The organism is Oceanobacillus senegalensis, assembly GCF_900176885.1.
Taxonomy (GTDB): Bacteria; Bacillota; Bacilli; order Bacillales; family Amphibacillaceae; genus Oceanobacillus; species Oceanobacillus senegalensis.
Window position 1 is genome coordinate 2,508,618 of the sequence record NZ_LT839648.1, and the last position, 57,671, is coordinate 2,566,288.

Sequence of the window (57,671 nt, forward strand, 5' to 3'; positions counted from 1 at the left end):
CTTTGGCTCATCTTTCCAGATGGATTCGTCTAAAGAATTCCTTTGTAACTCCATGTGGAGTGTCCTACAACCCCAGAGAGCAAGCTCTCTGGTTTGGGCTGTTTCCGTTTCGCTCGCCGCTACTTGGGAAATCGCATTTGCTTTCTCTTCCTCTGGGTACTGAGATGTTTCAGTTCCCCAGGTATGCCTCTTGTGCCCTATGTATTCAGACACAAGTCCTGTTCCATTACGAACAGTGGGTTTCCCCATTCGGAAATCTCCGGATCAAAGCTTACTTACAGCTCCCCGAAGCATATCGGTGTTAGTCCCGTCCTTCATCAGCTCCTAGTGCCAAGGCATCCACCGTGCGCCCTTATTCACTTAACTAATTTACAATGAATAAGCGTGCTAAATTAATAGCCTTGCTTTACTAAAAATAATCTAGCTTCAGCTCCTATAATCAGTCGCTTCAGCCTTTTGATTGATGTCTTGTCATTCTTATCTAGTTTTCAAGGTACATATATTAATGAAGGAATTAATCCCTCAAAACTGAACCAAACAATTCATTATGCCTTATATTCACCTTGTGAAAGGTGTTCCGTAATAATTTAGCTTCAGCTCCTGCAATCAGTCGCTTACGCTTTTCATTTCCTTAGAAAGGAGGTGATCCAGCCGCACCTTCCGATACGGCTACCTTGTTACGACTTCACCCCAATCATTGGTCCCACCTTCGGCGGCTGGCTCCAAAAGGTTACCTCACCGACTTCGGGTGTTACCAACTCTCGTGGTGTGACGGGCGGTGTGTACAAGACCCGGGAACGTATTCACCGCGGCATGCTGATCCGCGATTACTAGCGATTCCGGCTTCATGTAGGCGAGTTGCAGCCTACAATCCGAACTGAGAATGGTTTTATGGGATTTGCTTGACCTCACGGTTTCGCTTCCCTTTGTACCATCCATTGTAGCACGTGTGTAGCCCAGGTCATAAGGGGCATGATGATTTGACGTCATCCCCACCTTCCTCCGGTTTGTCACCGGCAGTCACCTTAGAGTGCCCAACTGAATGCTGGCAACTAAGATCAAGGGTTGCGCTCGTTGCGGGACTTAACCCAACATCTCACGACACGAGCTGACGACAACCATGCACCACCTGTCACTCTGTCCCCGAAGGGAAAATCCTATCTCTAGGAGTGTCAGAGGATGTCAAGACCTGGTAAGGTTCTTCGCGTTGCTTCGAATTAAACCACATGCTCCACCGCTTGTGCGGGTCCCCGTCAATTCTTTTGAGTTTCAGCCTTGCGGCCGTACTCCCCAGGCGGAGTGCTTAATGCGTTAACTTCAGCACTAAAGGGCGGAAACCCTCTAACACCTAGCACTCATCGTTTACGGCGTGGACTACCAGGGTATCTAATCCTGTTCGCTACCCACGCTTTCGCTCCTCAGCGTCAGTTACAGACCAGAGAGTCGCCTTCGCCACTGGTGTTCCTCCACATCTCTACGCATTTCACCGCTACACGTGGAATTCCACTCTCCTCTTCTGTACTCAAGTCCTCCAGTTTCCAATGACCGCTCACGGTTAAGCCGCAAGATTTCACATCAGACTTAAAAGACCGCCTGCGAGCGCTTTACGCCCAATAAATCCGGACAACGCTTGCCACCTACGTATTACCGCGGCTGCTGGCACGTAGTTAGCCGTGGCTTTCTGGTTAGGTACCGTCAAGGTATGATCAGTTACTATCATACTTGTTCTTCCCTAACAACAGAGTTTTACGATCCGAAAACCTTCTTCACTCACGCGGCGTTGCTCCGTCAGACTTTCGTCCATTGCGGAAGATTCCCTACTGCTGCCTCCCGTAGGAGTCTGGGCCGTGTCTCAGTCCCAGTGTGGCCGATCACCCTCTCAGGTCGGCTACGCATCGTCGCCTTGGTGAGCCTTTACCTCACCAACTAACTAATGCGCCGCGGGCCCATCTGTAAGTGACAGCCGAAGCCGTCTTTCAAACTCTCCATCATGCGATGAAAAGTATTATCCGGTATTAGCTCACGTTTCCGCAAGTTATCCCAATCTTACAGGCAGGTTGCCCACGTGTTACTCACCCGTCCGCCGCTCGTTCCACTAACGTCACCCCCCGAAGGGGGATCAGTTAGCTTCCCGCGCTCGACTTGCATGTATTAGGCACGCCGCCAGCGTTCGTCCTGAGCCAAGATCAAACTCTCCAAAAAAGTTTGTATCAAATTAACACCAATCAATTTGATATTCTTAGCTTTTAGAAGTGTTACCTTCTATAGTTAAAAGAAAAACGAGTTCCTTTTAATATCTTAACATACTGGTTGTTTTGTTCAGTTTTCAAAGAGCAAACTTACTAGTCATTTATTAAAAGTTGCTTAAATAGTTTATCACATCACAATGTCTTTGTCAATAATTATTTTTATATATTCAAAGTACTTTTTTGCGACGGAATTACATTATATAATTTTTAGTTGCTAGTGTCAACAACTATTTAAGATGTTTTGTTAATAAATGTCGCTTAACCCCAAATAACACCGAGTTATTTTTAACGACAAGGAATATAATATCACCTTGATAAAAAAATGTAAATAGTTAATTCACTAGCAAACTTATCCAGCTTCCCTATACATGATAACCAGTCGAAAACATCCTTGAATGAACCACATCCATAATAATCAATTAGAGTCACCGTTCGGGAATGAATATAAGCCATTTAAATAATGTGCCAATAAAATGAGGTTTATGCTGAATTCAAATTACGGTACCATTATTATTAAGAAAAAACCTAATGTTCCAAATAGGACACTAGGTTCGTACAAATTGGCAATCCCTCTTATCTTATCCCTACTTATTTTAAGGATTATAAATCAAAACAGTCACAGCTAAAAGCTTACAACGTTCAAACAATGACTCAACAACAGCAAATTCATATGGGGTATGGTTTCCACCCCCGACTGGACCTAAGGAACAAACAGTTGGTACACCAGCCAATGTAGTGTATGCCGAATCTGAACTACCCTGACTAATAACTTCATCGGGCAAATCCATATTAAGTTCGCGAACAGTCTCTTTAATCTTATCAAACAGCTGTTTGTTTCCCTCCGTCACCTCCATTGGGTCCAAAACCACCTTTATAAGTTAATGTAGTTTTTGTTCCTTCAATAAAGTTTTTTGCAGCAATTTCCTCTAAGGTTTGATGCATCATCTCCTGTTGAGCTTTTTGTTTGACACCTTGTTCTAATAGAAGCCTTTGCATAGTCAGGGCAAGTATTGACGGCAGTGCCACCTTCAACAATCGTGACATTATCATTATATGTATAGCCTTCTTCAACGTTAGAGGCAGCATCAATTTCAATCATCTTTTTAGCTAGTTCAATAATCGCATTGCGGCCACTTTTCCAATCAATACCGGTATGACTAGCAACTCCTTGCACCTCTAATTCATATACAGAATCACCAGCTCGTCCTATAGATAAATGGTTTTCTAGATTACCAGTTTCAGGATTGAAAGCATATAATCCGTTCTTTGATTCCTCTAGTAGCATCGATTTCGCATCCGAATCAACATGAGCACTTTCCTCGTCGCCAAGAATAATCACTTTAAGTGGGATACTGTCTACTTCATTTATTAATAAATCTATTCCCGTCTTATGGTCTTATCCACTTTCTACCTAAACTAGTTTTCCCATAAAGCTAACATCTCTTCTCTACTATTGTTTATATAATCTATAACTCGCTCTTTCATTTTTATTCTTCCTCTCGTCTAAACTATCTCTACTAAACTATATCCTATTATGGCCCATAATTAATCGTAACTGCCTCCGCTGCAAAAATAAAGACAATTTACCAGCACTGGTAAATTGCCCTCTATTAAACTAACTTTTTCTAATTATTAAAGTGAATCGATTGCTTCTTTAATAGGTGTCTTTCCAGTTACGACCTGAAATTCCTTACCAATCGTATTCTCATTTTCTAAACAGGCAAGGATAACGCTTGCCACATCTTCTCTTGGTACCTCATTTCTTTCCACTTGGGTTGCTGCCTCTACTTGGCCAATTCCTTCATTATTCGTTAACACCCCTGGATGGATAATAGTATAATCCAAATCCGTGTCCCTCAACCATTCATCTGCATAATGCTTTGCCGCAACATATGGTGCAAAGGCCGAAGAAGCTTCTTGAATTGCTTCACGTGTAGTATCAAACGAACTAATCATAATAAATCGCTTCACACCGGAAACTTTTGCGGCTTCAACTGTTTTTACAGCGCCATCTAAGTCCACCATGATAGTTTTATCTTTCCCCGTATGTGGCCCAGAACCTGCTGTAAATACAATGGCATCCACTCCCTCAGCAGCTTTTGCTATGGCATCAATATCACTTTCCAAATCTACCACTACAGTTTCAGCTCCTAAATTTTCAAAATAGGAAGCTTGTTCTTCGTTACGAATCATTGCCTTTGCTTCCAAGCTATCACTATCCTGAATAAAGGAAACTAGATGTTTTCCAATTTGACCATTTGCTCCTACTACAAGAACTTTCACCTTATCCACCCTTTCTAAGTAAAATTATCCCCTTACAGATTAATGTTAAATCTAACATCTTTATCGTAAACGAATGCAATGCTTGATGTCTAGATTTCCGTTTTAATAGGAAGGACGGTTCTCATAACATAAATAATGCGTCATAAGAACCGTCCCTGCACTAATTAGAGTTTAGCCTCTAAAATACTATAAATATCCGGCGCCATTTTATTCATTCGTACCGGTTTCCATTCTCGATTCACCCACATATGCTTCGTGGTTCCTCCAGCGAGTAATTCTCCAAAAGGTTCAATCAATTCTGCTCCTTCTTTTATCCCACGTTCGAATTTTTCTTCCGTTATTTTCCTTGCTTCATAATAAAATTCCATACGAACCGGTGAATAGTTAGCCACTTTAGTAAAAATAGCGACACAATCATCAAAATGGGCAGATTTTTTATAATGAATGTTCACATCCAATACAGGAAGTAAAAGTCCTACATCTTCCATTTTATGATAGGACATTCCATAATGACGCATCCATTCGGTACGGCCAACTTCAAACCAAGTTATATAATTCCCATGATGGACAACACCCATTCGATCCGTATCCTTATACTGGACACGCATATTGTGTTGATGCCAAGCCTCCGTCATTTTATCCCCCCTTCATCATTTTTCTTAGAAAGTTTTTTTTCTGCTATATCTTTTAAGCGGAACTTCTGTACTTTTCCTGTACTTGTCATTGGCCATTCAGACGCATCGACAAACCAAACATGACGAGGCATTTTAAAACGAGCAAGTTGAGAAGAACACCAGTCAATGATGTCTCTTCGTGTACAAGTTTCACCTTGTTTAAGTTCGATAAAGGCAGCACCTATTTCCGTTGTTAAAGAATCGGGTACACCAATAACATTTACTTGATTAACAGCGGGATGCTCAGAAATAACAATTTCTACTTCACGTGGGGATACCAATTCCCCTGATACTTTATACATTTCTTTACTTCTCCCAAGAAGCTGGATATATCCATTTTCATCGATTCTTCCAACATCACCAGTTCGTAGCCAACCGTCTTTATCAATGACCATTGCTGTTTCTTCTGGTTTTTTATAATAACCATGGGTAACCGTATTTCCTCTTACTGCAAGTTCACCGATAGCACCTGCTGGCAAATCTTCTAAGGTGTCCGGATCGACGGTTTTATATTGAACATTGCAACCATTAAATTCGGGATGTCCACTAGAACCAGCAAGTTTCGGACGGCCAACTCGAGTGGAAATACGTTCTAATGGATCACCAATTTCGGTTGTAACCCCTGATGATGCCACTTCCGTTTGTCCGTAACCTGTAATAATCTCCATCATACCTAGCACATCCATCGCCTTTTGCCATACAGGGATTGGGGCCGGCGCTGCTCCACACCACATAGCAAAAAGATTGGATAAATCAAATTCCGAAACCCTTGGATGATTCAATAATGGAACCAAGGTGGAAGGAACACAAAGATAATCATTTGCTTTATATTTCTCCATCAATTGTAAAGAAGCAAGTGGAGATGCCCCAACCGCTGATATAAAGGAGCCTCCAACAAAGGACATTGCAAGAATAGCTTCAAGAATAGCAAAACAGTGATAGAACGGTAATGGGGCAAATGTCACTCGTCCATCCTCGATTGCCCGACTTAAACAGGTACTGTATGCACATCGAAGTAGCATGTCATCGGTGAGCATGACCCCTTTGGGACTTCCTGTTGAACCGGATGTATACATAATAATAGCAACTTCATCTGGGTAACGGGACTCACTCCATCTTTCATCCAATTCCTCATCTGAAACGGAGTCCGCTCCCTTCAGAAAATCATCCCAAACTAGAAAACGGTCATCTACTACATCTTTGTCCTCATTAGTTAGACAAATAACCTGCTTTAATTTGCTATTTTGTTGAAAATCCGATTCGTCTAGTAACCCCGAAATCGCTTCACTATGACGTCTATCTTTAGAAGTTTGTTGTAAAAGCAAAAACTGTGTATCGGATTGGGAAATGATGTAAGCTAACTCATCTTTTTGAAGCATTGCATTAATCGGAATAAAAACAGCTCCAACGATGGAAGAAGCAATCATTAATGATGGATACGTGGAATCATTATTCATTAAAACTGCAATATGATCCCTCCGTTTTACTCCAAGTTCGATAAATGCTTTAGCATATTGAACAGCTCTTTCCCAAATTTCCCCATAAGTAAATTCTTCATCATTTATATAGATATACGGTCTGTCCTTATATTGATTACATGCCTTTGAAAAGTGTTTAGCAATGGTATCCCTTGGCCACACTGGAAATCGATTTTCCAATGCTTTTCTCCTTTCTGAAACGCTTTGTTTTAGAATGGTTTGATTCGTAGTTGTAGTCATTTTTTGTCCTCCTTAACTATCTAAAACTTTTTTAAAAGCAATAACAGCATTATGACCGCCAAATCCAAAGCCATTGGATAAAGCGATATTGATAGTACCTTCAACCGCTTGATTTGCAACATAATCCAGATCACATTCCGGATCAGGATTTACCAAATTAATGGTTGGTGGAAAAATATTCTCTGCCATACTATTTAGTGTGATAATGGCCTCCATTGCCCCTGCCGCACCAAACATATGACCAGTCATGGATTTAGTGGAGCTAAGTTTAACGTGTTTGGCATCATCACCGAAAACTTCTTTAACTGCTTTTGTCTCAGAAATATCCCCCGCTGGAGTACTTGTCCCATGGGCATTAATATAATCTACGTCTTTTGGCTCTACTCGAGCTCGTTCCATTGCTAGCCTCATAGCTTTGGCTGCCCCTTGATAATCCGGAGCGGTGATGTGATAGGCATCCGTTGTGTTTCCATAACCAATAATTTCACCAAGTATAGGAGCACCACGCTTTTTCGCATGTTCATATTCTTCTAAAAATAAAACTCCTGCTCCTTCTGACATGACAAATCCATCCCGCTCCAAATCAAATGGACGTGATGCTTTTTCAGGCTCCTCGTTTTTCGTTGACATTGCACGCATCTTTGAAAAACCAGCAAAATAAAGAGGAGTAATCGTAGCCTCCGCTCCACCAGCTAATATCGCATCTGAATATCCATGAGCGATATTAAAGTAAGCTTCTCCAATTGCATGATTGCTTGTTGCACATGCAGATACAGGAGAAAAACTAGGTCCTGTAAACCCAGTCTTTATCGCAACTAATCCTGAAGCCATATTATTTATCGACATCGGGATAGAAAAAGGTGACACCCTTTTTGCTCCTTTTTCCAGTAATGTTTCGTGATTACTAAATAACGTTTGTAATCCCCCAGCCCCAGAACCGATATAAACCCCAACGCGGTCTTTATCTACAGCATCTAAATCCAATTTCGACTGATTCAACGCTTGAACCGCTGCAGCATAACCATATTGTGTAAACAAATCATACCTTTTGATTTCCTTGGCATCGAGGTACTTCTCCCCCGGAAAATCCTCAATAAACCCAGCAATTTGTGTATTGATGTCCTTATATTTTTCAGATTCAAGCCGCTTAATGCCCGATTTTCCTTTTTTTATGTTATTCCACAGTGTTTCCACATCGTTTCCAAGTGGTGAAACGACCCCTGTTCCTGTTACAACAACCCTTCGTTTCAAGCGCATACTTCCTTTCAAAATTTATAAAAAAGCTATTTTTGTATTATTTTATCTACTGATTAGTAAAAATTCAGGGTTAGAACCATAATACTAGCAGAGAAAATATCTCTATTGTTTATCTACTGAATGAAACACTATAGTTAAGTCCTAACCTTCCACGATGATGCTTCACTACCGTAGCGATGTTTTATTCCACATCCTATTTAAATTAATGCAATCAGCAACAATCATTTAGAAAATAGCCTATTAAAATAGCTTTCTATTTTTTATAAATATAAAATCCTCTCTTGTATTATTTTATCTTACCATAATATAAAATATTTTGTTATTTCGACTAATCGGGAAAATAACTTACAAATATCAAAACTTTCTTATTGACGAATCCCCACAAATATTGTAAATTAATATTCAATCAAACACGTAACTTCTTATTAAGAGAGGTGGAGGGGAATGGCCCTTAGAAGCCTCGGCAGCGGACTCTTATTCGAGTACTGTGCCAAATCCATCAAACAGCTATTTCTGTTTGAAAGATAAGAAGGGGATTCGTATAACGTCTTATACATATGCCCTCTTCTTAGGAAGGGGGTTTTTTATTTTCCCTTCCAACTTTCGAAAAGAGAATTTCTTTAAAAATTCCAAGTTAGCTATTAGTTTTATTAAACATCAACGAAATTGGAGGATGAATGATCATGAGCGAATATGGAATATGGATTTTAGTCCTTGCTGTTGGGTATACAGTCGCACTAATCATTGCAGGGCAATTAGCAAAACGTAAAATTACAAAGAAAGGAAGCTATTTTGTAGCGGGAAGAAATTTTAATAAGTGGATTGTCGCCTTCTGTATCACAGGGCTTTTCTCAGGTTCCACCTATATCTCGATTCTAGAACTGTCCTATTTATCAGGTATCTCAGCTATTTGGTACGGTGTGGCTGAAATGGTTCAAATTTTTATTATTGCCTTTTTAATCATTCGACCATTCCGTAAAAAGATGCTTGTCACCATATCTGGTTTAATAGGAGAAAAATTTGGTCGTACTGCACTTGGTCTGTCAGGTGCAATTACCGCCTTCGCATTTCCTATGTGGTCTGTTGCAACGGCAATTGCCTTTGCTTCTGCCATCCATGTCTTTACCGGCATATCATTGACACTATCTGTTGCCATCACTGCCATTCTATTATTCGTTTATTTACAAGGCGGCGGAATGTGGTCCATTGCCTTTACACAGACCATAAACTTTTTCCTATTTATCGCCATGTTTATCGTTGGACTGATTGCTTTTTTCATCCATCCAGGTATTGATGGCTTACGTACATACGCCAGTGCTGCACCAGCGATGTTTGACTGGGACAGTGTTGGGTTGCAAGTAATCGTGGCTTGGTTTGGTACCTTCTTGGTGAATGTTATTCTTGCTCAGGCAGCATTTCAAATGGCACTTTCAGCTAAATCACCTGAAGAAGGTCAGAAAGGAATGATTCTAGCTGGGGGCATGGCTATCCCGTTTATAGTTTGTGGTGTATTGTTTGGAATTAGTGCTGCTATTGCTGTTCCAAATGCACAAACTGGATTAATCGCCATTCCTGAGTATTTAATGGAAGTTTTACCCGCTCCGTTAGTTGGTATATTTTTCTTAGGAGTATGGGCCTGTGCGCTAGGATGGGGAGCACCATGTCAATTCTCTGGAGCAACTAGTCTTGGACGTGATACGGCACGGGCTATTCATCCACAGGCTAAAGAAGCGCAGCTCATTAAATATACGAAAATATCATTGCTTCTACTTACTGTATTAATGATTGGTTTTGGAATGCTTCGTACCGAACAATCAGCATGGTGGAATGTACTCGCATGGACCATGAGGAATAGTGCAACATTCGCACCTGTGATTGCAGCCCTATTCTGGCCTGTTGTTACGAAAAATGCCGTTGTCGCATCGTTATTTACTGGATTTAGTAGTGGATTACTATGGTATCATTTAGGCGGATGGCAACCAGATCAATTTTTTGCAAATATTCATCCTGTTTGGATAGGAAGTTCCGTAAATGTGATTACCATTATCGCGGTTACATTATTGGATAAAAATGCCAATTGGGTCATTCAAAAAAATACTCGTTTCGGTCATATTGGTTTTGCCCTTGCAGTCGTATTAACGGTAATCAATATCATATTCTTTGATGACCTTTACCGAAATGGTTTAACCGGATTGTTTGGATTTGCAGCAATTATGTGTTTCTTCATTGCAACCATACAATTCTGTAAACCAATTCTAGAAAGTCAGCCTTCTCTAGAAAAGAAAGTAGCAAATGAATAATAACTTTTGGAAGGACATTCGCTCTTTCCTTCCTATTTTATTACTATGAAGAAAGGATGAATATCAATGAAAGCGAACATTACATGGAATGGTAAAGTTGCCTTTTCGGGAGATACCACCTCTGGCCATGAAATTAAAATGGATGGGGCAGAAGAAATCGGCGGACAAAATGCTGGAGTGAGACCGATGGAGCTGTTATTAAATGCTGTTGCTGGCTGTACCGGTATCCACGTCATATCTATCTTACAAAAGATGCGTTTAGAGCCTACTTCTTTTCATCTAGAAGTAGAAGGCAAACGTGAGGCAAAACCACCAAAAGAATTTACAATCATTCAACTACATTTTGAGTTTGAAGGTGAACTACCAGAAGATAAAGTGATACGCGCTATTAAACTAACCAATGAAAAATACTGCTCCGTAGCGCATTCATTAAATGTACCAATCACATCGACCTATTCCATTAATGGAGTTCATGGAAAGGAACCTATTTAATTCCTTTAACGGTTTAAAAACTCAACATTTTCCCTTTGAGAGTGTTGAGTTTTTTTACTTTATAGTTTGAAATAACCCATGCTTTAAGGTTCTCCACACGTTTCTTCGTCCTTTAATATTTTTTATCCTCCATGCATTCCGGAGTTGTATAATTTTTGTTCATTTTCATTTACGTAGTTATTCTACGTTTCCTTTATAGTAAGTTTCATTATTAATATAGTTTAATTAAAAGGAGTCTAAGTCCATATATTTATTGGATAAAAAAAGGACAACCTAACTAGCCCTTAAGAATGATGCAACAACCCAGTCCTTGCATAGGATAAAGGAGAAGATTCTTCTCATTTGGAGTTGATACGTATGGGTATTGTTACTGAAACACATGTAATCTACACCGTTCAGCCAGGGGAAACAGTCTATTCTATCGCCTCGAGGTTTTCAAGTGACATACATGAAATAGCTCAAGGTAATCAATTATTTCCCCCAGTTACCGATCCTTTTCTCATCCATCCCGGGCAGGTGTTAGTCGTCCCCGTTATCGGAAATGCTAACCCGTTCACATATTATATCGTTGCAAAATATGATAGATTATCCGACATTGCAGAACGCTTTTCTACCAATACGGCTGTCATTTCCGGAATAAACCACCTACAAAATCCGCATTTCATTCACGTTGGCCAGCCACTACAAATTCCCAGTTTCATTTATAACCTAGAACCCAATGACACCCTTGGAAACATAGCAAAGCGTTTTCGAGTTACAGTAGATGACATCGTAAAAGCAAACAGCGACCGTCCAGGTTTCTCCATTAACACGTTATGGCCAGCCTATTCCATAATAATTCCTTACTGAAGGTGTTAAATGAAAACTGTTTTCTAAAAGCTTATTGCTTCCGTCAGAAAAAATGAATGTTCCCCTACTCGATGGATGTACGTGTTGCTTTCCACTCCGGTAGTCGCCTTACACAAGCAAGGCTTCAGGCTCCTCGTCAGAAAACCACTTCCTTGAATAGAATAGAATAGTATCGTTTCTGTATGTGATACCTAGAATTTTAAAAAAACGTAGAAGTGGGATATCCCATCCCTCTCCTACGCTTTTTTTACTTAGTTTCAAGTGGCAATGATGGGTTTTTCGCCCATTCTGTCAAAGATCCATCATATACTGCCACATTCTTTTGTCCAAGTTTATTTAAAATTAGTGCATTCCAAGTAGCTGCTATGGCACTTCCACAATAGGTAATCACCTTTTTATTTGGATCAAGTGCCCCTACTTTTCCAAATGTTTCTCCTAGTTTTTCATCTTCATAGAGTTCATGTGTTTTCGAATCCGAGTGTGCTCCAAAGAAAACATTAAGACTTCCAGGAATATGACCTGGTCTCCCATACGTATTCGTTTCACCTTTATAGTTACTTTCCGATAAACTATCTATTATAATCACATTCTCATCATTAATAGCGTGTAACACATCATCTTTTGTTACAAATAAGTCAGGGTTTCTTTTACCGATGAAATTCCCCTTTGGATAAGAACCAGGCTCCATTGTTACTGGGCGCCCTTCTTCTTTCCACTTCGGTAATCCTCCATCAAGAACTGCAACATCTTCAAATCCTTCATAACGTAGTTGCCAAGCAAGACGTGATGCCCAGTCAGATGCAATAACGGGGGAATTCACTTGTGCTCCTCGATCATAAACTACGACATAGGTACCCTCACTAACACCAAGTTCACTAATTTTCTCTACAAACCTTTCACGAGAAGGGTGGGTAAAGGCAAATTCCGATTCAGGTTCAGAAAGTTCTTCATATAAATCAGCAAAAACAGCTCCAGGAATATGTTCCTTTTCATAAGCCTCTTTTCCAGACCAAAGATTATAATAACCATCTCCACCATTATGTTCTAAAAAGGTAGTTGCATCTAGTAATCTTAGATTAGAATCATTCAACCTCTTAGCAAGCCAGTCTGTCGTTACAATATATGGGACAGTACTCATTATTTTCCTCCTCTTTCAATAAATATATAAAACCCATCTATTTACTTTGATTTAAATGTAACATAAAGACATTTACATATCCATTAGGATGCCTGCCCCGATTTAGAGCCAAAAAAAAGCAGTTCCATTCAATATATGAAGTGAACTGCATATAAAAACTTTATTTACTGTTAAACAGAACTTCCCTTTAATTCTATCTTATCCAATTCATTGATAAATGCAGGCTTACGATGATAGGTTTGCATAAATTCTTTAACCATCTCAAGAAATTTTGTTTGACCACATGCTTTTCGATACAATTCTAATTTCTGACATACGTTACGATATTCCTTTCGTTCTGATGCATGCTCCGCTTCCCATCTGATATAATTGGTAAACATTTCAACTACTTTGTCCTTATAATCTTCCAATAAGTACGGATATAGTTCTAGAATGGTAGATGGTGATTGTTCACAATATTTAAGGATTTTATCGCCCCTGTTCTCTGCTTTTGCGATGTACTCATATACATGCGGCAGGTATCCGGATTTCTCCTCAAATACATGGAATATCTCTTCTATTACTACTTTCCATTCTTCAGTAGAATATAAGTCTTTCAATTTACCATATGCTTCGTATTCATTGTCATAAACAAACTCAAGTAAGACTTCCTTTTGTTTATCAATATCTTCCATTGCTTCATATACTTGTAATTGATATTGTTTCCACTTCTTCATTAAGCCTGGATAATTACTATCATTTTTTTCTCCCTCTTCACATATCGTTAAAGCTGCCGCATAGTTTTCATTGGCCATTTCCTTTTTTATTGCCATTTCACGGAACTTATCAAAATCAAGATTTTCCCGGATAAGCTGTTCTGCTTTCTCTGATTCGCCGTTCCGCTCTAAGATCTTTAGCTGCAGCTCCTTAATAGATTGCTGATCATTATCTGATGCCCAGGAAGAATTAGTAGAAATTTGACTTAAAAGCTTATCCAGCGTTTCCTCTAGTTGCTTTCTAGCTGTAGAACGAGCTGAATAGGTCGTACATACATCTAACAAGTCATAACGCGTATCATTCCAGCCATCATATCGCTTATTCATCGCTTCCTTCAAAATAAGCTGGAACATATTCCCCTGTACACGGTGGTTGGTGGATAAAAGCACCATGGATGATGCATCCTTAAGTAGAGTAATACTTTCATTTACAATATAACCAATTTCTCCACTAGAATCGTCCGTATACTGAAGCATATCGATAACCATCGAAAGCACCGTTATTCCGAAACGGATTGCTGTTTCTTCTTCCCCGTTGTTTAGCTTATTCCTGCCTTTATCAAGTACCATCTCTGCACCTTGAAGTGCAGCATGTACATTTCTCCAAGAGATAAATCCTCGTCTTTTATTCTCATTTATATATTTTCGAATGAGTTGTTTACTGGCTTTCACTTCGTCATTAGGTGTGATTATTTTAAACTCCACCTTCTTCTGAACATCCTCATCCCCTTCAACTAAATCCATGACTAATTCTATTAATTCTTTTTTCGTTAACTTAGAAACTTTATTATATAAATCCAAATATTCGGACTCCCCTCTAAAAGCAAACGATCTATTTTTAATTATTTTACCATACTTTATCGGCACCTGACACTTCACTAATTTTATTGATTAGCGTATAATTTGAGGTTTACTTGACCACCTGCCCATTGATTATATATGATGAAATGAAGTTATTTAAAAGGAGATTAATGCAATGACTAAAAAGGTATATTTAAATCACGATGGTGGGGTTGATGACTTAGTTTCCTTATTTTTGCTATTACAAATGGAGGATGTTGAATTAATTGGGACAGGTGTTATTCCAGCGGATTGTTATTTAGAACCTGCTGTTTCAGCTAGTCGAAAAATCATTGACCGCTTTGGTAATGGAAAACAATTAGTAGTAGCTAACTCCACGTCACGTGGGAAAAATCCCTTTCCCAAAGACTGGCGTATGCATGCCTTCTATGTCGATGCATTACCAATATTAAATGAACACCTTCCAGTAAAAACAAAAGAATCCAATTTACCAGCTCACCAAGACATGATTCAAGCACTAAGGCGAAGCGACTCTAAAGTCTCTTTAGTATTTGTTGGACCATTGACTGATCTCGCAAGGGCATTGAAAGAAGCACCAGACATTGAAGACAAAATTGAAAAGTTAACATGGATGGGTGGAACCCTTTTAGAAAAAGGAAATGTAGAAGAACCTGAACATGATGGAACAGCTGAATGGAATGCTTTCTGGGACCCGGAAGCTGTCAAAAAGGTATGGGACAGTAACATACCAATTGATTTAGTTGCACTCGAAAGTACTAATATGGTTCCATTAACGATGGATGTACGAAATCGTTGGGCTGCCGAACGAACAGATATAGGAATTGATTTTCTTGGCCAATGCTATGCCATGGTACCGCCACTAGTACATTTCCAAACAAATTCCACCTATTTTCTATGGGATGTTCTAACTACTGCAACGATTGGTAGAGACGATTTAGTTAAGAAAAGAGAAGTAAAATGCGTTGTTCATGCCCATGGCCCAAGTCAGGGAAAAACAGAAATATCTAAAGAAGGACGTCCTGTAAATCTAGTATATGAAGTTCATCGCGATGCATTTTTTGATTATATAACGAATTTAGCAAAACACGGCTAACTAAGGACGGTTCCGGTAACGCTCAAAAAAAGAATTGGGGCATTGTATCCATATAAATATTCTGCCCCAATTAGAGATTTCGGTCCTGCTTAGGCTTTCCATTAATTAGATGGGCTTCCCTCTCCGTTTTGGCTTTTTCTTCAATCTTATAAACGCATTCCCCTTCAATTTCGAGAGTTCCAACAATCAAATATTTTCAAATGTTTCTATTTGCTTTATAATGGGAAACAACAACTCTGTATCTTGCTACAGAGACTATTAAAAGGAGCAATGTATATGAGCAATAAAATTAAACTTGGAATCATTGGATACGGTAATCTTGGAAAAGGTGCAGTAAAAGCTATTAATCAAACTCCAGACATGGAATTAGTTGCTATTTTCACGAGAAGAGATCCAGATTCATTAAATCTAGATGAGCCTAATGTAAAGGCTGTACATATTTCAAATGCGAGTGAGTATCAAAATGATATTGATGTCATGTTACTATGTGGAGGTTCTGCTACGGACTTACCAGAACAAACTCCGCACTTTGCAAGCATGTTCAATACGGTAGATAGTTATGATACTCACGCAAAAATTCCCGAATTTTATCAATCTGTACATGAAGTTGCAGCAAAGCATGATAAAACAGCCATTATCTCTGTAGGCTGGGATCCAGGCCTATTTTCTATTAACCGTGTAATGGCTGAAGCAATTTTACCTAATGGAGAAAACTATACATTCTGGGGTAAAGGGCTCAGTCAAGGACACTCTGATGCAGTAAGGAGAGTAAACGGTGTTAAAAACGGAGTTCAATACACTATTCCATCTGAACCGGCAATTGAAAGAGTTCGTAGTGGTGAAAATCCGGAATTAGCTACTTCAGAAAAACACCGTCGCGTTTGCTATATTGTTGCTGAAGATGGAGCAGATAAAGCCGCAATAGAAAATGAAATAAAAACAATGCCTAATTACTTCGCGGACTATGAAACGGAAGTGCATTTCATTTCAGAAGAGGAATTAGCACGTGACCACTCTAAAGCTCCACACGGCGGATTTGTCATTCGAGGTGGAAATACAGGAGAGGATAATAAGCAAATTTACGAATTCTCCCTTAAGTTAGACAGTAATCCAGAATTTACTGCAAGTGTATTAGTCGCATATGCCAGAGCCGCTTATCGTTTAAGTAATGAAAAGCAATTTGGCGCTAAAACGGTTTATGATGTGGCACCAGGTTATATTTCACCACGATCAGCTGAAGAGCTTAGAAAAAATTATTTATAAGAAATAAAACAGGAACAACTCCCTCTTAATAAAGGGAGTTGTTTTTATCATCTAAATTGATTTTTCCTCCAACTCCCTGTCCTGCCCCACCAAACATCTTTCCGAGCCTTCATTTCTGGATCACTCATTTTTGAGAAATCAATCTTCTCCTTCTTCTTCTTCAGTTTATCCGGATCTAAACCAGCGTTAACTATGCTTGGAACCAGATAATTTGCATTAATACCACTAAATGCATCGGTGTATATAATATCTTTAATAGAGGAGTCAACTATCATATTTTTGTATGCATCTTTCGCTCCACTCCCCAGCGTTGAGATAAAACGGGTACCAATATAAGCAAAATCTGCCCCAAGAATTTCCGTTAAAAGAATATCCTCTCCTTTTGACATTCCACCAAACAATGCAATCGGACCATCAAAAAACTCCCTAACCTCATGAACAAAGGTAATGGGGTTATATATACCACCATGGTCACCAGCACCACTTGCAACTAGGACTAACCCATCAGCTCCCTTTTCAATCGCTTTCTTGGCAAATTTAATGTTAATGACATCGGAGAAAGCCCCCCATCATATTTATGCACAATTTCTGCAACTGAGCTTGGATCTCCTAATGATGTAATAACGACTGGTAGCTGGTATTTTTCGACTAATTTAAGTTCTTCTACATAGCGTTTAAGCTAATAAGTCAGATCCATTTATAAATATGCTTCCAAAGATACTAGGAAGGCCATCACATTGGCAATTTCATGAGGAAGTGCAACACGTTTCATTGTGGTTTTTCTTTGAATTCCCTTCATGAACCGCTCATTTTCTATATAAGCCGTGTTTTAATTGCCTTATAAGCTCAAATTTAATTTGGTAATAATTATGATATCCTCACCAACTGCTTTCCTATATTTTCACCTTCAAATAACCCAATAAAAGCTTTAGGAGCATTTTCCAATCCAGCTACAATGCTTTCACGATACTTTAGAGATCCATTTTTTACCCAGTTACCTAGCTGTGTATATCCTTCTTCAAAGTGATCCGCGTAATCTCTAACAATAAATCCTTTCATTAAGGCACTACGTTGAATTAACTGACTTTGTACTCGTGGACTCTCTACGGATTTTTCCATGTTATAGGAAGAAATCTGACCACATAAAACAATCCTAGAATAAAAGTTTATTAACCTCATCACCGCATCTGAAATTTCTCCTCCTACATTATCAAAATATATGTCTACCCCATTTGGACAGGCACTTTTGAGAGACTTTAACACATTTTCGGTTTTATAATTGATTGTTTCGTCAAACCCGAGTTCATTTTTCAAATAGTTTACTTTTTCCTCAGAACCTGCAATTCCGATTACTCGACATCCTTTTATTTTCGCAATTTGACCCACAGTCATTCCTACTGCCCCAGATGCCCCAGAGACCACTACTGTCTCTTCAGCTTTTGGTTTACCAATATCAAGTAACCCAAAATAGGCAGTTAATCCCGGCATTCCTACTATTCCTAGTGCCGTTGATATCGGTGCTAAATTAGGGTCAACTTTTCTAATATTATCTCCATTTGAAACAGAATAGTCGGACCATCCAAGACGCCCTTCTACTATTTCTCCCTCTTTATATGATAAATTCTTAGATTCAATGACTTCACCAACTATTCCCCCAGTCAACACTTCATTTAATTGGAAAGGATCTACATATGTTTTAATTCCTCGCATCCTTCCCCGCATATAAGGGTCAACAGACAAATAAATAGACCGAATTAACAGCTCTCCTTCTTTAATTGTGGGTATGGAATTGGTAACTAACTTAAAATCCTCTGCTTTTGGCATTCCCTTAGGTCTTCTTACTAAAAGGATACTGCGATTGACCTTTTCCATTTTAAAATCACCCCTTAACTATTTATAAAGTACTGCCTCCATCCACACTCAACACTGTACCAGTTACAAATTCACTTACACTCGTTGCACAATAGATTGTAGCCCCTTTCAGCATATTTTCATCACCAATGCTCCCTAGTGGAATAGTTTTAAATCTTCTCTCTGTTCCAACATACCCTTCGTCATTTTTGTTTTAAACATACCAAGAGCAATCGCTTTAACATAAATAATATGCCTTGCCCACTTCATAGCCAGATCCTTTGTCAAATGCATAACTGCTGCTTTCACTTGTTGGTATCCTAATAAATAATACTCAACTTTTGGCAACCTAAAACAGACAAGTATACTAAGGTAAACACGCAAACCATTGTTGTAATTGACTTTTAAATACCATAGATAAGAATTGTATGGTATGTATGAAACGTAAAATGCTTTTCTTTTATCTAACCAAACTATTCTAAATCAATCGGAACAATTTCTCCATCTTCAACCGCACCAACACGAGTAAGTATCTCAAAACCACCATTTTCATCAATACCAGGAATGACATATACCTTTTTATCTTCTGGTAAAGCATCTAAACCGTCTTGAATATGTTCATAGATAACTTCTGCGTCATCCACATTACCTGCTGCTTTCATCGCTTCAACAAAAATGTACATAGAAACATAGTGAAATCCTGCTTCTGAACCTGGATCTTTATCATATTTAGCTCGATATTTTTCAACAAACTCTGGTACTCCAGGGTAATCCGCATTAATTAATGGCATTGTACCAATTGACCCTTCTAATAATTCGTATGTTTCAGTTATATTCTTCATTTCATCCAGTTTTGCTTGATCCATAATAATAAATCCACCTTCAAAACCTAATTCCCTTGCCTGTGTAGCTATACTTGCTGTTGGCTCAGAAGGTCCGCCTATGAATAGTACATCTGGATCTTCATCTATTGCATTAGTTAATAGGGTAAAGAAATCTGTATCCTTCGCAAAGTCAACGGACGATTCATGCACAACTTCTCCCCCCTGTTCTTCCCAATATGGGATTAATGCTTCTGCCCAGTCTTGGCCATATTGTGTTACTGGTGGAATAGCTGCCAATTTCGGTCCAAATCGCTCCATTGTATAATCAGTGAACGGTTCTAAATAACCATGATAGCTTGGTGGTATTCTTACGGTTAGTGAATTTCCCTTTTCTGTAATTGCTGGTTCACTTGAATAGGCTCCAATAATAAAATTTTCCTTTTCATTAAACACTTGAAGGGCATAAACCCCCCCACTATGCGGTGTGAAGATAATTGGCGTCTCATTTTCCTGAACTAATCTTCTTGCATTTGCAGCTGTTTCATTTGGTAAATATTGATCATCAAGAGAAACTAGATTTAATTTATATGTCTCGCCGTTTACTTCAAAACCTTCTTCATTAATTTCTTCAACTGCCATTTGTAAACCATTTAGTGTGTTTTCTCCATAATAGGCTGCAGCTCCACTTAATGGCCCACTATACCCGATGTTTACAACGTTCTCTCCATCGACAGAACCTGTACTTTCATTAGATGTTTCCGTACCACTCCCATCAATACAGGCTGATAAGGTAAATAACATGACAATAAAACTTATTAAAAACAGTAACTTTCTTTTTCTCATATGATTCCCTCCGTTTTATATATTGATTATTTACAAAATTCCTACTACTATTTTGATACTAACGTCTTTTAAATTTTATTGGTTAGGCACCGATATACGCTTTACGAACTTCTTTATTAGAAAATAATTCCTCTGAAGATCCTTTTACAACTACTTTTCCGTTTTCAAAAACATACCCTTTATCTGCAATACTTAATGCTGCATTTGCGTTTTGCTCTGCTAAAAGAATGGTTGTTCCTTCGTTGTTAATTTCTTGAATACTTTCAAACATCTGTTCGACAATTAATGGGGCTAAACCAATAGATGGCTCGTCAAGTAACATTAATTTCGGTTTAGCCATTAACGCTCTTCCTATTGCTAGCATCTGCTGTTGCCCACCACTTAAAGAACCTGCTGAAAAATCACTTTTATCATGGAGAATCGGAAATAATTCATAGACTTCTTTTAATGTCTGTTTAAATTGTTTTTTGTTTTTTCTATGAACATAAGCACCCATTATCAAGTTATCTTTAACAGACATTTGTGAAAACAATTTTCTGTCCTCTGCACATTGGACAATTCCGGATTGAACAATCTTATCAGGTGATTTTCCTCCGATAGATTTACCTTGAAATAATATTTTTCCAGAAGCAGGTTTGCTTAACCCACTAATTGTTCGAAATGTCGTACTTTTTCCCGCTCCATTAGCGCCCAACAACACCACGATTTCACCTTGAGTCACTTCGATATTGACTTGATGCACAGCTGCATAATTTCCATACTTAACTGTAATATCCCTTAGCTCAAGCACTGGCACTCCCTCCTAAATACGCTTTTATTACTTGTTCATTTTTATTAATTTCTTCAGGGATACCTTCAGCAATTTTTTCTCCATAGTTTAATACCATAATTTTATCTGCTAAATTCATAATCATTTTCATCTTATGTTCAATTAAACAAACAGTAATCCCCCCTTGTGTCATCTTCTCTATTAAATAAGAAAGTTTTTCTGTTTCATCTGGATTAACCCCAGCGGTTGGTTCGTCAAGAAAGACAATCTCTGGATCTGTAGCTAATGCAAGCGCAAATGCAACTCTCTTTTTCTCCTCTTGAGAAATATTAGCAACTAACCGATCAGCATAATTTGATAAGCCTACAAAATCTAAAACCTCTAGTGCTATTTCTTTCGACTTTTCTTCTTCTTGCTTTAAACGCTTTGTTCGAAATATCGCATCAAAAAGATTAGATCTTGTTCTTAAACGATGACCAACAACGACATTATCAAATATGGTTGATCTTTCAAACAAATTTGTCGTTTGAAAAGTCCGTGCAACTCCTAATTCAGCAATCTCATTTGCTGCTAGATTAGAAATATCCTTTCCTTTAAAAATCACTTTCCCAGAAGTCGGCTTGTGTACACCACTTATTAAATTGAAAAAAGTTGATTTTCCTGCACCATTTGGTCCAATAATTGCATTTATTTTTCCTTTTTCAATAGAGAAATCAACGTTATTAACGGCATGTAATCCTCCAAATTGTTTGGATAACTGTTTTATTTCTAAATACATCTTTATTTTCCTCCTATGCCCCTTTTTTCATTTCTGAATAGCGCGTGTTAACCCCTTTCCTTTCCCTAAGCTTCATTCTCCAATCATTAAACAATCCGACCAATCCTCTTGGTGCAAAGATAATTAACAGTACAAGTAATGGTCCAAAAATTAACATTCGATAATCTTGCAAGAATTGGAGGTTTTGAGAAAGCCATACAATGAGTATTGTTCCAACAATTGGTCCTGAAATTGTACCAATACCACCAACGATTAAATACATTAACAAATCGAAGGTAATGTTTGTTGAACCAATCTCTGGTCCCAGAAATCGAATGAAACTAGCATATAGCGCACCTGCTAAACCTGCAAAAAATGTAGATAGAACAAAAGATATCAATTTATTTTTCATTGTTGAGATACCTAACGACTGTGCCAAGGGTTCACTGTTCCGAATGGCGATAAATGTTCTACCAACCAAAGAGTGCACGATACGATAAATGACAAAAATAACTATTAGTAATATCGCTAAAACAAGGTAATATTGTGATAACGGACTAGTAAATGAAATCGGTCCAATATTTGCTGGAGCAGGAATCCCCATAAGACCCCGTACACCTTCTGTTAAGCTGTCCCATTTATCTATAACTAAATAGATGACATATCCAACACACAGTGTATAAATTGCGAAAAAGTGTTCTTTTGTTCTAAGGGAAATTAAACCGATAAAAAAACCAATAATAGTTGTAATAATTGGCGCTAGTATAAAAGCAAGCCAGAAACCCACCTCTGCTTTTACAGTTAGTAACCCCAATGCATATGCACCAATTGCAAAAAATCCAGCGTGAGCAAGTGACAAGTAACCCGTATATCCTGCTAACAAATTTAGGCCATAAACTGCAATGATCCAAATAAAAGCTAAAGTCATAACATGAATATAGTATCCATTTTGTGTAATTAACGGAAAGAGTATTGCCAACAAAATCAACAGAATAACAACATACCGCTGCTTAAATTTGGTTACCATTAATGCTCCTCCTTTGCAAATATGCCATTTGGTCTAATCGATAAAATAATAATGAGTAGAACAAAGGCAATAATATCTTTATAATCACCAGAAATATAAGTTGCCGCTATACTTTCACTAAAACCAAGAATATAACCACCTAGAATAGCTCCAGGTATACTTCCCATTCCACCAATAATAATGATAACAAAGGCTTTTAGAATTACTAAATGCCCCATACCTGGAAAAACGAGGTTGATAGGTGAAGTTAAGGAGGCAGCTATAGCGGCCATAGCCCCTGCAAGAAGAAAGGTTAACATGGCTACTTTATTGGCATTAATTCCAACTAAAAATGCACCTTCCCGATTCTGACTCATAGCAATAATTGTTCTTCCAATTAACGTTTTCTTTAGGAATAAATAAAGCAATGCCATTACAGCTATTGCAGCAACAATAATTAGAAGCCTTTGTACCGTAAAGGTAATACCAAATAGATTGACTACTTGGCTATAAGGTGTTGGCATTTGACGGTAATCCGCCCCCCATACTAATTGCGCAAATGCTTCTAAAAAAAGAAGCATTCCAATTGCAGCAATCATACTATTAATTGATATCGTATTTCTGAGCGGATGAAATATTAATCTTTCCATCAACACACTGAGACCACCAACGACGATAATAGAAACAACAATAGCTACCCAATAATTAAACCCAGCATATACCATCATCGTCAAAGTTATATATCCACCAATCATATAGATAGCACCATGTGCAAAATTAGGAATGTGTAAAATTCCATATACAAGAGTTAATCCTAAGGCAACTAAACTATATACACTTCCTACAGTTAAACCGTTAAATAGTTGCTGTAAAAGTACCTCCATTAATTGTCCACCTTTCCAGTAGAAATTCATTCTATTTTTACTCTATTACTCTATAGTTCTTGACTTTTTCCATTCGTCCTCTTGCAGTCTTCGCCACAATATTTTCCCACTAGATGTTGTAGGTAACGTTTTTCTAAATTCAATATGGCGAGGATATTTGTATGCAGCCAAATTCCTATTGGACCACTCAATCATTTCCTCCTCCGTTATTTTCCCCTCATATGCTTCATTAAGAATGATAAATGCTTTGACGTCTTCTCCCCTTTTCACATCAGGTATGCCCACAACACAAGCTTGTTGCACAGCAGGATGCTTATATAGATAAGACTCCACCTCCGACGGCCAAACCTTATACCCTGATGCATTAATCATTCGCTTGAGGCGATCAACAATAAAAAAGTAGCCTTCTTCATCAAATCTTCCAATGTCTCCTGTCCTGAAAAAGCGCTTTCCTTCCAATTTAATAAAAGCGTTTTCATTTTCATCTTTTCGATTATAATAACCTATCATCACTTGTGGCCCACTAACAATAATTTCTCCTACTTCTCCAACACCCAATTCTTTATTTGTTAAAGGATTAATGATTCGAGAATCTACATCAAATGAAGGAATACCTAAGCACTGCATTTTAGGACGATCTGATGGATTAGTATGTGTTTGAGCAATTGTTTCGGAAAGCCCATAACCTTCTATGAATTTTAAACCAGTAAGTTGATAGAGTTGTTCTCCTACTGCTTCAGGAAGTGCAGCACCCCCACCCGAGATGGAAATTAAAGACGAAAGCTTTTTAGAATCAAGGTTAGAATTTTCTAAGAAATCAACGACCATCGTACTTATTGCAACCCAATTCGTACAGTTCCTGCTTTCTATAAGCTTTAAAGCTGTTTCCCTATTCCATCTCGTCATAATAACTATTGTGCTACCGCTTAATAATGGCATATGCATACTATGCACCATTCCCGTCACGTGATAAAAGGGTAAAGTTGCTAGATGAACGTTACTTGCTGTTCCTCTCGTCCAGTATAATGCTCCAAATGTATTTGCTTGAACGGTTCTATTGGTATGCATACAACCCTTTGGTAGTCCCGTTGTTCCTGATGTATACGGAAGAACAATAAGATCATCCGGATTTTGTGTATGTGCATGAGGGGCATAATCAGATTCAACGCAGTCCATCCACAGATAATGATTCGCATGTGTATACATTTTTCTCAGAAGTTTTACGTTTATTGGAAGCTCCTGTTTTAAATCATCGATATAGTCGGAGTAGGCAGCAATCACTAGATTTGTTAGTGATGTTGTTTCAAACAATGGGTTAACATTATCGTACAATTCCTGACCGATAATCGCATTTTTTATTTCGCAATCTTTTATATAAAATTCCAATTCATTGGTTTTTAACATTGGGTTAATTGGAACTACAACTGCATTTGCTCTTAAAATAGCATAGTACCCAATAATAAACTGTGGAGAATTTTGTATAAGTAACAGAACATTTTCCCCCTGCTGAACTCCTAGTTTTTGTTGTAAAAAGCCAGCAAGTGCATCTACTTCATTTTTTAATTCATTATAAGTCATTTCTTGTCCGTAATAATAAATGGCGGGATGATTAGGGTATCGTTTGGCACTGACTTCTAAATTGTTATAAAGTGATGTTTTAGGTATAGTTAATGACTTTGAAAGCCTTGGCCAGTGTTCGAAATGAAGTTTTAACATTTACATCTCTCCCATATCCTTGTCATCTTTTGACTTTTGGTGTTGAATTTTCACTTTCCAAAATTAGGCGTTCGCTTTTCTTTAAAAGCTAAGACCCCCTCACGATGATCCGCCGTTGTAGCTACAGTTGCTTGCGTTATCCTTTCTAGTTCAAGTATTTCTTCCAAAGTGGAATGGAGAGATTTATCTGCTAACTTTTTAATAAATCCATATGCTTTAGAAGGACCACGAGCTAATTTCAAAGCATATTCATTTACCTCTTCCGGAAACTCAGCCAACGAATATATATGGTTAACAATACCCAATGAATATGCCTCACTCGCTGTAATAGGTTCTGCATTAAATAAAAGTTCTTTAGCGCGATATGGACCGATTAATCTCGGAAGAAAATATAAACCGCCTCCATCTGAAATTAAACCTACTTTCGAAAAGCTTAAAATGAACTTACTTTCTTCTGCTGATAAAATGATGTCACATGCCAATGCTAGATTAAAACCTGCCCCGGCAGCATATCCATGAACAGCAGCTATAATTGGTTTTTCCAATTCTTTCATGGATAGGATTAATTCATTTAAATTCCCAATATGGTCATACGTTCCTAAGGGATCTTTTTGCCCCATGTTCTTCACATCTCCACCTGCACTAAAAGCACGACCAGAACCTGAAATTGTTACAACATGTATCGATGCTTCTGTTTTTGCCAATTGTATTGCTTCCTTTAATCCTGTTATCATTTCAGCACTAAAGGCATTCAGACTATCTGGCCGGTTCAAAGTAAGGTGCAATACCCCTTCTTTTATTTCAACTAATAAATCTTTCGTTTCGATATAATTCACAAGCTACACTCCTCTTATTCATAATTTTTCTTACAACATTGGGCGTTTCATAATATCCCTTCTGCTTATACTGTTACGCCCTTTTGTGTGTTAACTCCAATGCATATTGAATCAAGTTTTTTACATATACATTTAAATTAGCAAAGCGTTCATCCTTTGTTTGCCCCTTCTTCCACCGATAGTAAATTTGTTGACAGATAACAGCTAGTTTGAAGTATGCAAATGTTAAGTAAACGTTCATATTAGTCAAGTCTCTTCCGCTTTTTTTTGAATAGTATTCCATAAATTCATCTCGTGTAAAAAATCCAGGGTAGCCAGTAATAGGTACTTCACCCATTTCTCTCTTTAAGAGTTCGGAATCATTTGACTCTGTCCAATAGCTCATAGCGGCTGCTAGATCTGCTAATGGGTCACCTACCGTTGTCATTTCCCAATCAAACACACCAATGATTCGGCTAATATCTTGATTAAACATTGAATTATTCAATTTAAAATCATAATGAATAATAGTAGATTCAGAAGAGTCTGGTATATTGCTAATCAGCCAACTTTTTAATCGTTCAATTCCAACAATATCATCTGTTTTAGACCTCTCATATCTTTTTATCCAACCATGTACTTGCCTTTCCATAAATCCCTCTGGCTTTGTCATATCTTTTAACTTTGTTTTGGTATAATCAACCTGATGTAAATCTACCAAAGCGTTAACCATTAATTCAGAAATTTTCCTGCCTAATTCCTTTGTAACATTAACATTTTCTGGAAATCCCGTATCAAGTACAATGCCACGTTTCCTTTCCATTACAAAGAATGGGCTCCCAGCAATACTTTGATCTGCATAAACGAAAGGCTTTGGCGCTACTTGATAATGTGGATGAATTTCCTTTAATATCGTAAATTCTCTTTCCATATCATGTGCTTTTGGGGCTACAGGACCTAACGGCGGCCTTCTTAGGACCGCCTCCCAATCTCCAATTTTCAATAGATAGGTTAAATTAGAGCGTCCTGCACTAAATTGTTCAACCGTTAAAGGACTATCCGGCAAATTATTAATATGCCTTCTCAAGAAAGACTCTATTTCTTTTTGATTTATTTCCTCCCCTTTTCGAACTGGAATTGTATCAAAAGACATTTTACCCCACCCTTTTATGAATGAATATTCAGTAAATTGGCCCGACAATTAAATGATTTTCCAGTTTTAATCGCAAACGTTCTGGAATTGATATGGTCTTTTGCTCCAAGTAATTAAAACAAACTGTGACAGCCTCTGCCTCCGCAATAGTGATTCCTGTATCTGGTGATAAAATCGTCTGGCTCATCGTGAAACTTTTGGTCCCCACTTTTAATACATTTGTACAAACTCTCAATGTTTGACCTGCGAAAGCTTGATTTAAATATTGACACTTAATGGAGGCTAATATAAAGCTGAGATTCTTATTTCTTTCTGGAAGAATTTCCTTAAAAAATTTGGTACGAGCTTCTTCAAAGTATAAAAAGTAACTCGTGTTATTCACATGGCCAAGTGCGTCTGTCTCAGCAAACCGAATATATACCTCAATTTCATGAGCTGTTGTCATATTACTCTCCCTTTAACTAACTAAATAGTATATTTTTCCAAATATCGGAATAGAGAATTAGTTTTCCAAATTTCCTATTCCATTAAGTATCAATTCCATATAAAAATTAGCTAATTCCTCTTCAGAGACTTCACCATCCGGGTCATACCAATAATAACTCCAGTTCGTAATACCCAAAATCCCAAATGTAAGGATATCTGCTCTGACATTATTATTAAATTCTCCCTTTGCAATCGCTTCTTCAATCATTAATTGATAATTTTTTCGGAACTTATCACGTTTTGCTTTAACTAATTCAAAATCTGAATCATGTATATGTCGCATTTCTCTGGAAAAAATCCTCGCACTTTCTCTTTGCGATTTAATTGCGCTAATTACCATATAGATAATGTCATAAAGTTTTTCACTATAATTTTTAGTTAAATCTTTTAAAATAATTTCTTGTTTTTGAAGAATACCTTCAATATAACTTAAATTAATAACACGCAGTAGTTCTTGTTTACTTTTAAAATAATAATAAAAGGTTCCTTTTGTAACACCAATATTTTCAACAATATCTTGAATGGATGTTTCGCTATACCCCTTTTTATCAAATAAATAAATACTTGTTTGAATAATCTTTTCTCTCATACTTGTAAATTCCCTTCATTTTATATAAATCTCATTATAGCAGATTTTAACTCGTGGTTTGATTGTTAAAAATTTGGTGTTACTCTTTATTAGCCTCGTTCAATAATAGTCGCTATTCCTTGTCCCCCACCGATACATGCTGTAATAAGTGCATATTTTCCATTTATGCGTTCTAATTCATATACTGCTTTTGTTAATAAGATTGCCCCTGTAGCACCTAATGGATGCCCATGTGCAATCGCACCACCATTAACATTTATTTTCTCCGGATCAAAATATAGTTCTCTATCACATGCAATGACTTGCGCCGCAAAGGCCTCGTTAAGTTCTATAATATCCATATCATTTAAATCAAGTCCTGATTTTTCCATCACTTGTTTCGTAGCTGGTACAGGACCTATACCCATAATATTTGGATCGACGCCAGCAACTGCCGAAGCACAAATAGTAGCTAACGGTGTAAGTCCCAATTTTTCTGCTTTTTCTCTCGACATAACAACTAGCGCAGATGCTGCATCATTTAACCCAGAACTACTACCAGCTGTAACCGAACCATCTTTCACAAAAGCTGGGGGTAGTTTAGATAGTACTTCTAATGTTGTTTGAGGTCGCGGATGCTCATCTTTCTCAAAGACAATAGGGTCTCCTTTACGTACTGGAACCTTTATAGGAACTATTTGTTCATCAAAATACCCTTCCTCCATTGCTTTAGCCATTTTTTGTTGACTTCTAAATGCAAATTCATCTTGTTCTTCTCTACTAATGTCATATTTACTCACTAGATTTTCTGCTGTAATACCCATTGGTGGATTCCCTATTTCTTTTGGTGATAATTGTGACTTGCGAAATTTTGGTGGGGAAGGGCTATATGGCCGCTCCGCACGATCCATGAGATATGGTGCACGGCTCATACTTTCCACTCCTCCTGCAACATAAATGTCCCCTGCGCCTGACTGAATTGCTTGTGCCGCTAGAACAACCGCATTAATACCTGAGCCACATTGACGGTCAACTGTGAGGCCAGGTAAATTAGTAGATAATCCAGACTGTAATGCTGTTAATCTAGCAATATTCCCTCCACCACTTAAAACATTTCCCATAATCACGTCATTAATAGAATTGGGGTCAATATTTACTCGTTTAACTGCTTCTTTAATAACCTCTGCACCAAAAATATGTGCCGGCACTGTCGCTAATGCCCCTCCCTGTCTGGCTATAGGTGTTCGAACTGCTGATACAATCACTGCATCTCTTTTCATAAATACATCCACTCCCTTTTTATGTTTGATAAAACTACTACATAGCACTTGCACCACCATCTACTACAATAGTTTCACCTGTAACAAAATCTGAAGCAGGGGCAGCTAAAAATAATGCTAGACCCTTTAAATCATTCTCCGTTCCAAACTTACGTAATGGCGTACCTTCAAGCATTTTATCTCCGCCTTTTTCAATAAGAACTTTTGACATTTTTGTTGGAAAAAAACCAGGAGCGATAGCGTTAACATAAATCCCCCTTGGCCCCCATTTCACAGCTAAGTCTCTTGTAAACGAGATGACCCCACCTTTACTAGTGTTATAACCAATCGCATCCATATATTCAGGGTTTGAACCTTTTAATCCAGCAACGGAAGCTATGTTAATAATCTTCCCATGTTTTTGTTCTGTCATCACTTTACCAACTGCCTGTGACATCAAAAATGTTCCTACTACATTCACATTCAATACCTTTTGAAAGGCCTCTAAAGGCATTTCATCAACAGTTGCTCCCCATGAAGCACCGCTATTATTAACGAGAATATCAATTCTCCCAAATTCCTCTACAGTCTTTTTAACTACATCTTTAATATCATCAGGGTCTGTTACATCACATTTTAAGGCTAGTGTCTTTACTCCAAGTGATTGCAATTTCTCACTAACTTCCTGGCAATTTTCTTTTTTTCTTGAACAAACAACTATATTAGCACCAGATTCAGCAAACCCTTCAGCTATTTGTTCACCAAGGCCGCGTCCACCACCAGTAACAATAGCAGTTTTCCCAGTAAGATCAAATAGTTCCTTCACATGCATATTTTGGTTCCTCCTATGTTTTACCGATATTTTTTTAATTCCTGTCTCGCAACCGTTCTTCGATGAACTTCATCTGGCCCATCTGCTAACCTTAACGTGCGTACATTGGCATAACTTGCAGCGAGTGGGAAATCATCACTCACCCCTGCACCTCCCAATGCTTGAATAGTCCGATCAATTACCCGTAATGCCATATTTGGTGCAACCACTTTAATCATAGAGATCTCTGACTTCGCCTCTTTATTTCCAACTGTATCCATCATGTAAGCAGCCTTAAGTGTAAGTAATCTTGCTTGTTCAATCTCTATTCTTGAATCCGCTATCCACTCCTGGACGACTCCTTGTTCAGCCAATTTTTTCCCGAATGCTTCTCGGGACTCTACCCGATCACATAATATTTCCAACGCTCTTTCTGCAGCTCCAATTGTTCTCATACAATGATGTATTCTTCCTGGTCCCAGCCTTCCTTGTGCTATCTCAAATCCTCTACCTTCTCCCAATAACATATTTGAAGCAGGTACTCTCACATTGTTATATTCAATTTCGGCATGGCCATGTGGGGCATGGTCATAACCAAAAACAGGTATTGCGCGTTTGATTGTAACACCTGGTGTATCAATCGGGACAAGTATCATCGATTGTTGATTATACTTTGGTGCATTCGGGTCGTTTTTCCCCATAACAATCGCGATTTTACAACGTGGATCATTAGCCCCAGATGACCACCATTTTGTTCCATTAATGATATATTCATCTCCATCCCGAACAATACTAGCCTCAATGTTGGTTGCATCTGATGAGGCAACACCTGGCTCAGTCATAGAAAAACAGGAACGAATTTCTCCATCCAATAATGGTTGTAACCATTTATTCTTTTGCTCTTCAGTACCATACCGAACTAAAACTTCCATATTACCAGTGTCTGGCGCAGCACAATTAAAAACCTCTGGCGCAATACTTGACCTCCCCATGATTTCGCATAAAGGTGCATATTCTAAATTAGAAAGCCCTGTACCACATTCACTTTCAGGCAAAAATAAATTCCAAAGTCCCTTGTCTTTTGCTTTTTCTTTTAATTCCTCGATAATAGGTGGCACGCTAGAAAAGTGGTCATTTTTATCTATCTGTTCCGCGTATGTACTCTCATTAGGATAAATGTATTCTTCCATAAATGCAGTTATCTCTTTCTGATATTCCATTACCCTATCCGAATATTCAAAATTCATGTGTTATACTCCCCCATCTCTTATTAACAGGATCCGTCTCTTTTCCAAAGAAACAGACCCTAATGATAATTATTGTGAATTAATATTTCAAAAATCTTATATTTCCTTTAATGACCTCTTTATCATTTTGATTAACGGCTTTAACTATAAAATCAGAAAACTCTTCTGTATCTTCTTCTAAAATAGCTTTAAGTTTAATCACATCGTTTAGAAAAACCATTCCAGCAAATCTAATCTTAAAGTCCTGAATAAATCCTTCTTCGTAATATGGTGTAAAGAGCTTGGCCAAATTCCCCATTGTCCACATTCCATGAGCTATAATACCAGGCAAACCCGCTTTTATAGCTTCTTCATCTATAGTATGAATTGGATTAAAGTCTCCTGAGGCTCCTGAGTACTTAATTAAATCCATTCTAGATACAGGTTCAAGTATAACTTCTAGTGAATCGCCCGTATTAAACTCAACTACACTTTGTTTCATACTTTCATCGCCTCCCTTACAGCCTCATTAATTATGACAGTAGATCCTTCAGTAAAAATCAAATTTCCTTCCCTATCCTCACCATATCTTCTTGTTAATAAAAATCCCATTAAACCATTATTACCTGATTTCTCAAAGTAATCTTTCACTTCTGTATAACAATATACTTCCTCACCTACCAATAGTGGTCTTTCATAATGATAGGTTTGTTCACCATGAATTAATCCTTTTTTAGGAAGAGTAAGCCCCTCTACTTCCCCATAATTAAAAATACGGGGAAATGTTGGTGGTGCAATATTCTCACCATACCTAGACTCTTTTCCTTTTTTCTCGTCTATGAATATAGGATGCAGGTCACCAATAGATTCTGCAAAACGTTTTACAAGGCCTCTTTCTACTATATTTTTTACTTTTTTGGACTTCCTACCAACAATTTCTTCAAACATTAACACCTCTCCCTTCAGTATTTAAATAGGTAAATGTTAAGCCTTTGGTCCCCCTGCAACATAGATAACCTGACCATTAACAAAGGAAGACTTCTCATCAGCGAAAAATGCAACTGCATTTGCGATATCCTCTGGTTTTCCACTTCTAGCTACTGGAATTTTACTAACATTAAATTTTACAAATTCACTAAAATCAACGCCTACTCTCTCTGCAGTAGCCTTTGTCATCTCGGTTTCAATAAATCCCGGTGCTACAGAGTTTGAAGTAATCCCAAATTTACCTAGCTCAATAGCTAGAGTTTTTGTAAATCCTTGCAATCCAGCTTTTGCTGTAGCATAGTTTGCTTGACCTCGATTGCCTAGGGCAGATGTAGAAGAAATATTAATGATGCGACCATACTTTTGATCTACCATGTATTTTTGGACCGCACGCGCAGCATTAAAGGACCCTTTTAAATGAACATCCATTACCTGTTGCCAGTCACTATCCGTCATTTTGAATAACATATTATCCCGAATAATACCTGCATTATTCACCAATATGTCAATCGCTCCATAAGTTGAAACAACTTCTTGTACTACTGCTTCTACTTCTTCTGCATTGACTACATCTGCCTTTTTCGTATAAATTTCATATCCTTTCTCAGTAAATTCAGTCTGTACCTCATTTAGTGCCTCTTCATTAATATCTATAACCGCAACCTTTGCACCTTCTTCAGCCAATCTAAGTGCAACTCCTTTTCCAATACCTCGACTACCGCCTGTGATAAAAGCTACTCTACCATTAAACTTTCCTGACATTTGTAATCCCTCCTAAAATAAATTTAAATATATTGACCGATTTTTACATTACCTTTTAATAGATTTCTAGAAATAATTAAACGCTGAATTTCATCTGTACCATCATAAATTCTCCATAATCTTGCCTCTCGGTACCAACGCTCAATTGGCAATTCTCTTGTATAACCCATTCCACCATGAATTTGTAGGACACGATCGATTACATTATTTCCAATATTTGCACCATATAATTTAGCCATTGAAGCTAAGTGACGATTATCTTCTCCTTGATCAAGTGTAAATGCAGCATTTAACACTAACCATTTTGCAGCTTCAATTTCAACTGCAGAATCAGCTATTTGCCACTGAATAGCTTGCCTATCTGCAATTGGTTTACCAAATGTTTCTCGTTCATTTGCGTAATCAATAGCCATTTGCAGTAAACGCTCTGCTGAACCAACTGCACGCGCTCCAACAATCCACCTTGCAAAACCAATCCATTCTAATCCAAGGTTATAACCCTTATGTAGTTCCCCTAAGATATTCTCTTCAGGAACACGAACATTTTCAAAAATTAAACTAGCAGGTCCCCATTCACCCATCGTATGAATATATTCAGATTTCCACCCCATGTCTCGATCAGCTATAAAACAAGTAACCCCTTCTCTACCTTTTGAATTCTGATGAAGGTCCTTATCAGTAATTGCAATAACCATGGTGAAATCCGCCTCATTTCCTCCAGTTATAAATGTCTTTTCACCATTTAGAATCCACTCATCACCGTCTTTAACTGCAGTCATTTTAATATTTCTTGTATCTGATCCAGCTCCTGGTTCCGTCATGGCAAAACATGATTTTTTATCTCCATTTATGGTCGGTATTAAGTATTTTTCTTTTTGTTCATCATTCCCATAATATAGTATATTATCTGCTGAACCCCCGAACTTAAAGGGTACAAATGTCTTAGCCACTTCCATGGAAACGATAGCTTGCATCATTTGCCCAAGGTCTGCTCCACCATATTCTTCAGGTGTATTAATCCCCCAAAAGCCTGCCTCTTTTGCCTTTAGTGTTAGTTCTTCTTGCTTCTCTTTTGGCAAACTTAGTTTCCCTTCTCTTTCATTTCGAAGTACATCATTTTCAAGTGGGATTAATTCTTTTTCAACAAATTTTCGAATTGTTTCCTGAACCATTTTTTGTTCCTCAGTTAAACGTAAGTACATGGACAATCTCTCCTTTTCATCTATTTATATGAAACTATCTCATTTTAAATACCTACTAGTCAGTATGTTTAGTTTAAAAAAATTAATTTTGATATTGTTCTGTTAATCTTCTTTTTAATATTTTCCCAACCGTCGTTTTAGGTAACTCTTTTACAAACTCTACAGAATGCGGTACCTTATACGTAGCTAACCTATCTCGGCAAAAATCCACTAATTCTTTTTCGCTAAGCATTTCATTTTCTTTAAGAACAACAACTGCTTTCACCGTCTCTCCGCGATATTTATCTGGGATTCCAATAACAGCCGCTTCTAAAACTTTCGGATGTGTATAGATAACATCTTCTATTTCAATCGGATAAACATTAAACCCACTGGCAATAATCATTTCTTTTTTTCTACCTACTATATAAAAGAAGCCATCTTGATCCATTTTTGCTAAATCCCCTGTATAAAGCCAGCCATCACGTAGTACTTGATTGGTCTCCTCGGGCATATTCCAATATCCCTTCATAACTTGCGGCCCCTTTATTACTAATTCCCCAACTTCACCAACCGGCATAGGTTCTTCCCCATTTATAGAATCAACTATTTTTGCATCTGTATTTGGTATTGGAATACCGATACTTCCAGGCTTTTGTATCCCTGTAATAGGATTACGGTGAGTGACGGGGGAAGCTTCCGATAGTCCAAAACCCTCCGATACTTTTGTTCCACTAGTATCATTAAATTGATTAAGAATTTCTACTGGTAACGGTGCAGATCCACTTGTACAAGTCCTTAAGCTACTCAAATCAAATTTCTTTTCTTTATAGTAGTTTAGTAGTGAAATAAACATAGTCGGAACACCAGGGAAAATGGTAGGCTTTGCTTGTTCAATCACCTTTACGACTAATTCCACATCAAATTTAGGAACTAATATTAAATTCCCACCCGTATAAAATGTAAGGTTCATACAGCTGGTCATTCCGTAAACATGAAATAAAGGTGAAATAGTAAGCATTCGTTCTTCCCCTAATTTCATCTTAATTGCTGAAGTTGCGTAACTTTGTAATGTATTAGCAACTAAGTTATAATGCGTTAGCATTGCTCCTTTAGAACGTCCTGTTGTCCCACCAGTATATTGTAATACAGCTACATCTTCTCTTGGGTTAATTTCAACTATGGGAGTTGGTATGCCTTTTTCTTTCGTGAGTGTATTGAATCTGGAATCGCTTTCAATCGATACATTAATGATTGTAGATAAGGATGTATTACTTTCCACTTCTTTAACCGCTGAAACTAAATTATCTAATACGATAATTACTTCGGCTTCTGAATCATTTAATACATGTAATAACTCGGATGATTTATACATCGGGTTAACTTGAACAACGGTTGCTCCAATTGAAAGTGCCGCATAATAGCTTATAACATATTGCGGGCAATTAGGTAACATTAATGCTACCCTGTCACCTTTTTGAATCCCAATATTATAAAGTGAACTTGCCACATTTTTTATCAATTGCTCTAGTTGTTTATATGAATATGTTTTTCCTAAAAAAGTGACGGCCTGATGATTAGGATATTTACGAACAGATTCGTTAAATAGTTGAGGCAATGAAACTTCAGGGATGTCAATTTCAGTTGGATTTCCTTTCGCGACATAATCTAGCCAAGGTCTTTCCATGTAAATCCCTTCTTTCGTATCAAATATATAGGTAATTTATAACAATTTCCGACTCTAAACTACACACCGAATAGTTATTATATTCTAAATATTCAATCCGATTATAACAGATATCAAAATAAATGCAATACATTTTTTTACAATCACTTTTGTAATAATTCGAGCTCAGCAAAGACCCTATAAAGTACTTCCACCATCAACACTCAACACTGTACCAGTCACAAAATCACTTGCTTGAGATGCTAGATATATTGCAGCACCTTTTAACATATTTTCATCCCCAATTTTCCTTAACGGGATGGTTTCTAATACATTGTCTTCCTTCTGATCCAATGTCCCCTTTGTCATTTTCGTTCTAAACATTCCTGGAGCAATCGAATTAACATAAATATTATGCCTCGCCCACTTAATAGCTAAATCTTTTGTAAAATGAATGACGGCTGCTTTGCTCGTTGTATAACCAATGGTGTTTGTAATTTCCGGTGGTCTTACCGTTAACCCTGCAGCTGAAGCGATATTGATAATTTTTCCATAATTACGTTCAATCATATGCTTTCCAACTTCCTTACTTAATAGAAATGTACCCGTCACATTGACATTCATTACTTTATTCCAAGCTTCAAGCGGCATTTCCTCAACTGGAGCTCCCCAAGTTGCTCCACTATTATTAACTAGAATATCAATTTTGCCAAAATCTTCTAGAACTTCACCTACCATTTCTTTCACTTGAACCTCATTCGTTACATCTAACGCATACCCTTTCGCCTTTATGCCATATTCCTTAGCTAACATTTCTGCTGTTTTATCGCAGTTTTCTTTTTTTCTTGAGCAAATTGCCAAGTTACCTCCCATTTCAGCATATACTTCTGCTATCTGTTGACCGAGTCCTCGCCCTCCTCCTGTAATCAATGCAACTTTATCTTTTAAGTCAAACAGTTCTTTTACTTTCATTAAAATCCACCTCGTTTTTTAAAATTTAAATAACTTTCTCGCGATTTCGATATTTTAAGTCCTCAGTAATCTGATAATCAACTGGTGTTATCTTTTTTAATTCATCCATAAATATCTCTTCAACCTTTTCTACTAAATTTAATCTATTATCATGTATTTTGAAAACAGCGTACTCCGTACCAATTGTATCCACTCTCTCTTTCACCGTTATCTGCAACTTACAAAGCGCCTATTACTGTCGCATCCAAATGTCCCCACGCATCATTGCAAAAGATAATGAACTATCAAAAAATGAAGAGTGAGGAAGTATTGTTACTGGTCCTTTACCAGCATTAATCAAGTCAATTCTGGGAGACCGAATTTAGCGTTGCTAGATGCAACACGAATATCGCATGCCATAGCCAATTCACAGCCACCTCCTAAAGCAAATCCATTAACTGCAGCAATGGTTGGTTTATCATAGTTTTCTATTAAGTCGTATACATTTTGCATCCCATTTGGGTTTAGTGCGTCAAAGGCTGATTTTTCTCTTAACTTTTTTATATCCGCTCCTGCCGCAAAGGATTTTTCACCTTTTCCTGTAAAAACTACACAGCCAACTTCATCATTATCCGATAAACGCCCAAGTGCGCTCACTATGTCATCCAATGTATCTTGGTTTAGTGCATTTCTCACTTCAGGCCGATTAATCCTTATCATCCCAAGTCTATTTTTCGTAATTAATTCAATATTTTCGTACATCATGAACACTCCTCTATTTGAAATTTATTCAGAAATTATATTAAACTCGTTCAATCATAATAGCCATTCCCTGTCCACCGCCAGCACATAGTGTTGCAATACCATATTGTTGTTTACGCTTTATAAGTTCATGTAATAACGTTGTAATAATTCTTGCACCACTAGCTCCTATAGGATGCCCAAGAGCAATTGCACCACCGTTAACATTCACTTTGTCATGGTCTAGTCCCAATTCCCTGATTACAGCAAGCGACTGGGATGCGAATGCTTCATTTAATTCTATTAAATCGATATCTAGTAACTGTTTACCAGTTCTGTCTAATAGTTTTTTAACAGCTGGTACTGGTCCAATACCCATAATTTCTGGTGAAACACCTGCAGTTGTCCACTCAACAATACGTGCTAGAGGTTTTAGTCCTAGAGCTTCTGCTTTGGTTTCTTTCATAAGAACTAAAGCAGAAGCTCCATCATTTCTCCCACAAGCATTCCCGGCAGTAACGGTTCCATTTTCTTTAAATGCAGGTTTTAGTTTGGCAAGTTTTTCAATTGTCGTATTTGGACGTGGATGTTCATCTTGTTCAAATGTGAATGTTTTTTTCCGTTCCTTCACTTCTACAGGAACAATTTCTTCTTTAAAACGACCTTTTTCAATTGCTATACTTGCTCTTCTTTGACTTTCAATGGCAAAAGCATCTTGATCCTCTCTGGATATTCGGTACCTTTCTGCCACATTCTCTGCGGTTATACCCATTCCTAGATTTTCTCCATAAATCTCTTTTGGTTGTTGTCCAGCTTCTGTATTTCCATCCACTAAAATTGGTTTATCCCCTCCAAATCTAGCATCTCGTAGATAAAGCGGGGAACGACTCATACTCTCCGTACCACCGGCAACAATAATATCTGCTTGATTAAATAAAATTTGTTGAACACCTGATGCTAACGCTTGCATACCAGAGGCACAAAGTCGATTGACTGTATAAGCTGTTGCTTCTTCTGGCACCCCTGCACGTAAAGCTGCAACTCTAGCAATATTAGAGGATTCAGTCGTTTGTCGAACCTCACCCATTATCACTTCGTCTACTTGTTCAGAGGATATACCAGCTCGATTAATTGCTTCCTTGATTGAAATAGCAGCAAGATGACCAGATTCAATTTCCTTTAATGAACCACCATATGCTCCAATTGGTGTTCTAACCGCACTAACAATGACAATATTTTCCTTCAAGTTCGTTCATCCCCTCTTATTTGCTATATTCTTTCTTTAACTGACCAGCAATAATATTCTTCTGAATTTCTGATATACCTTCATAAATTCTTGTAATACGTCATCCCTAAAAAATCTTTCAATTGGGAAATCGGAAATATACCCAATTCCGCCATGTACCTGTACTGATTTATCTGCTACCCTGTTGTAAACTTCTGAACCATATAGTTTTAGTATTGCTGCTTCTTGAATAACTTTCTGTCCTTCATCAACCATCCATGCAACTCGATAAGTAAAGGACCTTAATGCTTCAATATCAACTGCCATTTCCGAAAGCATATGTGCTACTGCCTGATGATCAATAATTGGAAGCCCGGACTGTTGACGTTCCAAAGCATATTGTGTTGATAAATCTAATAGTTTTTGGCTAGATCCTAGGTTTCTTGCAGCCAAACCCGCACGACCATTAGCCAAAATTTTGAAAGCATTGATATAACTTTGCCCCTCTTCACCTAAGATAGTTTCAACTGGTACCTCACAGTCTTCCATGAGCCTGGAAAATCCTTTTCTATGATAAAAGACGTTATTCCTCTTGCCCCTTTACTCGGATCAGTCACAGCCATTACTGTAAATACATCTGCCTCCGTTGCATTTATAATGTAATGCTTCGTCCCATTTAGAATATACTTGTCTCCTTGTCTAAGAGCGGTAGTTTTTAGATTACTAGCATTTGAAGCAGCACTTGGTTCAGTAAGTAGAAACGTTCCTATTTTTTTCAACTAGCTAAATCTGGAAGGTACTTTTGTTTTTGTTCCTCATTTCCCATCTCTACAATACCAGCTGTTCCAATACCCTGTAGGTGCGCCAATAAGAGTGGTAAATCCATTATGTGTTGCTCCGATTTCTTCATATAAAGCACATTTTCCAACCAAACCTTTTCCTAATCCGCCATATTCCTCAGGGATACTTAAGCCAAATAATCCCACTTTTTGCCATTCCAATGATTCGTTCTGTTCTGGTATTTTATCTTCTTTTTCAATCTGCATTGCTATTTATTCTACTTCCGTCTGAACAAAATCCCTATTTCGAAGTCTTGTATCTAAACCTACTAAATCAGCAAGTTCTAATGGTCCTATAGGATGATTTAACCCTAGCTTCAACGCTTTGTCGATATCCTCGACTGATCCAGCGCCCTCCTTAACCATATTCACTGGATTAAAGAAATGAAGCGCAATACACTGATTAGGCCTACTAGTCTGCGCTGCAATTTCTGTAAGACTCATTGTTGAATGTATTTGTTGCTATAATTGCATGTTTTGGCGCATATTTATCAAGTTTTTTAAATATTTTAACCTTAAGGTCCATTATTTCTGAAACAGCTTCGATGACAATATCAGCATCCTTAACAGTTTCCTCTATGCAAAGAGATTCAATAATCCTCCTAATCTACTTTGATTTTTCCTTATCAATTAAAACCCGTTTTAGTATTTTCCCTACCGTATTCCTAGGTAATTCATCAATAATCTCGAACTGTTTAGGTACCTTATATGGTGTAAGACTTCGGTAACAAAAACCTCTTACTTCTTCAAAGTCAATTGTTACTCCATCTATAGGAGCAATGTATGCCTTTACGATTTCTCCCTTTTCTGGATCAGGGATTCCAACCACCGCACATTCCTTAATGTCCGGATGTTCATATAAAACGTTCTCCACTTCCTGAGGATAAACATTAAATCCCCCGTTAATAATCATTTCTTTTTTTCTTCCAACAATATAGAAATAGCCATCCTCATCCTGTCTCGCTAAATCACCGGTATACAACCAACCATTTCTTAATGCATTTTTTGTTTCTTCTTTATTATTCCAGTATCCTTTCATAATCTGTGGACCTTTAATAATTAACTCTCCAACATACCCAACAGGAAGTTCCGTATTTTCCTCATCTACAATTTTACAATCTGTATTTGGGAAAGGGATTCCAACACTCCCTACTTTGCGAATACCACTTGGTGGGTTTCTATGTGTTGATGGAGATGCTTCTGATAATCCAAACCCTTCTCCAATTACGGCTCCAGATAGGTTTTCAAACTTTCGAATTACCTCAAATGGTAGTGGGGCTGATCCACTGGAACAAAACCTCAAACTACTAAGACCATATTCCTCTGCATTTCTCTGATTAACAAAGGCGTTATACATTTTCGGGACACCAGGAAAAAAAGTTGGTTGATACTTTTTGATTATTTCAAGCACCTTTATGACATCAAACTTTTTTATAAGTAAGTTAGTTGCCCCTAAGTATATTCCAAGATTCATACTACTAGTCATTGCATATACATGATAAAGTGGTGTTGCTGTTAATACTATTTCATTGCCAAACTCCATCTTTTTTCCATACATAGCATGGCTCTGATATACATTAGCAACCAGATTATAGTGGGTGAGCATAGCACCTTTCATGACACCTGAAGTTCCCCCAGTATATTGAATAACCGCAACGTCCTCTTTTGCCTGAATCGGAACTTCTACTTCAATCGGTTCATTCAGTTCCACTATTTTATTAATAGACTGATAATTATCACTCTTAGAATCGATAACAAATATTTGGTCAAATGAATATAGACCATTTAACTGATAAACCGTATCGATATTATCTGCTTCTACTACTATATAACTAGCTTCAGAATCATTAACGATTTGTATAAGTTCTCTAGCAGTATAGCGGGGGTTAATTTGAACAACAATTAAACCTAACCTCATAGCAGCATAGTAGGAAATGATATAAAAAGGATGGTTAGATACCATTAACCCAATTCTATGACCCTTTTTTAGTCCCAATTTACTCCAAGCACCCGCTAACCGATCCACCTTTTCTTTTAACTCTTGATACGTTATTTCTGTGTTTTCCTGTATTATAGCGGTATTATTACCTAATCTTTCTGTTGTCTTTTCTAACAGGTAATATAAAGATACTTCGGGTATTTCAAACTCTTTTTTCACATCCCTTGGGTAGGCGTTATACCATCTACGCTCTTTTAAATCTTCCACTGTAATCCCCCCTTTCTAAGTTCATTGATTATCTAGTACACCAACTTCTTCGTAATATCGCTTTGCACCAGGGTGTAATGTTTCTGGGTCAATACCATTTAGTACCGTATCCAAGCTAAAGTCTTTTGCTCTATCTGGAACTTGCTTTTCGAAAGTTTCTAAGTTTTCCCAGAATATTTTTGTCAGATTATAAACATACTCTTCGTCTAAATCCTTTCTGACTGTAATCATCGTCTCCATTACATATGTTGGCACATCTTCCTCGATTCCCTTATAAGTTCCTCCTGGTAGTGCACCTGCAGTGATTCCGTATCCTTTTTCTTCAATACTTTCCAATTCATTCTGATCAATAGGTAATATTTTGATTGGTTGCGTTATTTCCATTTCTTGTAAAGCAGGTACATATGGAGCACCACCTCCAAGGAAAACGTCTACATTATTATCTTTAAGCATAGAGGCACCATCTGAATAGTTTCCATAAGATATTTGCCCACCAGCATCAACAATGGATTTTTCATCAATACCATATTCCTCCATCATATTCCAAAACCCAACAGGCCCTCCGCCACCTTTTGGTCCAAGAAAAATATGCTTATCTAAGATATCCTTTATTGAATTAATATCATCATTATCAGCCGAAGTTGCTATCGTTTGATACACGGGGTATAAAGAACCAAAAGCTGCAATATTTTCAATTGGTTCTTCAAAACCCTCTCCACCTTGAAGTGCTGCATTAAAATCAGTCGTATAGTTTAGCCCCATTTGAATATCCCCGACTTTAAGAGATTTTAAATTCGCCGTTGAGCCTCCTTCAAGTTGTGTGGCATTTAAATTATTAAACTCAGTTGAATAAAGTTCCGTCATTGTTGTTGTAATTGGATACCATCCCGATCCCATTGGTCCAGAACCAATTGTCAAGAATTTATCAGGTGCCGACGGTTTATCACTTGAATTACTAGATGCCTCATTGTCCCCACACGCTGCTAAAGCCACCATAACCAAAATCATAAAACTACAAATTAACATTTTTTTCATAGGAACACCTCTTCCTTATCCCGTTTTTTGTGTCGTTTCATTAATATCTATCGTATTAAATTTCTTCTGCCAAATAATTAAAGCGATAACTAAAACCAAACCTATTAAATCTCCATAAAGACCTGGTGTAATAAGTAAAATCGCACTAATTAACATTAGAATTCTTTTAACTAATCCAAGTTGTCCCAAAAAGTAATCCTCTAGTGCACCGGCTAAGAAAACACAACTTAGGAAAGCACTTGCAATTGCAATCACCATTTCAGTTGTATTTCCTCCCTGCATTACCAACACAGGATTGTATGCAAAAATAAATGGTACAAAGAAACCACCTAGTCCTATTTTAATAGCATAAACGGCTGTTCTGAGAGGATCCGACCCAGCTATCCCAGCTGTAGTATATGCTGTTATGGCAACAGGTGGAGTTAAACCTGACAACACACCAAAGTAAAATACGAACATATGAGCAGCAACCTCATTAACTCCTAGTTGAATTAATGCAGGTGCACCAAGCACAGCAAGAATGACATAAGCTGATACCGTCGGCATACCCATTCCCATAATAATTGAGGCTGCAGCAACTAGAATCAATAGTAATAGCAAGTTTCCACCTGCTAAATCAATTACGAATCGTGAAAAAGTAATACCTAATCCTGTTAATGAAACCGCCCCTACAATAATACCAGCTGTTGCACAAGCAGCTATTACGGATAAAGCACTTCTAGCCCCATCCTCTAATGCTGCTAATATATCAAGGAAATTCATACGAGTAGCTTTACGAATCCAACTTAAAGCGATGGCGGCAAGTATCGCATAAAAACCTGCTTTCATTGGACTAAATCCATAGACCATTAATCCAATAATAATTAATAATGATAAAAATAGATAACCTTGTTTTAGTAAAACCTTCCGAACACTTGGCAATTGTTCCTTAGGAATACCAATCATTTCCATACGCTTCGCATGAAAATATACAACCATTCCAGCAACAAAGAAATAAATAGTAGCTGGAATTAGAGCATATAAGGCAAGTTGGATATAAGGTATACCAAGCGTTTCTGCCATGATGAATACTGACGCACCCATAATGGGTGGCATAATTTGGCCACCTTGTGAAGCAACCGCTTCAACTGCAGCAGAAAACCTCTTACTATATCCTAGTTTTTTCATTAATGGAATCGTAAATGAACCTGTTATTGCAGCATTAGCAGCACCATTACCTGTAATTGTTGCTACTAACGCACTAGAACCTACTGCTGATAATGCAGGTCCCCCCGTTTTATTACCAAAAAATCCGAAGGCAAAATCTGTAAAAAATTGACCACCGCCTGATCTCATTAAGAAAGATCCAAAAATAACGAAAAGTATTAACACTGTGGAACTTACATAAATTGGTTCACTAAATATACCTAACGTTCCACTAAACATATGGTCAATCATCTTTTCATACCTAATCCCTGGATGTGCTAATGCACCAGGAAAATATTGACCAAAAAGAATATAGGTTAAAAAGAACACACCGATGAAAGCCATTAAAATTCCATTGGTTCGTCTTGTTGCTTCTAGAATCAATGCTATGAATATAGTTCCGAATATAACATCATTAGATCCTATATTTCCCTGTCTGGATTGAATTCCTTCTGCATTAAACATCATATAACCAGCCGTTACAATTGTAATCAAAACAATTAGTATATCAATAATCCCAAACTCCTTCCCTTTTCTAAACGGAAAGAGAAAAAAGATTAATAGTACAGCCCATAAGACGTGAACACTTCTTTGCTGCCATGAAGACAATGTACCGAATCCAGCAGTATAAATATGAAAAACGGATAACCCAATTGCTAACAAAGATATTATTAGTATTAGTAACCTTGAGACATTCCACTTTTCTTTTCTTTCCTTCCATAACTGTTCTACGTAAGCTGGTTTTTCTTTTATTGTTGTATCTATTTTGCCTGTATTACCTGTTTGAGCTACCATTTATTCACCTCATTTCCTTTATTTTGATAACGCTTTCAATACAAAGCTTCTTTTTTCTAACGATTCATCTTAATTCTCGTCTAAAATCCTACGAGCAATAATTAGGCGTTGAATCTCATTTGTACCTTCATAAATTTTAGTGATTCTAGCGTCACGATAAAAACGTTCAACAGGATACTCGCCAATATAACCGATTCCACCATGAATTTGCACAGCCTTATCCGCTACTTTATTAAATACCTCGGAAGCAAATAATTTCGTCATGGCAGCTTCTTTTATTACTTTCTCACCAGAATCAACTTTTTCTGCAGCCATCATCGTTAATGTACGAGCAGCTTCAGTTTCCGTTGCCATATCAGCTAACATCCATTGAATAGCTTGATTATTTGCAATAGGCCTTCCGAATTGAATACGTTCCTTGGCATAACTTGCTGAAATCTCGATTAGCTTATCACAAGACCCGACAGCTCGAGCAGCTAACCCAACTCGACCTTCACCAAGAATCCTTAAAGCATTCATATAACCCATTCCAACTTCACCAATAACATTCTCTCTTGGAACAATACAATCTTCAAAGATAACTTGGGCCGTATATGATCCTCTTAGTCCCATCTTTTTATCTTTTTTGCCAATGATAAGACCTGGGAAATCTCTTTCTACTAAAAATGCGGTAATTCCGCCTTTAGCACCTTTTTGTTTATCCGTTACAGCAAATACTGTAAACACGTCAGCTACAGGTGCATTTGTAATAAAATGTTTAGTTCCATTTAAAACCCAATGATCACCTTTCTTTTTAGCTTGTGTTGATAAATTAGTAGCATCTGAACCAGCACCAGGCTCCGACAATGCAAATGCACCAATTTTCTTTCCCGACGCCATGTCTGGTAAATACTTCTGTTTTAAATCATCAGATCCAAGCTTTACAATTCCTGTACTTCCAATTCCTGTATGGGCACTTATTAAAGAAACAAATCCATTATGTGTTCTCCCTAATTGTTGGAGCACGACAGCCTTTCCTACAGAATTTAATCCAATTCCACCATACTCTTCAGGAATGCTAATTCCAAACAAACCTAATTCTTTTGCCTTTTCGATGAGGTGCTGTGGTATTTTATCTTCATCCTCAATTTGCTGAGCATATGGATCCACTTCATTATCCACAAAGTTCTTAATCATTGTTTTCATTTGTTGAAGTTCGTCCGTTACGGTTACTGTCATCTAAAATTCCTCCTTTAAATTATATGTTCACTATTTATGTAGCAAGAGTCATGCCAACTTTTAAAAAGTGTATAGTAAAAGATTAAATAAACCAAGCCAATCCCCCGTTATTCCTTGCTTATTATTTATTTCAATGGGGGATTGAAATTAACTAAATATTATTTAAATAATTTATAATCTAAAAATTGAATCAAAATTGAATCAAATAGAAGCCCATCATAAGGAAAATAGGCAATTCATATTTGAATCAATAATTCAAATATGAATTGCCTATTAAAACAAAAGTTCATTAATTCATTTTGAGTAGGTATATTGAAAATTATCTTTCAATATTTAAAATAATTAAAGATACAACTTGTAACGAATCCCATTCTCCATTAGAAAAACCACCCCAACAATTATTAGTTTTGATTTAGATAGTTTAAAATACTATACAATGTTCGGATAGTAGGCACTGAAACATTTATCCTCTGGCTTTTTCTTATAACATATCCACACATTGATTCTACCTCCATTGGTTTTCCATTCAGTCTATCCTGTAGCATGGAAGTTTTATGCGATTTAGCTCTTTCCGCGTTTGAAAAGGTAGTTTCTAAAGTTCTGTTTTTATCTAAGGTGATTCCCATTTTTGAGGCAACATTCATTGCTTCACTACACACTGATTCAGCAGTTTTTCGTAAATGTTTATCATCTAATATCTCCCCTATGGTAGCAGTAGTGATAGCTGATAAAGGATTAAAAGTTATATTCCAAAGAAATTTCCTCCACTTTTTTTCTAAAATATTTCCAGTGTGTTTAGTATCAATGCCTGTCTTTTGTAAAGTTTCAACAATCGTTGAACATGTATTTCTTTCCAAATGATCTATTTCTCCAATAACTAATTTTACTCTTCCTTGTTGCTTGACAATTCCAGGTTCTTCAATTTTAATTTGCACATATGTTGCGCAAGAAAAGATACGACTCGAATCAAAAACTTCAGTTAATACTTCCTCGTTATCCACCCCATTTTGCATGGTTAATATTTTAGCATTATCATTTAAAATAGGGAGTAACTGCTCGGCCACCTGTTTTGTATCATTTGATTTAACACAGAATAAAATCAATTCTGATTCTGAAAGGTCATTCGGATTATCTGTAAATGTACCCTTAATTGTAAATGTACCTTCCTCCCGTTTTACTAATAAACCATTCTCCTGCATTGCAGCTAAATGTTTTCCCCTTGCTAGAAATGTCACGTGATGACCAAATTTTTGTAGTAAAGCACCAAAATAACTTCCAACTGCACCTGCACCTACAATTCCAATTTTCATTTTATACCCCCTCTACTCAATTACTACTTATATTAATGTTGTACTTCTTTAGTTTCCTTACTATAGTTGGTTGACTTGTATCTAACGCTTCTGCAATTTCGTAAGTATTATTATATTTTTCAGCTGCTAAAGAAATAACATTTTTTTCAGCGATTTCCACTGCATCTTTAAGAGAAACAATCTTATTTAATGGAGCATTATTTGTATGTAGATATTCTAATGGAAGGTTATCTGTTCGAATGAAATCATCACGTGTAGTAACTACTAGTCTTTCAATTAGATTTGAAAGTTCTCTTATATTTCCTGGCCAATCATAGGTTAGGAAGAATTCTTTCATCTCATAATCTATTTCCTTACTTAAGTTATATTTATCATTTACTTGATTTAAGAATAATTGTACCAATGAAAGTATATCAGATCTCCTTTCCCTTAGTGGGGGAATTTTAATTGGTATAACATTCAATCGATAATATAAGTCTTCTCGGAATTCTCCGTCTCCTACCATTTTTTGTAAATCCTGATTAGTAGCTGTTATAATTCGGACATCTATTTTTTTAGGCTTGGTTCCACCGATTTTTTGAATCTCCCCTTCTTGCAATACACGTAACAATTTTACTTGTAAAGCTATAGGTAATTCTCCAATCTCATCCAGAAAAAGAATACCTTTATCAGCCAGTTCAAATAATCCTGGTTTTCCCTTACTATTAGCTCCTGTAAAAGCACCTTTTTCATACCCAAATAGTTCTGATTCAAGTAACTCAGGAGGTATGGCACCACAGTTCACTTTTATGAACTCACCGCCTTTCGACCTCTTACTATTTGTAAATATATAATTAGCTAACACATCTTTTCCAACACCAGTTTCACCGAGTATAAGCACGGTCGCATCAATATTTGCTATTCTTTGGGCTGTATCGTATATCATTTTCATCTGATCACTTTTGGTAATGATACCTTTTGATTGATCTGGATTATTTTTTAGTCGGTTTAACTCCTTCTTATATTTATCATTTAATTTATTCACTTTTGCTAATTCCGTTTGTAGCTCGTTTAAATCCGATAAATCTCGTATATTCGTTACAACTTTGTCAATTTCACCCTCTTCATTAAAGACGGGACTACCTGTTAAAATTGTTTCATTACCTGCGTAATTCTTTTGTACGACAGAAACAGTACGTTTATATTCCAAAACTTTATTCGTTACAGAATTTTTAAGTATTCCTCTTTTAATAAGATCGTTAACATTCTTTCCAATATAATAATCCTTTGGTATACTCGTAATTCTTTCAATCGCAGAATTAGTCTTTAAAGTTGTTCCCTTATTATCGGTAATATAAATTCCATCATAAGAATTTTCGATAATTGCATCTAGTTCTCGGTTTAGACTTTTTAGGTTTTTATTTTCTTTTGCTAGATTAGATAATTCATTTGTTTCTATCCCAAGTAATAAAATTTCCTTTGAGTTATTACATATACTTTTAATAAACACAAAAGCACGATCATTATATTCAGCATGGATAAATTTGGAGTCAGAGTATAGCTCCCAATCAGAAAATATATCGCTTATGTTAGTTCCTATATTTACATCATCAAAAATAGATTTCATAAGACTATTATGGGAGACAATGATATTATCGACATTAATGATAATATACGGTAATCTGATCTCTTCTTTTATCTTCATATTAATTTCATACCCACCTCCAGAAGTTTTTCTATTTCCATCATTCGGGTTTTACCAAAAAATCATAACCAATACAATTTCAAAATCCCCTTAATCAGTCATCACGATTGAAATCTTTTTACACTGGATATTTTTTCTCTGAACTTTTTTCGCTGGGGGTTTTAAAAAAACTAATCATTCCATGTCTTGCAGCGCTAGAAACTATTAAATTTCTATCACCAGCCCTGGTCGAATATCCTACAATATTAATAAACTTTCCACAATCCTTCATTAGGGACAAACACAAAGGCTAGATTTAATACACCATAAAAACATACATATACTTCTCGTTTTCATCCTTCTTATCTTTATTAATTTAACCTTTTGGGATAGTTATTATATTACTTCCATATTCATTGTTAAAAGTAAATAGTATCCTTCACCGAATATATCCTTTGCGAAATCTCTTATTACACACTACTTTGAAAAATTTCCAGAAACTATCCTATGTAGAGATGTGGTTTTGCTCTCCCAGCCTTGTATGCATTTTGTGAACATGAATCGGCTCTTGAGGAAATTAAAAAACAGTACTCTTTTCTCACTCAGAGAAACTGTATTATCGTTCTAGCTACAATCGGATAGCATTTTTTCAAATACTTCACTGTTTTTTTGGGGTCCTTTTTCATCGATTCAATTGCATCTGCACTAACACCCTGTCCAAGTGGAATTTGATAAAGAACAACACCCATGCCCGTACCCAAATTATTACAGCTTTTGCCAGTCAAAGTAGTTCAGGTACATTACCACTGACACTAAATACTGCCAAAGATTTAGGATTATCTAAGAGTTTATATGGATTTAGTTTACCTTTAGGAGCTACAATTAATATGGATGGAGCAGCAATACGGTTTGCCATGGATGCCCTTATTGGAATGGGGTGCACAGCCCTAAATGTTACAGGTGACTTAGTTGGAACGTCGATTATTGATAAAACAGAAAAACGTGCAGGTAAAAGCATGGAAGGATAGGAGGGTGTGGGGCACTTTTCCTCCTATCCATTTATACTCATTTTCTTTTTCCTATTGCTCATAATATGAAATTGCTTTTTATTCTAAAATCCCTTAATCCATCATTATGAATATCTCCCATGTTATCCTCTTAAAAAAACTATCATATAGAAGTCATTCCCCACAAGAGCTTCCAGTTTCACCTCATTTAGTAGTTTGAGCAAATTTTTTATTTTTCTCTAAAACTTTTTGTATAGAACTAGAGTAATCTTCCTTTAACTCTTCGACGATTTCTGCAATGGTCTGGATTTTCGTAATGGAACCAACTCCCTGTCCTGCCCCCCAGACATCTTTCCAAGCCTTTGCTTCTTGATCCCTCGTTTTTGAGAAATCAATCTTTTCCTTCCTTTTCAGATTATTCGGATCTAATCCAGCATTTACGATACTCGGAAGCAGATAATTTGCATTAATACCACTAAATGCATCGGTGTATATAATATCTTCAATGGAGGAGTCAACAATCATACTTTTGTATGCATCTTTCGCTCCGCTCTCCACCGTTGGGATAAAACGGGTACCAATATAAGCAAAATCTGCCCCAAGTATTTCCGTTGCAAGAATATCTTCTCCTTTTAACATACCACCAGACAATGCAATCGGACCATCAAAAAACTCCCTAACCTCATGAACAAAGGAAATGGGGTTATATGTACCACCATGACCACCAGCGCCACTTGCAACAAGAACTAACCCATCAGCTCCCTTTTCAATCGATTTCTTAGCAAATTTAATGTTAATAACATCGGAAAAAACAACTCCACCATATTTATGAACTATTTCTACCACTGGGCTTGGATCTCCTAATGAAGTAATAACAATTGGTGGTTTATATTTTTCGATTAATTTAAGGTCTTCTACATAGCGCTTATTAGATTGGTGTACAATAAAATTAATTCCCCATGGTCCCATTTTTTTGTCAGGATTTTCTTCTTTCAATCTATCTAGTTCCGTAGTGATTTCTCTTAACCAATCTTCTAATATCTCACCTGTTCTTGCATTTAATGCAGGAAATGTTCCAATGATTCCAGAAGCACAAGCATTTATTACCAGCTTCGGATTCCCGATTAAAAACATCGGTGCCAAAATGACAGGTAGCTCCACTGAATTTTTAATTTGTTCTATAGCTTCATTCCTCATTTGTGTTCTCTCCTTTTCATTCAAATGACATAATCCTAAATTAAACTAATAGTTCAGTAATCGTAACGATTGTCATTTCATTGTTTCACACCCATCATTAGCAGACTATACCTTTCCTCTATTCGTTCTATCATTGTAATCATTAGACGGCCACGACTTACCTAGTGGATGTCCAGGGGCAATTACTTCACTATTAAGTTTAACTTTTTAGAACCTGTGCCAGTTCTTTCAGTTGGATTATCAATACCAATCTCAAAATCCTTCACATTCCAGCACAGAATCCCTATGCATTCCCATAATCTAAAGCTTTTTATTTCCCTTTAAATATAGGAGATCTCTTTTCTAAAAATGATTGGATGCCTTCTTTTGTATCCTCTGTTTGGAACATTAATGATTGAATAATATTTTCTTGCATTATACTAGACTCATGTGAGAATTCACTCGCATGATTTACTAGATATTTTACAAATTTATTTGCAATTGGTGGACCGTTAACTATAAACTGTGCGAATTCTGTAGCCTCATCTACTACATTATTTTCCGCTAAACGACTAATAACCCCTTTTGCATAAACTTCTTCAGCTGGAATTGGTTTAGCTAAAGAAATCCACTCTTTTGCAAGAGAAAGTGGTACTCTTTCAGAAAGGAGTTTAATTAATCCTAAATCAGGAACTAACCCAATATTTCCAAAACTTGAAATAAATTTTGTATTTCTGTCTGACACAATAAAATCTGATGCCAAAGCAAGACTAAATCCAGCTCCTGCAGCATGTCCATGAACGGCACTTATCACATATTTATCTAGCCCAATAATTGTCTTTGTAATTTCAGATGTTTCTTTCATTTTTAACATTATTTTAGAAGGATTGGCCCCTGGGCTCATAGCTCCAATGTCGCCACCAGCACAAAAGGATTTCCCTTCACCAGATATAATAATAACTTTTATTTTATCATCCTTTTCTGCATCCTTTAATGCTTCAATTAACGCACCTTTAAGTTCGTTGGAAAGTGCATTTCTTTTTTCCGGACGATTCATTTTCAAATATGCTATCTTGTTTTCTTTACGTACTTGTAGTATTTCAGACATTTTTCCACCCCTGTTCATTTTTCTTCGTTTGTTCACAGGATTCTTTCATTTCATTGACTACTTTAGGGACAGATTTGACTTCATTATTAGTTCAACGCCTCACCTAGACCCCATACGTCTTCCGGACTTAACCCTCTTATTCTCAAGTTCTTAGATAATTATCGTTATCGATAGACATTAACACTTAACTAATGGAATATATAACATTTTTACACGTTATCTAAAATTATAACTCACCCAACTTTTGCAGCATCTAATAAACTTAAACTCCAAAGTGTTAATTTCATTGATGGCCCCGTGTATTTTAAAACAATAATTTTGTCATACTTTGGTGATCCCCCTAACAATCTCGTCCGTATGCTTTCCAAGACCCGGAGCTGGTTCTAAGTCTTTTAAATCCGGATGATCTTTATATCTTGTAGAAACAAATCGCAATCCCCATTTTTCCTCTATCAATTTTCTCTCTTTATAATACGGATGGTTAACCACTTCACCTGACTCTAATACTGGCGCCATGCAACAATCTACTTCTTGAGAGAATTTCAGCCATTCTTCAAATGTTCGACTTAGGAATAATTCTTTTACTTCTTGGAAAATTTCATTATCTTGAGTAGGGCTAGACGTCTGTGCCGATATCCAGTCCTCCCTATTCACCGCGCGACAAAAGTTCTCCCAGAATTTTGCTTCTAAAGCACCCAAACTTATAAACCTTCCATCCTTCGTTTCATATAAGTAATAACAAATTAACGTCTTATTTAATGCAGGTGATCCATGTTGTTCACCTGTTGCTGACTCTAGCATTATATGATTTGTCATAATTGTTACCATAATATCTGCAAGGGCCAAATCAATATATGTTCCTTTCCCTGTTCTTTCTCTTTGAACTAGGGCAGCTGAAATTGATTCACTTGCCGAAATTCCTCCAATTAAATCTGCAAATGTAATACTCGGATGAATAGGCACACCTTGTTTATCCTTCATTTGTGAAAGCACACCACTCATTGCCATGTAGTTTATATCATGGCTTCCTAAATGTTTCATATCCCCGGTTTGTCCATAACCTGATAGTGAGCAATAAATAATATCTGGCTTTGTTTTGATAACATCTTTATAACTAATTCCCAATCGTTTCATAACACCAGGTCGAAAAGATTCAATCACAACATCTGATCCATGGATTAAGTCCCTGGCAATTTCCTGTTCTTTTTCATCTTTTAAATTTAAAGAAATGCTTTTCTTACCCCTATTTTGGGCACGAAAAGTATATTTGGGACCACCGTCTTTTTCTGTTGGATAACGCCCTAGTTCGCCACTTGGTGATTCCACTTTAATTACCTCTGCCCCCATATCAGCAAGACGCAGTGTCGCGTAAGGTCCAGGTAAATATTGTGTAAAGTCAATAACACGAATTCCTTCTAACATCCATTACCCACCTTTGTATTAGAATAAAAAGGAGACCTTAAATCAGTTTCCTTTTCTCATTAAAGTAATTTTATTAAAACCTATCAATCAACCAACCATTTATCCAACCATTCTTGGGCATCTGGATTATTTTCTAAATATTCTTTCTGATCTTCTTTTAAAAGTTCAACAATACGTTTTGTATCCTCATTTCTTGCTGCGAACTCATCCCAAACGACTTGTGAACTATCAATAAATTTCTGGAATTCTTCTCTTGTTAACTGGTGAATTTCCACACCATGTTCTTGAGCGAGTTCAAGAGCTGCTTCATCCATTTTCACGGAATTTTCAAAAGCTAATTCTTCCATTTCCTTTGAAACTTCTTCAATGGTTTGTTGAATATCCTCAGGAAGACTATTCCATTTATCCAGATTAATGTATGTTGCGACTAAAACTGGATCCAAAACTCCAGGAACGGTAATATGATCTGCCACCTCATGTAGGTTATGGGTATCAAGTGCATAGAACGGATACATTGCTCCATCGATTGTACCTCTCATCAATGCTTCATATTGTTCACCACCAGAGATATTTGCTGGAGCTGCTCCCATTTCTTCATACCATTTAGCCCAAATCCCTGAACCAAGTCGAAAAGTTTTACCACTCATATCCTCTATCGATTTAACTGGTTCTTTACTAATAATCCCTTCATTACCACTTGGCCAATACATCAATACTTTTACACCTTGTTCTTCCAAGTTTCCTTCATAAATTTCTCCAATTTCCGTTTCATTTAAAACATGTGACATATGATTTGGACCGTAGAATGCAAATGGAAGCCATGGGAAATCATTGGTAGCAATCGTTTCTCCCCAGTATGAACCTGCACCAGCCATATCAATAGTTCCACTCTTTAAAGCATCTAATGTTTGGTCAGCCGAAGCCAGCTGCCCACTAAAATAGACATCCACTTCAACACGTCCATCTGTTCTTTCATTTACTAGTTCCGCAAACTTCTCGGTCGCAGCATATTTTGGTTCATTTTCATCTGTTACCGGGGGAAATGTTACGTTCATTGTTAATCTATATGTCTCTTCACCAGAACCGCCGCCTGACCCAGAGCTTTGTTCTCCTGAACTAGAACAAGCTGACAATACAATTACAGACAGAATGATGATAGGTAATAGGAACCTTCCTTTTATTTTCATAGTAAAACACTCCTTTTTGTCTAAAGTTTATACGCCTTTAGTTAAAACTCGCCCTGCATCAATAACAAATGTTAAACCTGTAACGAAATTTGCATAATCACTAACAAGGTAGGATGCTAGATTAGCAATTTCCCTTGTATTTCCAAAGCGTCCCATCAGAATATCTTTCAACATACGCTCTTATTTGTTTTCATCTGGGAATAGCGAATCTACTGCGCCTGTTTCCAAAATAGGACCTGGAGGGAGAACATTTACTTTTGTACCACCACCGGTTACAATAGCAACTTTATCTTATAGACTACCTTCTGGAAGTATTGAAGTTATATATTTTTTGTTCTTTCTATTACCTTATAAGTTGTTCGGGCAGCCATAATACCAGTTCAGGGAAAATCATACAGATGACTACAATGACAACATATAGACCAACAAATGGCCATACAGAAGCATAAATTTTACCAATATTAACATCTTTTGCAATTCCTCTCATAACAAATAAGTTAAATCCAAATGGGGGTGTCATGTATGCCATACACATTAGGATAACGAAAATAACACCGAACCAAACAGGATCAAATCCCAATTGTAAGATAACCGGTAAAAATAATGGCCCCGTCATCAAAATAATTCCTGCAGGGTCTATAAACATACCTAGAAAGAAAAAAACAAGCAACATACCAATTAATGTAATCCAGCGATTCACTTCAAAACTTGTGACTAAATTAGCAAACCATTCTCCTACTCCAGTAACCGTTACGATACGAGAGTATGCAACAGCACCAAATAAAATCCAAAAGACCATCGCATTGATTCGTACTGTCATACTAAATATCTTTTTTAAGCTTTCTAAATTCAGCTTCCTTTTTACAGCGGCACTAATCAAAGAACCAACCACACCAATCCCAGCTGCTTCTGTTGGAGTTGCAGCTCCAGTATAGATAGATCCGAGCACCAAGATAATTACAAAAATTGGAAGGAGAACACCTTTTAATGAAGAAATTTTCTCAGCCCATGTAAATCGTTCCTCTTTTGATAATGCGGGACCTAAATCAGGTTGAATCCAACATTTAATAAGTGCATAACCCATGAATATAATTGCTGCAACAATTCCTGGTAAAATCCCTCCCATAAACAAAGCACCTGCAGAGGCACCGGCTTCTGAAGCATAAATTATCATTATAATACTAGGTGGTATTAAGATTCCTAATGCACCACCAGCAATAATCGCACCCATTGTTAATTTATCGTCATATCCGCGTTGGAGCATCGACGGTCTTGCAGTAAGACCTAATGTTGCTGTTGCAACTGACGCAATTCCTACCATTGCAGCAAATATAGAAGAAATAATGGTTGTACCAGCAACAAGTCCACCTCTTATTCCACCTAACCAACGAAAGACTACCTCATACATGTCTTCAGCAATTTCACTGTATTGTAATATAGCAGCCATTAGTATAAATAATGGAACAGCTGATAATGTAAATTCAATCGCCTTTGCAAACGTACCAAGTGAAAATGCATCAATACTTGGCAGCCCCCCCCAGAATATAAAACCAAATACCAGTGATATACTTCCTAAACCAAAAGCAATTGGTATCCCTATTCCTAATAAAAACAACAACGAACCAAATAACAATAGTGCAATGACTCCTACTTCCATTTATTCTTGCACCTCCCTAAGCAATTTCTTTCCTCTCAATCAATTCCTCCCCTTTGATAATCCTATAAATATCTTTTATTAAATTAGCAATTGCCTGAAGACCTAACAGGATACCACCAATCGGCATCATGACCCATTTGATCCATAAATAGATACTTAAACCTGTACTTGCGATTGCACCAGTTTGATAATTATTTATAACCTGTTCCATCCCTTTCCAAATGAAAACGATAACAATTAAGAATACAAAAATAGAGCTAAAAATATTGATTACGCTTTGAATTTTAAGGGGAAATTTTTCATAAAATATATCAACTCTAACGTGAGCACCATATAAAAGTGCATATCCTCCTCCTAAAAAAGCTGCAATACCTGTGAACCATCCTGTTAAGTCAAAAGACCAAACAGGAGGATTGTTGAAGAAATACCGCATAACCACTGAGTAGGTAAGCAATATTCCCATTATGAGAACAATTGCCCCTACCACCC

Annotated in this window: 53 protein-coding genes, 1 rRNA gene, 2 pseudogenes and 1 riboswitch (1 of these 57 only partly in view); of the genes and pseudogenes, 6 read left to right on the plus strand and 50 right to left on the minus strand. The window is 37.1% G+C overall.

Annotated features, from left to right (window positions below):
• From CAO17_RS22120 to fabF, 8 genes are all read right to left on the minus strand, one after another.
• On the minus strand, window positions 1–249 hold a 249-nt coding region (locus tag CAO17_RS22120; RefSeq protein ID WP_425435856.1), incomplete at its 3' end, for a hypothetical protein.
• Between the two features lie 386 nt (window positions 250–635).
• Window positions 636–2,202: ribosomal RNA gene (locus CAO17_RS12130) — 16S ribosomal RNA — on the minus strand.
• A 640-nt stretch (window positions 2,203–2,842) separates the two neighbouring features.
• Window positions 2,843–3,103, minus strand: a complete 261-nt coding sequence (locus CAO17_RS12135; protein WP_085993007.1) for a M20/M25/M40 family metallo-hydrolase — start codon at window positions 3,101–3,103, stop codon at window positions 2,843–2,845.
• A 44-nt stretch (window positions 3,104–3,147) separates the two neighbouring features.
• A complete protein-coding gene (locus CAO17_RS12140) occupies window positions 3,148–3,588 on the minus strand; it encodes a peptidase dimerization domain-containing protein (RefSeq protein ID WP_143833754.1) in 441 nt (146 codons plus the stop codon).
• Window positions 3,589–3,881: 293 nt separating this feature from the next.
• Window positions 3,882–4,532, minus strand: coding sequence for an SDR family oxidoreductase (locus CAO17_RS12145; RefSeq protein ID WP_085993009.1), 651 nt, complete (start codon window positions 4,530–4,532; stop codon window positions 3,882–3,884).
• A 164-nt stretch (window positions 4,533–4,696) separates the two neighbouring features.
• A complete protein-coding gene (locus CAO17_RS12150; protein ID WP_085993010.1) occupies window positions 4,697–5,167 on the minus strand; it encodes an acyl-CoA thioesterase in 471 nt (156 codons plus the stop codon).
• Entirely contained in the window at window positions 5,164–6,924 is a 1,761-nt protein-coding gene (locus CAO17_RS12155; protein ID WP_085993011.1) for a class I adenylate-forming enzyme family protein, read from the minus strand. The genes CAO17_RS12150 and CAO17_RS12155 overlap by 4 nt, the downstream gene beginning before the upstream one ends.
• A 12-nt stretch (window positions 6,925–6,936) precedes the next feature.
• Window positions 6,937–8,175: a beta-ketoacyl-ACP synthase II gene (gene fabF / locus CAO17_RS12160; protein ID WP_085993012.1), complete on the minus strand. Its 1,239-nt coding sequence runs from the start codon at window positions 8,173–8,175 to the stop codon at window positions 6,937–6,939.
• A 425-nt stretch (window positions 8,176–8,600) separates the two neighbouring features.
• Window positions 8,601–8,712, plus strand: a riboswitch (SAM riboswitch).
• A 152-nt stretch (window positions 8,713–8,864) separates the two neighbouring features.
• Between fabF and CAO17_RS12165 the strand changes: the two genes are divergently transcribed.
• The 3 genes from CAO17_RS12165 (at window position 8,865) to CAO17_RS12175 (ending at window position 11,822) form a co-directional block, all read left to right on the plus strand.
• Window positions 8,865–10,481 carry a sodium:solute symporter family protein gene (locus CAO17_RS12165; RefSeq protein ID WP_085993013.1) on the plus strand — a complete coding sequence of 539 codons (1,617 nt, stop codon included), beginning with the start codon at window positions 8,865–8,867 and terminating at the stop codon, window positions 10,479–10,481.
• A 66-nt stretch (window positions 10,482–10,547) separates the two neighbouring features.
• Window positions 10,548–10,973 (plus strand): OsmC family protein, encoded by a 426-nt coding sequence (locus CAO17_RS12170; protein WP_085993014.1) that lies wholly within the window; start codon window positions 10,548–10,550, stop codon window positions 10,971–10,973.
• 357 nt (window positions 10,974–11,330) lie between these two features.
• Window positions 11,331–11,822: a LysM peptidoglycan-binding domain-containing protein gene (locus CAO17_RS12175; protein ID WP_085993015.1), complete on the plus strand. Its 492-nt coding sequence runs from the start codon at window positions 11,331–11,333 to the stop codon at window positions 11,820–11,822.
• A gap of 247 nt (window positions 11,823–12,069) precedes the next feature.
• Here CAO17_RS12175 and CAO17_RS12180 read toward each other — a convergent pair whose 3' ends face one another.
• Together CAO17_RS12180 and CAO17_RS12185 are read right to left on the minus strand one after the other, a co-directional pair.
• A complete protein-coding gene (locus tag CAO17_RS12180; RefSeq protein WP_085993016.1) occupies window positions 12,070–12,960 on the minus strand; it encodes a sulfurtransferase in 891 nt (296 codons plus the stop codon).
• Window positions 12,961–13,130: 170 nt separating this feature from the next.
• Window positions 13,131–14,516 carry a hypothetical protein gene (locus tag CAO17_RS12185; RefSeq protein ID WP_085993017.1) on the minus strand — a complete coding sequence of 462 codons (1,386 nt, stop codon included), beginning with the start codon at window positions 14,514–14,516 and terminating at the stop codon, window positions 13,131–13,133.
• A gap of 175 nt (window positions 14,517–14,691) precedes the next feature.
• On the opposite strand from CAO17_RS12185, the gene CAO17_RS12190 reads away from it, so the two are divergent.
• A complete protein-coding gene (locus tag CAO17_RS12190) occupies window positions 14,692–15,630 on the plus strand; it encodes a nucleoside hydrolase (protein ID WP_085993018.1) in 939 nt (312 codons plus the stop codon).
• Between the two features lie 276 nt (window positions 15,631–15,906).
• Window positions 15,907–16,893, plus strand: coding sequence for a diaminopimelate dehydrogenase (locus CAO17_RS12195; protein ID WP_085993019.1), 987 nt, complete (start codon window positions 15,907–15,909; stop codon window positions 16,891–16,893).
• A gap of 47 nt (window positions 16,894–16,940) precedes the next feature.
• On the opposite strand, the gene CAO17_RS12200 is transcribed toward CAO17_RS12195, so the two are convergent.
• The 33 genes and pseudogenes from CAO17_RS12200 to CAO17_RS12360 all read right to left on the minus strand — a co-directional run bounded on the left by CAO17_RS12200 (window position 16,941) and on the right by CAO17_RS12360 (window position 49,646).
• Complete coding sequence (locus CAO17_RS12200) at window positions 16,941–17,441, minus strand: NAD(P)H-dependent flavin oxidoreductase (RefSeq protein WP_342744229.1); 501 nt, start codon at window positions 17,439–17,441, stop codon at window positions 16,941–16,943.
• A gap of 319 nt (window positions 17,442–17,760) precedes the next feature.
• Window positions 17,761–18,765 (minus strand): NADP-dependent oxidoreductase, encoded by a 1,005-nt coding sequence (locus tag CAO17_RS12205; RefSeq protein WP_085993020.1) that lies wholly within the window; start codon window positions 18,763–18,765, stop codon window positions 17,761–17,763.
• A 135-nt stretch (window positions 18,766–18,900) separates the two neighbouring features.
• Window positions 18,901–19,092, minus strand: a complete 192-nt coding sequence (locus CAO17_RS12210) for an SDR family NAD(P)-dependent oxidoreductase (protein ID WP_218775562.1) — start codon at window positions 19,090–19,092, stop codon at window positions 18,901–18,903.
• 125 nt (window positions 19,093–19,217) lie between these two features.
• Window positions 19,218–20,411 (minus strand): ABC transporter substrate-binding protein, encoded by a 1,194-nt coding sequence (locus CAO17_RS12215; protein WP_085993022.1) that lies wholly within the window; start codon window positions 20,409–20,411, stop codon window positions 19,218–19,220.
• A gap of 82 nt (window positions 20,412–20,493) precedes the next feature.
• Window positions 20,494–21,201 carry an ABC transporter ATP-binding protein gene (locus tag CAO17_RS12220; protein WP_085993023.1) on the minus strand — a complete coding sequence of 236 codons (708 nt, stop codon included), beginning with the start codon at window positions 21,199–21,201 and terminating at the stop codon, window positions 20,494–20,496.
• On the minus strand, window positions 21,194–21,958 hold the full coding sequence (locus CAO17_RS12225; protein WP_085993024.1) for an ABC transporter ATP-binding protein: 765 nt from the start codon (window positions 21,956–21,958) through the stop codon (window positions 21,194–21,196). Before CAO17_RS12225 ends, CAO17_RS12220 begins: the two co-directional genes overlap by 8 nt.
• A gap of 13 nt (window positions 21,959–21,971) precedes the next feature.
• Complete coding sequence (locus CAO17_RS12230) at window positions 21,972–22,964, minus strand: branched-chain amino acid ABC transporter permease (RefSeq protein ID WP_085993025.1); 993 nt, start codon at window positions 22,962–22,964, stop codon at window positions 21,972–21,974.
• Window positions 22,964–23,827 (minus strand): branched-chain amino acid ABC transporter permease, encoded by an 864-nt coding sequence (locus CAO17_RS12235; RefSeq protein ID WP_085993026.1) that lies wholly within the window; start codon window positions 23,825–23,827, stop codon window positions 22,964–22,966. The genes CAO17_RS12230 and CAO17_RS12235 overlap by 1 nt, the downstream gene beginning before the upstream one ends.
• 45 nt (window positions 23,828–23,872) lie before the next feature.
• Entirely contained in the window at window positions 23,873–25,543 is a 1,671-nt protein-coding gene (locus CAO17_RS12240) for a long-chain fatty acid--CoA ligase (RefSeq protein ID WP_085993027.1), read from the minus strand.
• A 50-nt stretch (window positions 25,544–25,593) separates the two neighbouring features.
• Window positions 25,594–26,379, minus strand: a complete 786-nt coding sequence (locus tag CAO17_RS12245) for an enoyl-CoA hydratase/isomerase family protein (protein WP_085993028.1) — start codon at window positions 26,377–26,379, stop codon at window positions 25,594–25,596.
• 73 nt (window positions 26,380–26,452) lie between these two features.
• Window positions 26,453–27,511, minus strand: coding sequence for a phosphotransferase family protein (locus CAO17_RS12250; RefSeq protein ID WP_085993029.1), 1,059 nt, complete (start codon window positions 27,509–27,511; stop codon window positions 26,453–26,455).
• 28 nt (window positions 27,512–27,539) lie between these two features.
• Window positions 27,540–27,956, minus strand: a complete 417-nt coding sequence (locus tag CAO17_RS12255) for an acyl-CoA thioesterase (RefSeq protein WP_085993030.1) — start codon at window positions 27,954–27,956, stop codon at window positions 27,540–27,542.
• 57 nt (window positions 27,957–28,013) lie between these two features.
• On the minus strand, window positions 28,014–28,586 hold the full coding sequence (locus tag CAO17_RS12260; RefSeq protein WP_085993031.1) for a TetR/AcrR family transcriptional regulator: 573 nt from the start codon (window positions 28,584–28,586) through the stop codon (window positions 28,014–28,016).
• An 89-nt stretch (window positions 28,587–28,675) separates the two neighbouring features.
• Complete coding sequence (locus CAO17_RS12265) at window positions 28,676–29,845, minus strand: thiolase family protein (protein ID WP_085993032.1); 1,170 nt, start codon at window positions 29,843–29,845, stop codon at window positions 28,676–28,678.
• 37 nt (window positions 29,846–29,882) lie between these two features.
• Complete coding sequence (locus CAO17_RS12270) at window positions 29,883–30,656, minus strand: SDR family oxidoreductase (RefSeq protein ID WP_085993033.1); 774 nt, start codon at window positions 30,654–30,656, stop codon at window positions 29,883–29,885.
• Window positions 30,657–30,676: 20 nt separating this feature from the next.
• A complete protein-coding gene (locus CAO17_RS12275) occupies window positions 30,677–31,882 on the minus strand; it encodes an acyl-CoA dehydrogenase (RefSeq protein WP_085993034.1) in 1,206 nt (401 codons plus the stop codon).
• A 79-nt stretch (window positions 31,883–31,961) separates the two neighbouring features.
• Window positions 31,962–32,363 (minus strand): MaoC/PaaZ C-terminal domain-containing protein, encoded by a 402-nt coding sequence (locus CAO17_RS12280; protein WP_085993035.1) that lies wholly within the window; start codon window positions 32,361–32,363, stop codon window positions 31,962–31,964.
• Entirely contained in the window at window positions 32,360–32,809 is a 450-nt protein-coding gene (locus tag CAO17_RS12285) for a MaoC family dehydratase N-terminal domain-containing protein (RefSeq protein WP_085993036.1), read from the minus strand. Before CAO17_RS12285 ends, CAO17_RS12280 begins: the two co-directional genes overlap by 4 nt.
• Before the next feature lie 36 nt (window positions 32,810–32,845).
• A complete protein-coding gene (fabG, locus tag CAO17_RS12290; protein WP_085993037.1) occupies window positions 32,846–33,610 on the minus strand; it encodes a 3-oxoacyl-ACP reductase FabG in 765 nt (254 codons plus the stop codon).
• A gap of 23 nt (window positions 33,611–33,633) precedes the next feature.
• Window positions 33,634–34,812: an acyl-CoA dehydrogenase family protein gene (locus tag CAO17_RS12295; RefSeq protein WP_085993038.1), complete on the minus strand. Its 1,179-nt coding sequence runs from the start codon at window positions 34,810–34,812 to the stop codon at window positions 33,634–33,636.
• Between the two features lie 82 nt (window positions 34,813–34,894).
• On the minus strand, window positions 34,895–36,478 hold the full coding sequence (locus tag CAO17_RS12300) for a long-chain-fatty-acid--CoA ligase (protein ID WP_085993039.1): 1,584 nt from the start codon (window positions 36,476–36,478) through the stop codon (window positions 34,895–34,897).
• 177 nt (window positions 36,479–36,655) lie between these two features.
• A complete protein-coding gene (locus CAO17_RS12305) occupies window positions 36,656–37,429 on the minus strand; it encodes an SDR family oxidoreductase (protein ID WP_085993040.1) in 774 nt (257 codons plus the stop codon).
• A gap of 25 nt (window positions 37,430–37,454) precedes the next feature.
• Window positions 37,455–37,634, minus strand: a complete 180-nt coding sequence (locus CAO17_RS20745; RefSeq protein WP_143833755.1) for a hypothetical protein — start codon at window positions 37,632–37,634, stop codon at window positions 37,455–37,457.
• A gap of 131 nt (window positions 37,635–37,765) precedes the next feature.
• Window positions 37,766–38,170, minus strand: coding sequence for an enoyl-CoA hydratase/isomerase family protein (locus tag CAO17_RS12315; protein WP_245831836.1), 405 nt, complete (start codon window positions 38,168–38,170; stop codon window positions 37,766–37,768).
• A gap of 40 nt (window positions 38,171–38,210) precedes the next feature.
• Window positions 38,211–39,395 (minus strand): thiolase family protein, encoded by a 1,185-nt coding sequence (locus CAO17_RS12320; protein WP_085993042.1) that lies wholly within the window; start codon window positions 39,393–39,395, stop codon window positions 38,211–38,213.
• Between the two features lie 16 nt (window positions 39,396–39,411).
• Window positions 39,412–40,453, minus strand: a pseudogene (locus tag CAO17_RS12325) (acyl-CoA dehydrogenase family protein); the annotation flags it as partial.
• Window positions 40,445–40,820 (minus strand): annotated as a pseudogene (locus tag CAO17_RS21690) (3-hydroxyacyl-CoA dehydrogenase family protein); the annotation flags it as partial. The pseudogenes CAO17_RS21690 and CAO17_RS12325, both read right to left, overlap by 9 nt.
• Complete coding sequence (locus CAO17_RS12335; RefSeq protein ID WP_085993044.1) at window positions 40,821–42,419, minus strand: long-chain-fatty-acid--CoA ligase; 1,599 nt, start codon at window positions 42,417–42,419, stop codon at window positions 40,821–40,823.
• 21 nt (window positions 42,420–42,440) lie between these two features.
• Window positions 42,441–43,454 (minus strand): TAXI family TRAP transporter solute-binding subunit, encoded by a 1,014-nt coding sequence (locus CAO17_RS12340; RefSeq protein ID WP_085993045.1) that lies wholly within the window; start codon window positions 43,452–43,454, stop codon window positions 42,441–42,443.
• 15 nt (window positions 43,455–43,469) lie between these two features.
• Window positions 43,470–45,434 carry a TRAP transporter permease gene (locus CAO17_RS12345; RefSeq protein WP_085993046.1) on the minus strand — a complete coding sequence of 655 codons (1,965 nt, stop codon included), beginning with the start codon at window positions 45,432–45,434 and terminating at the stop codon, window positions 43,470–43,472.
• 69 nt (window positions 45,435–45,503) lie between these two features.
• Window positions 45,504–46,652, minus strand: coding sequence for an acyl-CoA dehydrogenase family protein (locus CAO17_RS12350; protein WP_085993047.1), 1,149 nt, complete (start codon window positions 46,650–46,652; stop codon window positions 45,504–45,506).
• Window positions 46,653–47,053: 401 nt separating this feature from the next.
• Window positions 47,054–47,962, minus strand: a complete 909-nt coding sequence (locus CAO17_RS12355; protein ID WP_085993048.1) for a ketopantoate reductase family protein — start codon at window positions 47,960–47,962, stop codon at window positions 47,054–47,056.
• 16 nt (window positions 47,963–47,978) lie between these two features.
• Window positions 47,979–49,646: a sigma-54 interaction domain-containing protein gene (locus tag CAO17_RS12360; protein ID WP_085993049.1), complete on the minus strand. Its 1,668-nt coding sequence runs from the start codon at window positions 49,644–49,646 to the stop codon at window positions 47,979–47,981.
• Window positions 49,647–50,263: 617 nt separating this feature from the next.
• On the opposite strand from CAO17_RS12360, the gene CAO17_RS12365 reads away from it, so the two are divergent.
• Window positions 50,264–50,653 carry a cation:dicarboxylate symporter family transporter gene (locus tag CAO17_RS12365; RefSeq protein WP_425435915.1) on the plus strand — a complete coding sequence of 130 codons (390 nt, stop codon included), beginning with the start codon at window positions 50,264–50,266 and terminating at the stop codon, window positions 50,651–50,653.
• 183 nt (window positions 50,654–50,836) lie between these two features.
• Here the strand turns inward: CAO17_RS12365 and CAO17_RS12370 are convergent, their stop codons facing one another.
• From CAO17_RS12370 to CAO17_RS12400, 7 genes are all read right to left on the minus strand, one after another.
• The gene (locus CAO17_RS12370) at window positions 50,837–51,829 is read right to left on the minus strand and encodes an NAD(P)H-dependent flavin oxidoreductase (protein ID WP_085993051.1); all 993 of its coding nucleotides are present in this window, start codon (window positions 51,827–51,829) and stop codon (window positions 50,837–50,839) included.
• A 310-nt stretch (window positions 51,830–52,139) separates the two neighbouring features.
• The gene (locus tag CAO17_RS12375) at window positions 52,140–52,916 is read right to left on the minus strand and encodes an enoyl-CoA hydratase/isomerase family protein (RefSeq protein ID WP_085993052.1); all 777 of its coding nucleotides are present in this window, start codon (window positions 52,914–52,916) and stop codon (window positions 52,140–52,142) included.
• Between the two features lie 321 nt (window positions 52,917–53,237).
• Window positions 53,238–54,338, minus strand: coding sequence for a CaiB/BaiF CoA transferase family protein (locus CAO17_RS12380; protein WP_085993053.1), 1,101 nt, complete (start codon window positions 54,336–54,338; stop codon window positions 53,238–53,240).
• A gap of 83 nt (window positions 54,339–54,421) precedes the next feature.
• Window positions 54,422–55,525: a TRAP transporter substrate-binding protein gene (locus CAO17_RS12385; RefSeq protein WP_085993054.1), complete on the minus strand. Its 1,104-nt coding sequence runs from the start codon at window positions 55,523–55,525 to the stop codon at window positions 54,422–54,424.
• Window positions 55,526–55,552: 27 nt separating this feature from the next.
• Window positions 55,553–55,699: an SDR family oxidoreductase gene (locus CAO17_RS12390; protein WP_085993055.1), complete on the minus strand. Its 147-nt coding sequence runs from the start codon at window positions 55,697–55,699 to the stop codon at window positions 55,553–55,555.
• A 169-nt stretch (window positions 55,700–55,868) separates the two neighbouring features.
• Entirely contained in the window at window positions 55,869–57,182 is a 1,314-nt protein-coding gene (locus tag CAO17_RS12395; protein ID WP_085993056.1) for a TRAP transporter large permease, read from the minus strand.
• Window positions 57,183–57,198: 16 nt separating this feature from the next.
• Window positions 57,199–57,671, minus strand: partial view of a TRAP transporter small permease subunit gene (locus CAO17_RS12400; RefSeq protein ID WP_085993057.1) — the 3' portion only. 49 nt of this gene lie beyond the right edge of the window; the window shows 473 of its 522 coding nt (coding positions 50–522); its start codon lies off the right edge, out of view; the stop codon is at window positions 57,199–57,201.

Excerpts from the sequence above, each read along its gene's own strand:
- CAO17_RS12215 (WP_085993022.1), bottom strand. The coding sequence starts at position 20,411 with ATGAGAAAAAGAAAGTTACTGTTTTTAATAAGTTTTATTGTCATGTTA.
- CAO17_RS12205 (WP_085993020.1), bottom strand. The coding sequence starts at position 18,765 with ATGGAAAAGGTCAATCGCAGTATCCTTTTAGTAAGAAGACCTAAGGGA.
- CAO17_RS12175 (WP_085993015.1), top strand. The coding sequence starts at position 11,331 with ATGGGTATTGTTACTGAAACACATGTAATCTACACCGTTCAGCCAGGG.
- CAO17_RS12235 (WP_085993026.1), bottom strand. The coding sequence starts at position 23,827 with ATGGAGGTACTTTTACAGCAACTATTTAACGGTTTAACTGTAGGAAGT.
- CAO17_RS12275 (WP_085993034.1), bottom strand. The coding sequence starts at position 31,882 with ATGAATTTTGAATATTCGGATAGGGTAATGGAATATCAGAAAGAGATA.
- CAO17_RS12300 (WP_085993039.1), bottom strand. The coding sequence starts at position 36,478 with ATGGAAAGACCTTGGCTAGATTATGTCGCGAAAGGAAATCCAACTGAA.
- CAO17_RS12375 (WP_085993052.1), bottom strand. The coding sequence starts at position 52,916 with ATGTCTGAAATACTACAAGTACGTAAAGAAAACAAGATAGCATATTTG.
- CAO17_RS12280 (WP_085993035.1), bottom strand. The coding sequence starts at position 32,363 with ATGAAACAAAGTGTAGTTGAGTTTAATACGGGCGATTCACTAGAAGTT.
- CAO17_RS12305 (WP_085993040.1), bottom strand. The coding sequence starts at position 37,429 with ATGAAAGTAAAAGAACTGTTTGACTTAAAAGATAAAGTTGCATTGATT.
- CAO17_RS12345 (WP_085993046.1), bottom strand. The coding sequence starts at position 45,434 with ATGGTAGCTCAAACAGGTAATACAGGCAAAATAGATACAACAATAAAA.
- CAO17_RS12385 (WP_085993054.1), bottom strand. The coding sequence starts at position 55,525 with ATGAAAATAAAAGGAAGGTTCCTATTACCTATCATCATTCTGTCTGTA.
- CAO17_RS12270 (WP_085993033.1), bottom strand. The coding sequence starts at position 30,656 with ATGCATGTGAAGGAACTATTTGATCTTACTGGGAAAACTGCTATTGTT.
- CAO17_RS12190 (WP_085993018.1), top strand. The coding sequence starts at position 14,692 with ATGACTAAAAAGGTATATTTAAATCACGATGGTGGGGTTGATGACTTA.
- CAO17_RS12360 (WP_085993049.1), bottom strand. The coding sequence starts at position 49,646 with ATGAAGATAAAAGAAGAGATCAGATTACCGTATATTATCATTAATGTC.
- CAO17_RS12255 (WP_085993030.1), bottom strand. The coding sequence starts at position 27,956 with ATGACAACAGCTCATGAAATTGAGGTATATATTCGGTTTGCTGAGACA.
- CAO17_RS12260 (WP_085993031.1), bottom strand. The coding sequence starts at position 28,586 with ATGAGAGAAAAGATTATTCAAACAAGTATTTATTTATTTGATAAAAAG.
- CAO17_RS12265 (WP_085993032.1), bottom strand. The coding sequence starts at position 29,845 with ATGAAAAGAGATGCAGTGATTGTATCAGCAGTTCGAACACCTATAGCC.
- CAO17_RS12355 (WP_085993048.1), bottom strand. The coding sequence starts at position 47,962 with ATGAAAATTGGAATTGTAGGTGCAGGTGCAGTTGGAAGTTATTTTGGT.
- CAO17_RS12135 (WP_085993007.1), bottom strand. The coding sequence starts at position 3,103 with ATGGAGGTGACGGAGGGAAACAAACAGCTGTTTGATAAGATTAAAGAG.
- CAO17_RS12350 (WP_085993047.1), bottom strand. The coding sequence starts at position 46,652 with ATGACAGTAACCGTAACGGACGAACTTCAACAAATGAAAACAATGATT.
- CAO17_RS12195 (WP_085993019.1), top strand. The coding sequence starts at position 15,907 with ATGAGCAATAAAATTAAACTTGGAATCATTGGATACGGTAATCTTGGA.
- CAO17_RS12240 (WP_085993027.1), bottom strand. The coding sequence starts at position 25,543 with ATGTTAAAACTTCATTTCGAACACTGGCCAAGGCTTTCAAAGTCATTA.
- CAO17_RS12295 (WP_085993038.1), bottom strand. The coding sequence starts at position 34,812 with ATGTACTTACGTTTAACTGAGGAACAAAAAATGGTTCAGGAAACAATT.
- CAO17_RS12370 (WP_085993051.1), bottom strand. The coding sequence starts at position 51,829 with ATGAGGAATGAAGCTATAGAACAAATTAAAAATTCAGTGGAGCTACCT.
- CAO17_RS12230 (WP_085993025.1), bottom strand. The coding sequence starts at position 22,964 with ATGGTAACCAAATTTAAGCAGCGGTATGTTGTTATTCTGTTGATTTTG.
- CAO17_RS12155 (WP_085993011.1), bottom strand. The coding sequence starts at position 6,924 with ATGACTACAACTACGAATCAAACCATTCTAAAACAAAGCGTTTCAGAA.
- CAO17_RS12165 (WP_085993013.1), top strand. The coding sequence starts at position 8,865 with ATGAGCGAATATGGAATATGGATTTTAGTCCTTGCTGTTGGGTATACA.
- CAO17_RS12180 (WP_085993016.1), bottom strand. The coding sequence starts at position 12,960 with ATGAGTACTGTCCCATATATTGTAACGACAGACTGGCTTGCTAAGAGG.
- CAO17_RS12340 (WP_085993045.1), bottom strand. The coding sequence starts at position 43,454 with ATGAAAAAAATGTTAATTTGTAGTTTTATGATTTTGGTTATGGTGGCT.
- CAO17_RS12390 (WP_085993055.1), bottom strand. The coding sequence starts at position 55,699 with ATGTTGAAAGATATTCTGATGGGACGCTTTGGAAATACAAGGGAAATT.
- CAO17_RS12315 (WP_245831836.1), bottom strand. The coding sequence starts at position 38,170 with ATGTACGAAAATATTGAATTAATTACGAAAAATAGACTTGGGATGATA.
- CAO17_RS12170 (WP_085993014.1), top strand. The coding sequence starts at position 10,548 with ATGAAAGCGAACATTACATGGAATGGTAAAGTTGCCTTTTCGGGAGAT.
- CAO17_RS12250 (WP_085993029.1), bottom strand. The coding sequence starts at position 27,511 with ATGTCTTTTGATACAATTCCAGTTCGAAAAGGGGAGGAAATAAATCAA.
- CAO17_RS12150 (WP_085993010.1), bottom strand. The coding sequence starts at position 5,167 with ATGACGGAGGCTTGGCATCAACACAATATGCGTGTCCAGTATAAGGAT.
- fabG (WP_085993037.1), bottom strand. The coding sequence starts at position 33,610 with ATGTCAGGAAAGTTTAATGGTAGAGTAGCTTTTATCACAGGCGGTAGT.
- CAO17_RS12380 (WP_085993053.1), bottom strand. The coding sequence starts at position 54,338 with ATGTTAGAAGGAATTCGTGTTATTGACTTTACACAATATTTACCTGGA.
- CAO17_RS12285 (WP_085993036.1), bottom strand. The coding sequence starts at position 32,809 with ATGTTTGAAGAAATTGTTGGTAGGAAGTCCAAAAAAGTAAAAAATATA.
- CAO17_RS12395 (WP_085993056.1), bottom strand. The coding sequence starts at position 57,182 with ATGGAAGTAGGAGTCATTGCACTATTGTTATTTGGTTCGTTGTTGTTT.
- CAO17_RS12225 (WP_085993024.1), bottom strand. The coding sequence starts at position 21,958 with ATGTATTTAGAAATAAAACAGTTATCCAAACAATTTGGAGGATTACAT.